This is a genomic window from Mucilaginibacter sp. SG538B (assembly GCF_013376065.1).
Lineage (GTDB): Bacteria > Bacteroidota > Bacteroidia > Sphingobacteriales > Sphingobacteriaceae > Mucilaginibacter > Mucilaginibacter rubeus.
On record NZ_JABMJI010000002.1, the window covers coordinates 807,400 to 865,070 of the forward strand.

At 43.6% G+C, this 57,671-nt stretch carries 57 protein-coding genes (2 of these 57 only partly in view); 39 read left to right on the forward strand and 18 right to left on the reverse strand.

Going from position 1 to position 57,671, the window contains the following annotated elements; all coding sequences use genetic code 11:
• The 3 genes from FHW88_RS12945 to bshC form a co-directional block, all read left to right on the forward strand.
• Positions 1-186, forward strand: partial view of a GxxExxY protein gene (locus tag FHW88_RS12945; RefSeq protein ID WP_090532301.1) — the 3' portion only. The gene continues 192 nt to the left of window position 1, outside the view; 186 of the gene's 378 nt are visible here — the last part of the coding sequence; its start codon lies off the left edge, out of view; it ends in the stop codon at positions 184-186.
• 46 nt (positions 187-232) lie between these two features.
• Entirely contained in the window at positions 233-1,570 is a 1,338-nt protein-coding gene (gene rimO, locus FHW88_RS12950) for a 30S ribosomal protein S12 methylthiotransferase RimO (protein WP_176625879.1), read from the forward strand.
• A 181-nt stretch (positions 1,571-1,751) separates the two neighbouring features.
• The gene (gene bshC / locus FHW88_RS12955) at positions 1,752-3,368 is read left to right on the forward strand and encodes a bacillithiol biosynthesis cysteine-adding enzyme BshC (protein WP_176625881.1); all 1,617 of its coding nucleotides are present in this window, start codon (positions 1,752-1,754) and stop codon (positions 3,366-3,368) included.
• Between the two features lie 254 nt (positions 3,369-3,622).
• Here the strand turns inward: bshC and FHW88_RS12960 are convergent, their stop codons facing one another.
• The 10 genes from FHW88_RS12960 to FHW88_RS13005 all read right to left on the reverse strand — a co-directional run bounded on the left by FHW88_RS12960 (position 3,623) and on the right by FHW88_RS13005 (position 12,703).
• Positions 3,623-4,330, reverse strand: coding sequence for a peptidoglycan DD-metalloendopeptidase family protein (locus FHW88_RS12960; RefSeq protein WP_176625883.1), 708 nt, complete (start codon positions 4,328-4,330; stop codon positions 3,623-3,625).
• Between the two features lie 9 nt (positions 4,331-4,339).
• Positions 4,340-4,717: a 30S ribosome-binding factor RbfA gene (rbfA, locus tag FHW88_RS12965; RefSeq protein ID WP_090532309.1), complete on the reverse strand. Its 378-nt coding sequence runs from the start codon at positions 4,715-4,717 to the stop codon at positions 4,340-4,342.
• Positions 4,718-4,816: 99 nt separating this feature from the next.
• Positions 4,817-5,182, reverse strand: a complete 366-nt coding sequence (locus tag FHW88_RS12970) for a hypothetical protein (protein ID WP_176625886.1) — start codon at positions 5,180-5,182, stop codon at positions 4,817-4,819.
• Positions 5,183-5,197: 15 nt separating this feature from the next.
• A complete protein-coding gene (locus tag FHW88_RS12975; protein WP_176625888.1) occupies positions 5,198-6,424 on the reverse strand; it encodes an FtsX-like permease family protein in 1,227 nt (408 codons plus the stop codon).
• Between the two features lie 62 nt (positions 6,425-6,486).
• Complete coding sequence (locus tag FHW88_RS12980) at positions 6,487-7,125, reverse strand: MBL fold metallo-hydrolase (RefSeq protein ID WP_176625890.1); 639 nt, start codon at positions 7,123-7,125, stop codon at positions 6,487-6,489.
• Between the two features lie 60 nt (positions 7,126-7,185).
• On the reverse strand, positions 7,186-7,686 hold the full coding sequence (locus FHW88_RS12985) for a DUF2199 domain-containing protein (RefSeq protein ID WP_176625891.1): 501 nt from the start codon (positions 7,684-7,686) through the stop codon (positions 7,186-7,188).
• A 6-nt stretch (positions 7,687-7,692) separates the two neighbouring features.
• Entirely contained in the window at positions 7,693-8,217 is a 525-nt protein-coding gene (locus FHW88_RS12990) for a Uma2 family endonuclease (protein WP_176625894.1), read from the reverse strand.
• A 54-nt stretch (positions 8,218-8,271) separates the two neighbouring features.
• Positions 8,272-8,901 (reverse strand): SprT-like domain-containing protein, encoded by a 630-nt coding sequence (locus FHW88_RS12995; RefSeq protein WP_090532317.1) that lies wholly within the window; start codon positions 8,899-8,901, stop codon positions 8,272-8,274.
• A 183-nt stretch (positions 8,902-9,084) separates the two neighbouring features.
• Entirely contained in the window at positions 9,085-10,302 is a 1,218-nt protein-coding gene (locus FHW88_RS13000) for a hypothetical protein (RefSeq protein ID WP_176625895.1), read from the reverse strand.
• Entirely contained in the window at positions 10,295-12,703 is a 2,409-nt protein-coding gene (locus FHW88_RS13005; RefSeq protein ID WP_176625897.1) for a DUF2339 domain-containing protein, read from the reverse strand. The genes FHW88_RS13000 and FHW88_RS13005 overlap by 8 nt, the downstream gene beginning before the upstream one ends.
• 350 nt (positions 12,704-13,053) lie before the next feature.
• Between FHW88_RS13005 and FHW88_RS13010 the strand changes: the two genes are divergently transcribed.
• The 18 genes from FHW88_RS13010 to FHW88_RS13095 all read left to right on the forward strand — a co-directional run bounded on the left by FHW88_RS13010 (position 13,054) and on the right by FHW88_RS13095 (position 31,546).
• Positions 13,054-15,438 carry an alpha-L-rhamnosidase N-terminal domain-containing protein gene (locus tag FHW88_RS13010; protein WP_176625899.1) on the forward strand — a complete coding sequence of 795 codons (2,385 nt, stop codon included), beginning with the start codon at positions 13,054-13,056 and terminating at the stop codon, positions 15,436-15,438.
• Positions 15,439-15,680: 242 nt separating this feature from the next.
• Positions 15,681-16,436 carry an ROK family protein gene (locus FHW88_RS13015; protein WP_090532325.1) on the forward strand — a complete coding sequence of 252 codons (756 nt, stop codon included), beginning with the start codon at positions 15,681-15,683 and terminating at the stop codon, positions 16,434-16,436.
• Between the two features lie 38 nt (positions 16,437-16,474).
• Positions 16,475-18,478, forward strand: a complete 2,004-nt coding sequence (gene tkt / locus FHW88_RS13020) for a transketolase (RefSeq protein WP_176625901.1) — start codon at positions 16,475-16,477, stop codon at positions 18,476-18,478.
• A 73-nt stretch (positions 18,479-18,551) separates the two neighbouring features.
• Positions 18,552-19,259, forward strand: a complete 708-nt coding sequence (gene rpiA, locus FHW88_RS13025; protein ID WP_176625903.1) for a ribose 5-phosphate isomerase A — start codon at positions 18,552-18,554, stop codon at positions 19,257-19,259.
• A 268-nt stretch (positions 19,260-19,527) separates the two neighbouring features.
• Positions 19,528-20,616 (forward strand): transaldolase, encoded by a 1,089-nt coding sequence (gene tal, locus FHW88_RS13030; RefSeq protein ID WP_176625905.1) that lies wholly within the window; start codon positions 19,528-19,530, stop codon positions 20,614-20,616.
• 104 nt (positions 20,617-20,720) lie between these two features.
• On the forward strand, positions 20,721-21,347 hold the full coding sequence (locus tag FHW88_RS13035; RefSeq protein ID WP_129568969.1) for an HAD family hydrolase: 627 nt from the start codon (positions 20,721-20,723) through the stop codon (positions 21,345-21,347).
• Positions 21,344-22,768, forward strand: a complete 1,425-nt coding sequence (gndA, locus tag FHW88_RS13040) for an NADP-dependent phosphogluconate dehydrogenase (protein ID WP_176625907.1) — start codon at positions 21,344-21,346, stop codon at positions 22,766-22,768. Before FHW88_RS13035 ends, gndA begins: the two co-directional genes overlap by 4 nt.
• Positions 22,769-22,794: 26 nt before the next feature.
• Positions 22,795-24,309, forward strand: a complete 1,515-nt coding sequence (gene zwf / locus FHW88_RS13045) for a glucose-6-phosphate dehydrogenase (protein ID WP_090532336.1) — start codon at positions 22,795-22,797, stop codon at positions 24,307-24,309.
• A 7-nt stretch (positions 24,310-24,316) separates the two neighbouring features.
• Positions 24,317-25,048 carry a 6-phosphogluconolactonase gene (gene pgl / locus FHW88_RS13050; protein WP_090532338.1) on the forward strand — a complete coding sequence of 244 codons (732 nt, stop codon included), beginning with the start codon at positions 24,317-24,319 and terminating at the stop codon, positions 25,046-25,048.
• Positions 25,049-25,440: 392 nt separating this feature from the next.
• A complete protein-coding gene (locus FHW88_RS13055) occupies positions 25,441-26,043 on the forward strand; it encodes an outer membrane beta-barrel protein (RefSeq protein WP_176625909.1) in 603 nt (200 codons plus the stop codon).
• A 173-nt stretch (positions 26,044-26,216) separates the two neighbouring features.
• Positions 26,217-27,665, forward strand: coding sequence for a sigma-54-dependent transcriptional regulator (locus tag FHW88_RS13060; RefSeq protein ID WP_176625911.1), 1,449 nt, complete (start codon positions 26,217-26,219; stop codon positions 27,663-27,665).
• 1 nt (position 27,666) lies between these two features.
• Positions 27,667-27,870: a hypothetical protein gene (locus FHW88_RS13065; protein ID WP_176625913.1), complete on the forward strand. Its 204-nt coding sequence runs from the start codon at positions 27,667-27,669 to the stop codon at positions 27,868-27,870.
• Between the two features lie 78 nt (positions 27,871-27,948).
• On the forward strand, positions 27,949-28,983 hold the full coding sequence (locus FHW88_RS13070) for an AI-2E family transporter (protein ID WP_176625915.1): 1,035 nt from the start codon (positions 27,949-27,951) through the stop codon (positions 28,981-28,983).
• A 163-nt stretch (positions 28,984-29,146) separates the two neighbouring features.
• The gene (locus FHW88_RS13075; RefSeq protein ID WP_090532345.1) at positions 29,147-29,413 is read left to right on the forward strand and encodes a YtxH domain-containing protein; all 267 of its coding nucleotides are present in this window, start codon (positions 29,147-29,149) and stop codon (positions 29,411-29,413) included.
• Positions 29,414-29,474: 61 nt separating this feature from the next.
• Entirely contained in the window at positions 29,475-29,825 is a 351-nt protein-coding gene (locus FHW88_RS13080; protein WP_167516304.1) for a phage holin family protein, read from the forward strand.
• A 3-nt stretch (positions 29,826-29,828) separates the two neighbouring features.
• On the forward strand, positions 29,829-30,275 hold the full coding sequence (locus FHW88_RS13085; protein WP_176625917.1) for a hypothetical protein: 447 nt from the start codon (positions 29,829-29,831) through the stop codon (positions 30,273-30,275).
• Between the two features lie 279 nt (positions 30,276-30,554).
• Positions 30,555-31,214: a tRNA (guanosine(46)-N7)-methyltransferase TrmB gene (gene trmB / locus FHW88_RS13090; RefSeq protein ID WP_176625919.1), complete on the forward strand. Its 660-nt coding sequence runs from the start codon at positions 30,555-30,557 to the stop codon at positions 31,212-31,214.
• On the forward strand, positions 31,214-31,546 hold the full coding sequence (locus FHW88_RS13095; protein ID WP_176625920.1) for an MGMT family protein: 333 nt from the start codon (positions 31,214-31,216) through the stop codon (positions 31,544-31,546). The genes trmB and FHW88_RS13095 overlap by 1 nt, the downstream gene beginning before the upstream one ends.
• 379 nt (positions 31,547-31,925) lie before the next feature.
• Here FHW88_RS13095 and FHW88_RS13100 read toward each other — a convergent pair whose 3' ends face one another.
• The gene (locus tag FHW88_RS13100) at positions 31,926-32,285 is read right to left on the reverse strand and encodes a VOC family protein (protein ID WP_176625922.1); all 360 of its coding nucleotides are present in this window, start codon (positions 32,283-32,285) and stop codon (positions 31,926-31,928) included.
• Between the two features lie 127 nt (positions 32,286-32,412).
• Positions 32,413-32,790 carry a VOC family protein gene (locus tag FHW88_RS13105; RefSeq protein WP_176625924.1) on the reverse strand — a complete coding sequence of 126 codons (378 nt, stop codon included), beginning with the start codon at positions 32,788-32,790 and terminating at the stop codon, positions 32,413-32,415.
• Between the two features lie 121 nt (positions 32,791-32,911).
• Here FHW88_RS13105 and FHW88_RS13110 point away from each other — a divergent pair, with 121 nt between their 5' ends.
• The 6 genes from FHW88_RS13110 to FHW88_RS13135 all read left to right on the forward strand — a co-directional run bounded on the left by FHW88_RS13110 (position 32,912) and on the right by FHW88_RS13135 (position 40,272).
• Positions 32,912-33,256 (forward strand): carboxymuconolactone decarboxylase family protein, encoded by a 345-nt coding sequence (locus FHW88_RS13110; RefSeq protein WP_176625926.1) that lies wholly within the window; start codon positions 32,912-32,914, stop codon positions 33,254-33,256.
• A gap of 126 nt (positions 33,257-33,382) precedes the next feature.
• On the forward strand, positions 33,383-33,952 hold the full coding sequence (locus FHW88_RS13115; protein ID WP_176625928.1) for a DNA-3-methyladenine glycosylase I: 570 nt from the start codon (positions 33,383-33,385) through the stop codon (positions 33,950-33,952).
• Positions 33,953-34,110: 158 nt separating this feature from the next.
• Positions 34,111-36,918, forward strand: a complete 2,808-nt coding sequence (gene polA / locus FHW88_RS13120) for a DNA polymerase I (RefSeq protein WP_176625930.1) — start codon at positions 34,111-34,113, stop codon at positions 36,916-36,918.
• 412 nt (positions 36,919-37,330) lie between these two features.
• Complete coding sequence (locus FHW88_RS13125; protein WP_090532367.1) at positions 37,331-38,755, forward strand: glycogen synthase; 1,425 nt, start codon at positions 37,331-37,333, stop codon at positions 38,753-38,755.
• Positions 38,752-40,014 carry a glucose-1-phosphate adenylyltransferase gene (locus FHW88_RS13130; RefSeq protein ID WP_090532368.1) on the forward strand — a complete coding sequence of 421 codons (1,263 nt, stop codon included), beginning with the start codon at positions 38,752-38,754 and terminating at the stop codon, positions 40,012-40,014. Before FHW88_RS13125 ends, FHW88_RS13130 begins: the two co-directional genes overlap by 4 nt.
• 72 nt (positions 40,015-40,086) lie before the next feature.
• The gene (locus FHW88_RS13135) at positions 40,087-40,272 is read left to right on the forward strand and encodes a hypothetical protein (protein WP_090532369.1); all 186 of its coding nucleotides are present in this window, start codon (positions 40,087-40,089) and stop codon (positions 40,270-40,272) included.
• 190 nt (positions 40,273-40,462) lie between these two features.
• Here the strand turns inward: FHW88_RS13135 and FHW88_RS13140 are convergent, their stop codons facing one another.
• The 3 genes from FHW88_RS13140 to FHW88_RS13150 form a co-directional block, all read right to left on the reverse strand.
• A complete protein-coding gene (locus FHW88_RS13140) occupies positions 40,463-41,140 on the reverse strand; it encodes a metal-dependent hydrolase (protein ID WP_090532371.1) in 678 nt (225 codons plus the stop codon).
• 293 nt (positions 41,141-41,433) lie between these two features.
• The gene (locus FHW88_RS13145; protein WP_176625932.1) at positions 41,434-41,748 is read right to left on the reverse strand and encodes a YbaB/EbfC family nucleoid-associated protein; all 315 of its coding nucleotides are present in this window, start codon (positions 41,746-41,748) and stop codon (positions 41,434-41,436) included.
• Positions 41,749-41,873: 125 nt separating this feature from the next.
• Entirely contained in the window at positions 41,874-43,085 is a 1,212-nt protein-coding gene (locus FHW88_RS13150) for a serine hydrolase domain-containing protein (RefSeq protein WP_129568956.1), read from the reverse strand.
• Between the two features lie 109 nt (positions 43,086-43,194).
• Between FHW88_RS13150 and FHW88_RS13155 the strand changes: the two genes are divergently transcribed.
• From FHW88_RS13155 to feoB, 6 genes are all read left to right on the forward strand, one after another.
• The gene (locus tag FHW88_RS13155; RefSeq protein ID WP_176625934.1) at positions 43,195-44,172 is read left to right on the forward strand and encodes a tetratricopeptide repeat protein; all 978 of its coding nucleotides are present in this window, start codon (positions 43,195-43,197) and stop codon (positions 44,170-44,172) included.
• Between the two features lie 123 nt (positions 44,173-44,295).
• Positions 44,296-44,676 (forward strand): glycine cleavage system protein GcvH, encoded by a 381-nt coding sequence (gcvH, locus tag FHW88_RS13160; RefSeq protein ID WP_176625936.1) that lies wholly within the window; start codon positions 44,296-44,298, stop codon positions 44,674-44,676.
• 1 nt (position 44,677) lies between these two features.
• Positions 44,678-45,076: a VanZ family protein gene (locus tag FHW88_RS13165; RefSeq protein ID WP_176625938.1), complete on the forward strand. Its 399-nt coding sequence runs from the start codon at positions 44,678-44,680 to the stop codon at positions 45,074-45,076.
• The gene (locus FHW88_RS13170) at positions 45,063-45,215 is read left to right on the forward strand and encodes a hypothetical protein (protein ID WP_167516302.1); all 153 of its coding nucleotides are present in this window, start codon (positions 45,063-45,065) and stop codon (positions 45,213-45,215) included. Before FHW88_RS13165 ends, FHW88_RS13170 begins: the two co-directional genes overlap by 14 nt.
• Positions 45,216-45,655: 440 nt before the next feature.
• Positions 45,656-45,871 carry a ferrous iron transport protein A gene (locus FHW88_RS13175; protein ID WP_090532383.1) on the forward strand — a complete coding sequence of 72 codons (216 nt, stop codon included), beginning with the start codon at positions 45,656-45,658 and terminating at the stop codon, positions 45,869-45,871.
• A 10-nt stretch (positions 45,872-45,881) separates the two neighbouring features.
• A complete protein-coding gene (gene feoB, locus FHW88_RS13180; RefSeq protein WP_176625940.1) occupies positions 45,882-47,996 on the forward strand; it encodes a ferrous iron transport protein B in 2,115 nt (704 codons plus the stop codon).
• Between the two features lie 237 nt (positions 47,997-48,233).
• On the opposite strand, the gene FHW88_RS13185 is transcribed toward feoB, so the two are convergent.
• Both FHW88_RS13185 and FHW88_RS13190 read right to left on the reverse strand, forming a co-directional pair.
• Positions 48,234-49,163 carry a TIGR01777 family oxidoreductase gene (locus FHW88_RS13185; protein WP_176625942.1) on the reverse strand — a complete coding sequence of 310 codons (930 nt, stop codon included), beginning with the start codon at positions 49,161-49,163 and terminating at the stop codon, positions 48,234-48,236.
• 2 nt (positions 49,164-49,165) lie between these two features.
• Complete coding sequence (locus tag FHW88_RS13190; protein WP_176625943.1) at positions 49,166-49,984, reverse strand: DCC1-like thiol-disulfide oxidoreductase family protein; 819 nt, start codon at positions 49,982-49,984, stop codon at positions 49,166-49,168.
• Between the two features lie 314 nt (positions 49,985-50,298).
• Here FHW88_RS13190 and FHW88_RS13195 point away from each other — a divergent pair, with 314 nt between their 5' ends.
• From FHW88_RS13195 to FHW88_RS13220, 6 genes are all read left to right on the forward strand, one after another.
• Complete coding sequence (locus FHW88_RS13195) at positions 50,299-50,916, forward strand: hypothetical protein (RefSeq protein WP_176625945.1); 618 nt, start codon at positions 50,299-50,301, stop codon at positions 50,914-50,916.
• Positions 50,913-51,215, forward strand: a complete 303-nt coding sequence (locus FHW88_RS13200; protein WP_110586314.1) for a winged helix-turn-helix domain-containing protein — start codon at positions 50,913-50,915, stop codon at positions 51,213-51,215. Before FHW88_RS13195 ends, FHW88_RS13200 begins: the two co-directional genes overlap by 4 nt.
• 51 nt (positions 51,216-51,266) lie before the next feature.
• Positions 51,267-53,774, forward strand: a complete 2,508-nt coding sequence (locus tag FHW88_RS13205; protein ID WP_176625947.1) for an XrtN system VIT domain-containing protein — start codon at positions 51,267-51,269, stop codon at positions 53,772-53,774.
• Complete coding sequence (gene xrtN, locus FHW88_RS13210; RefSeq protein WP_176625949.1) at positions 53,755-55,110, forward strand: exosortase N; 1,356 nt, start codon at positions 53,755-53,757, stop codon at positions 55,108-55,110. Before FHW88_RS13205 ends, xrtN begins: the two co-directional genes overlap by 20 nt.
• Before the next feature lie 231 nt (positions 55,111-55,341).
• The gene (locus tag FHW88_RS13215; RefSeq protein ID WP_091166978.1) at positions 55,342-55,761 is read left to right on the forward strand and encodes a cobalamin B12-binding domain-containing protein; all 420 of its coding nucleotides are present in this window, start codon (positions 55,342-55,344) and stop codon (positions 55,759-55,761) included.
• A gap of 5 nt (positions 55,762-55,766) precedes the next feature.
• Positions 55,767-56,549 (forward strand): enoyl-CoA hydratase/isomerase family protein, encoded by a 783-nt coding sequence (locus FHW88_RS13220; protein WP_176625951.1) that lies wholly within the window; start codon positions 55,767-55,769, stop codon positions 56,547-56,549.
• A 307-nt stretch (positions 56,550-56,856) separates the two neighbouring features.
• Here the strand turns inward: FHW88_RS13220 and FHW88_RS13225 are convergent, their stop codons facing one another.
• Positions 56,857-57,671 carry the final stretch of a glutamine--tRNA ligase/YqeY domain fusion protein gene (locus FHW88_RS13225; protein WP_176625953.1) on the reverse strand. The gene runs 844 nt beyond the window's last position, so 815 of the gene's 1,659 nt are visible here — the last part of the coding sequence; the start codon falls outside the window, past its right edge; it ends in the stop codon at positions 56,857-56,859.

Genomic DNA, 57,671 nt, shown 5'->3' on the forward strand with positions numbered 1-57,671 from the left:
GAATTTAGATGTGATTTTTTTATTGAAGGCAAAGTTATTGTTGAACTAAAAGCAGTGACCGGCCCTTTTTTACCGATAATTTTCCAAAAGCAACTCTTATCCTATTTAAAAGCAAGTAAAATCAAGACAGGCTTATTGATTAACTTTGGCAATGTAAGTTGTTCAATTAAAAGACTGTCTGTATAAATGGAATCAGTGAAATCAAAAAAATCACTGAAATCAATTGGAAATAATGAAGACAAAAGAAATTTCCCGTCCATCTGTTAAGCAGGCCAAACCCCGTGTAAACGTGGTTACGTTAGGTTGCTCAAAAAATATTTACGATTCGGAGATATTAATGGGCCAACTGAAGGGCAACCAGTTTGATGTGGTGCATGAGGCCGAGAAGGTAGGCAAAAATGATATTATAGTAATTAATACCTGTGGCTTTATTGATAATGCCAAGCAGGAATCGATAGATACTATTCTGCAATACAGCGAACTTAAGGAGCAGGGCAAAGTAGGTAAGGTAATTGTTACCGGCTGCCTGAGCGAGCGTTACAAGCCTGAGCTTGAAGCCGAGATCACCAACGTTGATGCCTATTTCGGTACCAATGATCTGCAAAACCTGTTGGCTTCTGTAGGTGCAAATTACAAGCACGAACTTATTGGCGAGCGTTTATTAACAACGCCATCGCATTTTGCTTATTTTAAAATTGCTGAGGGCTGTAACCGTCCGTGCTCGTTTTGTGCCATCCCTTTAATGAGGGGTAAACACCTGAGTTCGCCGATTGAACAACTGGTTGAGGATGCTAAGAAATTGGCTAAAAACGGAACAAAAGAACTCATCCTGATTGCCCAGGATTTAACCTATTACGGCCTCGACCTTTACGGCAAACGTAACCTGGATGAGCTGCTTCGCCGTTTATCTGATGTGAACGGTATCGAATGGATCAGGTTGCAATATGCTTATCCTTCAGGTTTTCCGATGGAGATCCTGGATGTGATGAACGAGCGTGAAAATATTTGCAAATACATGGATATGCCTTTGCAGCACATTACCGATAACATGCTGAAATCAATGCGCCGCGGTATCACCAAGCAAAAAACTATTGATATTGTGAACGAGATCCGCGATCGTGTACCGGGCATTGCTATGCGTACTACGTTAATCACCGGTTACCCGGGCGAAACCCAGCAGGATTTTGAAGAGATGGCACAATGGGTTGAGGATACCAAGTTCGACCGTTTGGGCTGTTTCACCTATTCGCACGAGGAAAAAACCCACGCCCATACTTTGGTTGATGATGTACCTGAAGAAGTAAAACAGGAGCGTGCCGATGCCATCATGGAAATCCAGCAGGGCATTTCTTTTGATAAAAACCAGGAAAAGATCGGCAATACCTATAAAGTACTGATTGACAAAAAGGATGGTGGCTATTTTGTTGGCCGTACCGAGTTTGATTCGCCCGAGGTTGATAACGAAGTTTTGATTGATGCCAGCATTGATTATGCTACCATTGGCAGCTTTGTTAACGTAAAGATAGACAGCGCCGAAGACTTTGACCTTTATGGACAAATTGTAAAATAATGTTAATTTGCGGTCGGCTGTAAAGCGATTTGCGATTTATAATCTAATTTCGACATCAGCATTTAATTTTATTTGCTGATGTTTTGTTTTAGGCCAAATCCGGAATCGAACATCTCAAACTGCGAAGCCTTCTTGAACACCATAGAAAGCAAGTTAAAAAGTGAAAAATCCGAAATCGAAAATGGACGCATCCTGTATAAGTTATAAAGACACCGGTTTTTTTTCAAGCACAGTTGCCGAATATATCGACAATAAACCCGAACTACGGCCTTTTTATGGTTATCGCCCGGATATGGCCGGTTTTGCCGGGTTTTTGAAAAACAAAAAGGTAGTTGCTGATCGCGAAGTGCTGGTACGTGTTTTAACTAAGCAGTACGAGTGTTTAGGCAAAGAGCCGGGTAAATTATGTACTTATTCAACTGCCCTTACAGCCCAAAACCTGGAGCTGTTAAAGCAGGATAATACCTTTACCATTACAACCGGTCACCAGCTTAATATCTTCGCCGGGCCTTTATATTTCCTTTATAAAATTGCAACGGCTATCAAACTGGCTCGGCAATTGAAAACCGCCCATCCCGATAAAAATTTTGTTCCTGTTTACTGGATGGCCAGCGAAGACCACGACTTTGCTGAGATTAACTATACCAACATTGGCGGTAAAAAAGTACACTGGTGGTATGAGGCTTCGGGAGCCACAGGTCGTATCGACCCGGTGAGCATGCGCCAGGCACTTAACCAATACAAAGGCGTTTTAGGCATGGAAGGTCACGCTACTGACCTTGCCGAAATTGTTGAAACCGCTTATACCAAATTTGATAAACTTGCTGATGCTACCAGATATCTTGTTAATTCACTTTTCGGACAATATGGTTTAGTTATCATTGATGCCGATGACCATGAATTTAAAAAAGAGTTCGCGGCCATTATTGAGCAGGATATCATTGGTCAGCATAGTTTTAAAAACATTACCGAAACCAACCAAAAGCTGCATGAGCTTGGTGTACACATCCAGGTTAACCCACGCGAGATCAATTTCTTTTACCTGAAAGATCAGCTTCGCGAGCGGATAGTTTTCGAAAATGACAGCTATCATGTGCTCAATACCGAAATCAGGTTTACTGAAGCTGAGCTGAAAAAGGACATCGCCGAATATCCCGAACACTTTAGCCCTAATGTGGTGATGCGCCCGCTGTACCAGGAATGTATTTTACCAAACATTGCCTACATCGGTGGTGGTGCAGAGGTAGTTTACTGGCTCGAGTTGAAATCCAATTTTGATCATTATAAAATTGATTTCCCTATCCTCATCCTTCGCAACTCGGCTTTGGTGATCAAAAAAGAACAGGCCGCCAAGGTTGAACGTATGAACCTTGACGCTATAGACCTGTTTAAACAAAGCGATGCCCTGCAAACCTATTGGATCAAAAAGCACAGCGGCCATAACCTGAGCATTGCCGAAGAATGGCGCGAAATGGAAAACCTTTTTGAGAAAATAAAACTCCGCGCATACAAAATCGATCCTACACTTTCACCATCAGCTGCGGCTGTACAGGCCCGCCTTAAAAAGGCCATGGATAACCTTGAAAAGAAGCTGATCCGTGCAGAAAAGAGAAATTACAGTGTACGGTTGGAGCAGCTAACCGCCGTTAAAGCCGAGCTCTTCCCGAAAGACAGCCTGCAGGAGCGTTCTGAAAACTTCGGCCTCATGTATGTAAAATGGGGGCAAACTTTTATTGATGAGCTTATCCGCTTGTTTGAACCGCTTGATTTTAAGTTTACGGTATTAACGGAGAAATAACAGCAGGAAGCAAAAGTTATCCCGTCGCTTTTTAGCGCCTTTTTAGCGCAAGTCTTGTGTGGGGGATATAAGCGTGGATGACTTGTGCTTTTCCGAATGTATCGTCCTAAAAAAAGTTTACAGTTTAAATGCTAAATCCTGTTATACGTTTACATAGAGCAGAAGGCACAAGTTACCTCAGCATTTGCAATCACACAAAACTTGCGCCAGCTAAGAATTGTGAGGGAGACGTAATTATGCATCTCTACGGGGTGCTACCCTACATTCACCGCTCTCGGAAACTTCAATATCAACCCGGGGTCAGGTATATTCTTCTGCCAGATCTCTTTTTCTGAAAACTTAGCTACGCCGGGATAATCGCCCTGTTTACCTTCCATATCAAACATCAGCTGAAAATGTAAATGCGGTGGCCAATGGCCGTTTTCATCGGCATTGCCAAGGGTTGCTATTTGGCTGTTTTTAGACACAGGCATACCTTTAGAAAGCCCCTTCAGGCTTTTACGGCTTAAATGCCCGTACAGGCTATAAAGGGTTAAGCCATCAAGGTCGTGTTGTAAAATAATGGTTGGGCCGTAATCGCCAATGGTATTATTATCCTGGTAACTGTGTACAATGCCATCAAGAGGGGCATATACGGGCGTTCGGGCATCGCTCCAGATATCGACGCCCAAATGCAGGCGCCGGGGCTCATCATCCGTATCAAAATGACTGCTAAAGGCATAAATGGTACGGTGTTCCATATACCCGCCAATGCCGTAACGGCAATTGTTTTCGCGCAGTTTTTGGTTCACTAACTGGCTAAACATCCACGGCTTGTTAATAACCTCAGTCGTCAATTCCTTATTGGCGGCGGTAAGGTCAAAATGGTAAAGGCGGTCATGATCTGCATCAAAATCAACCACTTTGCCAATGGCTTCGGGATGATTGTTAAGGTAATTAGCAAACAGCGTGTGCCGGTCCATCAGTGGCTGTTAGTTTTCTTCGGTATCGGGTTGGCGTTCCTCTTTACTGATCTTATCAAAGATCTTGTCCATACGTTCAACGTATTCGCTGGTATCGTCAACAAAAAACTCAAGCTGCGGAATGATCCTTACCTGGTCTTTGATGCGGGCGCCCAGTTTGTACCTGATCTCCGAAGCGTGCGATTTGATGGTATGCAAAGCGGTTTGCACATTAGGATTGCCCAAAAAGCTTAAAAATATACGGGCTATGGCCAAATCGGGCGTTACACGTACCTTGGTTATGGTTACCAGTGTATTAGGCAAATAATTCATGCCTTCGCGCTGAAAAATAGCTGCAAGGTCTTCCTGTATTACTCCGGCAAATTTTTGCTGACGTTTTGATTCCATGGGTTGTTAGTTACGCCGATAAGGCAGATGAGTGTTTAATGCTTAATGCAAAAGCCTAAGTTATTGTTTTAGGCTTTTATTAACAATGGCGGCAGGGGGTTAATTACATACGTCCTGCGGGATCTCTTTGGTTATTTTTACTACTTTTTTTACAACGAGTGTACTGTCATATTCAGACCCGCGACCAACATCGCCCGATTTTGATTTGATGCCCTCAACCTCAACGTAAACCGGTTCGTAGGGTTTTTCGAAATTGAGCTGCGAATACTGAAGCTCCAGTTGCGCCGAACTGTCAACAGCCCAAAACTCCTGGCCGCTATCGCAATCTTTAAATGATTTAATTTCGGGCCCTGCGCTATACAAGCCTTTATAAAGCGTAACCCCATCTTTTTTATGGGCATCATTATTACATGCATAAACAGTAATAACAACAAGCAGCAAAACAAAAACTTTGATATACCTCATACCCATTTAACAAATTTACAAATCCTGTTTGATTTCATCCAATCCTTTAATACTTAAACGGGCGCTGATGCCGGCAGCTATTACCGAAATGCCGCCAACGGTTAGCAGCACCAGGCCAAAATCCTTAATTTTAAGATCGATAGGATACGAGTCTAACACCGACATTTTGGCCCCCATTTTTATCCATCCGTAATGCTGCTGCAGCAGGCAAAAAATGGTGCCCAGCGTTATGCCGATAATACAGCCAATAGCGGTGATCATCATTCCCTCAAAAAAGAAAATCCCCTGGATCATATTTTTATTGGCGCCCAGCCCGCTTAAAATGGCTATGTCCTTGCGCTTATCAATAACCAGCATGGTTAACGAGCCAATGATATTAAATATTGCGATGATAAGCACAAAAGTAAGGATCATGTAAACCGCCCAGCTTTCGTAATTAAGGGTTTTGTAAAGTTCGCTGTTTTGTTCCTTGCGGTTTTTTACCGTAAAATCATTCCCTATTTTATCCTGGATGTCTTTTTGCATGGCATCGATATTGGTGCCGCGCTTAAAATTAAGCTGTAGTGAAGAAACATTTACCGGCTGGTTAAGCAGGTCGCGGGCAAACTCAATGGGGGTTACAGCTATATCATCAAATTCCTGCTGTATGGCAAACACTCCTGATGGATTAATGCTGCGTACAACAAATTCATTTAAAGGATTGGCCGAATTTTCCGCACCGCGCCGCGGCGAATAGATCTGCATGGGCGAAAGCTCGTCATGAACATTAATACCTAAGCTCCCCTGTATGGTAGCGCCAATTACAGCAAAATTTTGATCGCCGCTTTTAAGCGTGAATGAGCCGCTGGCTATGGTACTATCGAGCTGGTTGTTTTTCAAAAAATCATCGCTCACGCCCATTACGGTACCTAAAAATGGTTTATCGCCATATTTAATCAGGCCTTTTTCCTGCAATACCTGGGTAAAGGAAAATACGCGCGCATCTTTATGCAGGGAGGCAAAATAAGGAGTGTTGGGATTAAAAGTTTTGCCCAGTTTGGCTTCTATCTTTATTTCGGGCGTAAAGTTGCTATATAACGAAAGGATAACTTTTTCAAAACCATTGAACACCGAAAGAATGATAAGCAATGCCGCGCTGCCAATGAGCACCCCCAACATGGATATACCCGAAATAATATTGATAGCATGCATTTTTTTGCCCGAGAACAGGTAACGCTTTGCTATGTAAATGGAGGTGTTCAATTGTGTGGGAATTATGCGTTCAGGTTTTGTTTATGCTTTATAAAACGTTACTACGGGGTTAACTAAGTTAAAAACGGATTGTTTTGTTTTTCGTAGCCGATAGTTGTTTCGGGGCCGTGGCCGGGATAAACCGTAACATCATCGGGCAGGGTAAACAGCTTGGTTTCGATGTTATCAATCAGTTGGGTGAAGTTACCTCCCGGCAAATCCGTACGACCGATGCTTTGCCTGAACAGGACATCGCCCCCTATCAGGATCTTAGCCTCTTTATCATAAAAACACAAGTGAGCAAGCGAATGGCCGGGTGCGAATATCAAGTGTAGCGTAGTGTTGCCAAAATGGATGGTCCCGGTTTCGGGCAAAAATTCATCAGGCATAGGTGATACATCGTAACGGAAGCCCATAGATGGCGCATAAGCTACCACAGCAGCCAATACTTCCGACTCGCCAACGTGGAAACGGGGCTTAAGGCCATACTGTTCGAATACAAATTTATTGCCCAGCACATGATCGATATGGCAATGGGTGTTGAGCAGCATAACAGGCTTGAGGTTATTGTTTTTGATAAAGCTAACCACGGTGTTTTGCTCTGGTGCGGTATACATGCCCGGGTCAATGATCACACATTCGCCGGTTTCATCATACAAAACATAAGTATTTTCCTGGTAAGGGTTATTTACAAATGATATAACTTTTGCCATGCGGTAAAAGTACGGAATAAATTGATTGGGTGTTGAAGGTTAAGAATTGAGTATGGAAAGCTATTTAGTTAATAGCATGTCTATTCTTCTTTGAGCTTCGGATAAACTTATTCCTTCAAAATAATCCTTCACAAAAGGATGGTCAAAATCATCATGAGGTACAACTTCCGGTCGGTTATTACCTGCCTGGGTAAATACGTTGGTATAAATATTCATGGTGTTTTCATAACCCAGTAAATTATTGGAAAGGTATCCGAAATATCCTGCTAAGTAATTTTCGTTATTGAAGTTATGCATGTAATCATTAAAGCTTTTTTCACTCAACGACACCCAAATACTATAATATAGGTTATCACAATGGTCATTAACTTTTTGCATCAAAGTGCACCTGATAAAGCGATCTGTTTGTTGAGGCTTATGAATGATACAATGATCAGAGCCCATTTCAGCAATTGTATCTTTTTCTTCCTCCGTAAGTTGGCTATAGGTGGCGGGAGCGCCATATGTAATAGAGGGCCAATCTTCATGCACCATGCCGCAGTTTGCACATCTGTAGCTCATTTTATATTATAAATTGAAACTGCATCCCAAAATCGCGGAGGTGATTTTGCCGGTGAGCTCGTATATCAGTTCGTATTGGCGGGATTCGTTATAGGCAAACATAACCACCTTTTTATCTTCCGGATCGATAATAAAGTATTCTTTTACGCCCGCCTTTTCATACAAACTTTTCTTTTTTAAAGTATCATGAATGCGGTTGCCGGATAATATTTCAAAAACAACATCAGGTGCGCCATGAATACCATCCTTTTGAATAATTGATTTATTTTCATTCAGGATCACCAGTACATCAGGTTGCAAAACGGATTGTTCCTGTTCGAAATAAACATCAGCAGGAGCATGCAGTATTACGCCCTTACCTGTTTCTTCCAAAAAATTATAAAGCAGGGCCGAAAGTTTTACGGAAATGAATTGATGGTCGGTGTTGGGTGCCGGGGTCATGATGAGTTGGTTGTACAACACTTCGCATCTGGTACCCTCGGGCAGCATCCGGTATATATCGACAGCAGTTGCAGGGATGGTAGTACTCATGTTGTAAATACTTTTATGCTAATTTAGTTAAAACGGCTTAAATAAAAAAGTATGCTACGCCGCCGTTGCCCCTTCAATCAACTCCACCTCCGCTACCGGGCTAAACAGATAGATACGCTTAGTAGCTACTTCGGTACATTTAAAGCGCTTACGCAGCTTTTCGTCTTTGCGGAACACTCTACCGTCCTTTAGCTTAAACAATGCCTTAAGCGGGATCTTTTCTACCGTTAAAATTGCTTCGGATGTTTTGGGGGGATCATATTTGCGCAGCGAGCGGTACAGGTTCAAATCTGAGCAGCTTGACGCCGCCGGGTTATCCAGGTAGTTTACAATAGCCTTTTTAACATCTGCCGGGAAAATCTCTTTTTCAAAAAATGGCTGCATCATTTTTTTGAAATTGTTTTTCCATTCTGTTCCGTGAGGTTTGGCTTTTTGCTTATGCTCGTTCCAGGTATGCAGGTGTGCAAACTCATGCACTGTAGTTACCAGGAAAGCATAGGGGTTAAGGTCGTAATTAACCGAGATACGGTGACCTTTGCCGCCATAAGGTGAGCGGTAATCGCCAAATTTACTGTTACGGTTGCGCGAAATTTTAAATTCACATTTGAAGTAGTCAATCCACCGGGCAATGAGCGGGGCCGCTTCTGCCGGTAGATATTTCTCTAAAACTTTTACTTTATCCAATTTTTACCTCAATACAAATGTAAGAATTTGTGGTTGATAGTCCATAAACCATAGTCGATGGTTTGTAAAACTTTGATTTACTCTCTAAGCTTCTGCTGACGGTTATTTGCTCTAAAGTATAAGTCTGCCGGGATGGGCAAACCTCTACATCCAATCTCATCCTAAATTTAAAGGGTGTAAATTTTATCTTTCCCCTTCCTTTTTCTTCACCTCCCTGGTCATCTTCAAAGTCAACAACAACAACAACCCTAACGAAACAATAATAGCAACCCAAATCAGTACAGTGTAATCTTTCCCGGCAGGTTTTGCTGCCACTGCATAGCCGGTATTTTTAACAACAGCCTCATGTTTAATAACCGGGGTGTTCCCTCCAATACTATCAGCAAAAAACTTAAGATCATATTCCGGGACCTGAGCCGAGGGGTCACCGACCAGGAACCGGTAGCTTTGCTTAGCTTCAAGGTAGCTGATCAAATATTCGTCGGATTGAAACGCTTTGATCTCGCCGATGCTCAGCGGTTGGTTATCGCCATTGCTTATTTCTATTAACAGGTGATTGGTTTTTGCAGCAATTAACAGATCAGGCGTTTTATCTGATGACAGCTCGGCTTCGCTCAAGAGCTCCCTGCCATTGTTTACAAACTGGTAAACGGTAACACTCCGTTTATAATACCTCGGCGCGCTGATATTGAGGTGCAACTTATTTACCTGGTAATTATCGTTCAGCTTAATGTCGATAAAGGTGGTTTTATTACTATCGGCACGGATGATGTTTAAAGGCGAAACAGGCGTGTAACTTTGCGCTGTCGATGCGTACTCTGTATAGATCCCGGCCTGTAAAAATTTAACCGGGTTCTTATTTTTATCGTTTACCTGGATTTTTAAATAGCGATAATTACTCGCCGGAAACGATAACGATTGCAGGTAGGTACCTTCACTGTTTTGTACAGCTTCCTGCAAGGGGATATCTTCCTGGATGGCAAACCATTGATTCAAATCATCACTGCCCAGCAGGTTTACTTTACGTTTTGCAGCGGTGTTTTGCAGTCTGATCCAAAGGCGGTCGAGTACCAGTCCGGTTTTATTTTCTATGATAAAAACAGTACTGGTATCAGTCTTGGGCGTGTCGCTGATCTCCGGGAAAACAACAAAGCTTTGCTGGCTTCTTTGCGGCAGGCTGCCAGCCTGGATGTAAGGCACAAAGTCGCCTTTCGCGTCTGCAATGCGAATGTCCGACAGGTCGGGTTTGGCCTTTGCTACCAATTCCGGCTGTAAGCCAATGCGGTAAAAACCGGTGCTGTCAATCTTGTGCAGCGCGGCTTTATATTTAAAATTTTTTTGTGCCGATGCCGGTAATATAGCCCCGCAAAGCAGCAGTGTTAAAAGTATTAGCTTATTCATTTTTTTTAGCTTCATCATCGGCAATGGATTTTTTTGCTGTTCGCTGGTACATAAAGGCCACAATAAGCAATAGTACTCCCAAACAAAAGAAAGCAGCTATTTTACCCCAAACCGGGATGTTTTTAATATCGAACAAAAATAATTTTAATAGTGTGAGCGAGAACAGCGTTAGCGAAGCTACACGCATCACCCGCAGTTTGTACCTCATGCCCAGCCACATCAATGCGAAGGAAAGCAGTCCCCATAATACGGGTAAGCCGGTTTTTACGTATACGGTTTCTATTTGATCGATAGAATTAGCTTTACTAAAAAATAGCAGGTTGCTCATCAGGCTCACCTCAAAACTTAAAAACAATACAACGCCCGCGCTTAATACCCAGGTAAACGCTTTTTTCAGGCCTTCGTTCATATTTTGCTGACATAAGCGGATCACCCTGTAAAACAACAGACCGATAAATACAGCACCAATCCAATGTGCCATAAAATGACTGGTCGACGGCTTCTTAGTTTCGAGCATCAAATGTTGCAGGGAATAATATTGTGGTGTAAGTAACAGGTAAACAACCAGGCAGATGAACAGTATCACAAATTTTGTGTTGCTGCTAAAATTGATAACTTGTATTTTGGGCGATGACGTATAGTAGATAAATACAAACACAGGCGTATACACCATCGCATATAAAATATTAAGGTTGGTATCCGGGTAATGGTTCAGGAACTGGTGGTTGATCTCCAGCAGGCCGCTTAAATAAAGAAGCACAAGTGCGGCTACCCCAAAAAGCTGCTCAGTAAAAACATTGGTGTGCTCCACCTTGGTTGAGTCCTTTTTAACTAATACCGAAAGTAAAAATGAACTCACAGCAGCAAATAGCGTAGTGATGAAACCCTTATTGGCAATTATGGTTAAACTCAAACTGTAGTTACTATAAGTCTGATACATGTCCATTAGCAAGCTTAGCAACATGGCTATCCATAAAAACACAGCTGTATATTTCATGAGCTGAATGCCAGAGCGCAGGTACAGCCAATAAAGCAACACCGTTTCTGAAGCCCAGAAAATGGTAATGTTATTGCCGTGCAATTGGATAGGAGCAGCCAGCGAAATAAAGGTGAGTGTAATGCCGATAAGCAGGTACAGGATATTAGTATCCACCTTACGATTGCGGAACAGGACGTATGACAGCACCAGGTTTACCACAGCCAGGCAAATACAAAACAAGCCGCGGTATTGCTCATCATGCATCATGGTTAATAGGTACAGGCCGGTAGCAAAATATAACCCTGTATTGAGCAGCAAAATGCTGAAATCGGACGCGATAAATTTTTTGTTCTCGCGTACGTTGTTAGCTATGTTGATAGTAAAGTAAAGCGCGTAAAAAATGCTGGCGTAAATAAAGCCGAAATGGTAGGTAGGAGGTGTAAGAGTATACAGCACCGTTGAAAAAACAATTACCGTAAAACCAAACGAAACAATGTTAAGCACCCTCCATGCTTTATAGTACGCAATGATGAGCAGCCCGGTATTTAATATCAGCAGATAAATAAACAGGCCGTTATAGTTGGCGCTTCCGTTGCTCACCATAAAAGGACTGGCAAAACCGCCAACCAAAGCAATTACGGCCAGTTCCTGCTTATCATATAATAAGGAGAGTACCACTGCAAAAATGGTGATCACAATTAAAATAATGAATGCTGTTGTTTGGCTATTAAACAAGTTAAACTGTTGATAGGCCAGCGTTATGGTAAAATAAAACACAGCCAGACCACCGCCCACCAATACTGAGCTGAACGCTTTATAACTGTTGCGGAGTGCGTGTGCAACACCAATCAAAATACCGCCGCAAACAATACCTATGCCCACGCGGCCTACTAAGCCTATCCAATCGTTATCGATAGCATATTTTACAAAGAAGCCAATGGCCAGCACCAGGATGGCTATGCCTATTTTATTGATGAGATTTTCGCCAATGAATTTTTCCAGGTCGGGATGGCGCTCAAAGAAAGACGGCCTGGGCTGCAAAGGTTTCGCGGGCCTAAAATCGCGTGTTTTTATAGGGCGATTGATAATCGACTGGCTGTCTTCAATAACTTCGGGCTGCCGTTCAATTTTTGGAGGTGTAATAGGTTCTGGTTTTATCTCTGCCTCAACAGGAGCTTTCGGTTTTTCAACAGGATGTTCTGGTATAAAAGGTGCAGGTGGCGGAGCTATGATTGCAGGTGCCCGTTCTTCTGCTTTTTTGACATCTTCAGCACCCGGCCGGGTTATCTTAAGCTGTTCAATAATACCTTTTAGTTCGAATATTCTAAATTCAAGTTCTTTGATCTTATTGTTTAAACTGCCCTTGTGGTTCAGCATCATGATAATGACAACCACTAATAAAAAGACGGCTAATACATCCATAGTTTTAGGTTTGTAAAAAATAAAGATAACGGAATTATGAAACAATCCACTATCGGGATAGATAACGGCAGGGGATATGGCCCTTAAAATGATCAGACTTGTGAATAAATTGGGGCGAAAAATTCTTACACGAATTGATTTTCAAATCGGCCACAATTAATCGAATTACACGAATTTAAAATCGACATCAATAAAAAATTCGTGTAATTCGATTAATTCGAAAAAATTTGTGTGAAAATTTCTACCTGTTTCTTCAAGAACCGAAAATTGATCAGATGTACAAAAATCCCGCTTTAATTGTAATTTAGCTGTGCAGGCAATTGCCAATCACCTATAAACCACGCTACTTCATGAGGCTTTTCTTAAAACGCAGCTTTTTTGCAGTCTTTCTGTTTATTACAGCATCAGCTTATGCGCAAACCATCAGTCCGGCGCTTTTAAAACATCAGTGGAAAGCCTCCTGGATCACCGTTCCGCAGGAATCTTTAAAGGAATACGGGGTTTATTATTTCAGGAAAAACATTGACCTTGCCGCTAAACCTTCATCCTTTATTGTTCATGTATCTGCCGATAACCGGTATAAGCTTTATGTTAACCAAACCTTGGTTTCATTAGGCCCTGCACGCGGAGATACTTATTACTGGAATTATGAAACGGTTGATCTGGCACCATATCTTCAACCGGGCAAAAATATCATCGCTGCTGTGGTTTGGAACGATGGCGATTATCGCCCCGAAGCGCAGATCTCGCTGCAAACAGGTTTCATTATGCAGGGCGATACGCCAAATGAAGAAATAATCAATACCAATAAAACCTGGAAATGTATCCGTGATAAATCATTTAAGCCTATCACCGGTATAGGCTGGCATCCCTATTATGTTGCCGGGCCGGGCGAGCGGATAGATTTAAACCTCTCTATAAAAGATTGGAACACGACCGGGCTTGATGACAGTAGCTGGAAAAATGCTATCCGTATTGACAACGGAAATCCCAAAGGCGTAACCAATGCCTTTGGCTGGATGCTGGTTCCATCGTCAATACCCGCCATGGAAATGACCTTGCAAAGGATCCCGGTTTTACGGAAGGCGGATGGGGTAACTGTTTCATCTACATTCCCGGCAACAAAAACAGCGGGTATTATCCCGGCTAATACGTCGGCTACTTTATTGCTCGATCAAACCTATTTAACTAACGCGTTTTTAACCCTCAATTTCAGCAAGGGCAAAAACGCCGGTATTGGCATTACTTATACCGAATCGCTTTTTAAAAGCTTAAGTGGCCCGGAAGGCCCGGTTAAAGGTAACCGGAATGATGTGGATGGAAAGATCTTTGTTGGCAGGCGCGACAGCATAGTTGCTGACGGCGCCTCCGGCAATTCATTTACTACCTTAACATGGCGCACTTTCAGGTATATCGAAGTAAAAATAACCACCAAAGATGAGCCATTGGTTATTGACGATATCTATGGAACATTCACCGGGTATCCATTTAAAATGAATGCTAAACTGGAAACTTCCAACCCCGAAATGCAGCAGATGCTGGATATTGGCTGGCGCACCGCCCGCCTTTGCGCCGGCGAAACTTATACCGACTGTCCATACTATGAACAGCTGCAATACGTTGGCGATACCCGCATCCAGGCGCTGGTATCTTTTTATAATAGCGGCGATGACCGCCTGGTGCGCAACGCCATCAACCAGATGGATCATTCCCGCCTGGCCGAAGGGATCACGCTAAGCCGTCACCCCTCGTTCTCGCCCCAAATTATTTCCACCTTTTCGCTCTGGTATATCGGCATGCTGCATGATTACTGGATGTACCGGCCCGATAGTTTATTTATTAAAGACAAGCAGCCCGGCATGCGCGATGTGCTCAATTTTTTCAGCAAGTATCAGCAAGCCGATGGCTCCTTAAAAGATACCCCGTACTGGACATTTGTTGACTGGGTTAATGACAAAGGCTGGGATTTTGGACAGGCCCCTAAAAGCGCCAAAGGCACTTCGGCTATATTAGATCTGCAGTTGATGTGGGCCTATCGGCAGGCCGCCGAAATAGAAGCAAAAATGGGAATGCCCGCGTTTGCTGAAATGTACAAGGCCAAAGCAGCGCAATTAAAAACCGCTATCCAAAGTAAATACTGGGATGCTGGCAAAAAACTTTATGCCGATACCGAGGACAAGCAATTATTTTCACAGCATACCAATTCTATAGCAATATTAGCAGGTATGGTATCCAATGCCACAGCGCATAACATCAGCTTAAAATTATTGAATGACAGCACACTCACCAAATGCACTATCTACTTTAAATATTACCTGCACCAGGCCATGGTTAAAGGCGGTTTCGGCGATGATTATTTAAACTGGCTTAACATCTGGCGGGATAATATCAAAATGGGCTTAACCACCTGGGCCGAAATCTCCGACCTTGACCATAACCGCTCCGATTGTCACGCCTGGGGTGCAAGTCCGAATATTGAATTTTACCGTACTGTTTTAGGCGTGGATACGTACGCGCCGGGTTTCAGCAAAATAAAAATTGAGCCGCATTTGGGCCAGATCAGAAATATCAGCGGTGAAGTGCCTCACCCTAACGGAAAAGTTTATGCCAAATATGTGTTCGATAAAGGAAAATGGAGTATCAACATAGCGCTCCCCAAAAACACATCGGGCATTTTTGTGTGGAAAGGAAAAACTTTTACACTTAAAACAGGTAATAACAGTTTAAGCATTTGAAAAAAATAACCGGGGTATTTACATTTTACCTTAATTGCACTGATTTTGCCACGCATAAGTAAAATACTTTTAAATATTGACTCGTTAAATAAAAGCAACGCTAACTTTACCTTTGTTGCTTCAATGGGATAAATTGATTTTATCACATTATTTAACAATTTGATATTATTAAAATGTGATATTTATGCGCTGGGAACTAAGGTTTTCACCAAATTGCCAACCAGCTAAATAAATTACGCTAAATGAAAAAAACACCATCCCAATTAAGGGTTCTCTCAATCGATATCGGTGGATCACACATTAAAGCCACTATCCTGAATAAAAAAGGGGATTTAAAAATGGAGTACGACAAGATACCTACTCCCGCTCCTGCAAATCCCGAAAACGTTATAAAAGCTATCAACACCCTTGTGAAGGATTTTCCGGCATATGATAAAATATCGGTTGGTTTTCCGGGCTATGTAAAAAATGGGGTTGTTAAAACCGCGCCTAACCTGGGCACCGATTATTGGGCTGATGTTGATTTAAGCAAAAAACTGGAAAAAGCATTAGGCAAACCAACACAGGTTGTAAACGATGCCGATATGCAGGGCCTTGGCGTTGTTGCCGGGAAAGGCCTTGAAATGGTGATAACTCTGGGCACAGGTTTTGGTACTGCTTTGTTAATGGATGGTCATTTATTGCCCCACTTTGAACTGGCACACCTCCCGATAAAAGAAGGCATTACCTATGATAACTATATAGGCGAGAAGGCTTTGGAGAAAGAAGGCAAAGAGAAATGGAACAAACGAATGAAGAAGGTTTTCAAAATATTGAAAACTGTATTCAATTACGATACTTTATACATTGGCGGCGGCAATTCAGATGAGCTTACTTTTAAGCTTGATAAAAACATGAAAATAGTTACCAATGCCGATGGTATCAAAGGTGGCGCGAGGCTTTGGCTCAGCGAGGACGAAAGTAAAACCAAGCGCAAAATTGCAACACCTACCGAGTAAATTAAAAACTAACACTAACTACAATACCTGATAACAAAATGGAAAACCAACAAGACATAGAAAAATTGGCTATTGATACCGTAAGGGTATTGGCAGCCGATGCTGTGCAAAAAGCAAACTCAGGCCACCCTGGTACAGCTATGGCGCTGGCACCAATGGGCCACGTTTTATGGACAAAGTTTTTAAATTACAACCCTAAAAACCCTGATTGGGCAAACCGCGACAGGTTTATCCTTTCGGCGGGCCACGCTTGTATTTTACAGTACAACTTTTTGTATTTAATGGGCTATGATCTTTCGTTAGATGACATCAAACAATTTCGCCAGCTAAACAGCAAAACGGCCGGTCACCCTGAATATGGTTTGGCTCCGGGCATTGAAGTAACTACCGGTCCGCTGGGGCAGGGTTTTGCCAATGCTGTGGGCTTTGCCATCGCGCAAAAACATTTGGCCGCACGTTACAATAAGCCAGGTTTCGAGCTATTCAATTACAATATTTACACCATCTGTAGCGATGGCGACTTGATGGAAGGTGTAACTTCCGAAGCGGCATCATTGGCTGGTCACCTGCAATTGGGTAACCTGATCTATTTATATGATGACAACCACATCTCTATTGAAGGCAGCACTGATATTGCTTTTAATGAAGATGTAAGCGCCCGTTTCCGCGCATACGGCTGGCACGTGCAGGACCTTACTGACGTAAACGATACCCACGCGCTTGAGCTGGCTTTGATCAATGCCAAAGCCGAAACTCAGAAACCGTCATTTATCCGCGTTCGCTCGCTGATTGCCTATGGTAGCCCTAATAAGTCGGGCACTGCAGGTTCACATGGTTCGCCGCTTGGCGCCGATGAAATTAAACTGGTAAAACAATTCTTCGGTTTCGATCCTGAAAAATCATTCAACGTACCCGACGAGGTGCTGGATTACTATCACAAAAAAGGTGCACGCGGCGCTGCAGTTGAAGAAAAATGGAACAAATTATTTGCAGATTATAAAGCAAAATTCCCTGAATTAGCAGCCGAATACGAAGCTGCCGCGAAAGGCGAACTACCTGCGGGCTGGAAAGATAAATTGCCGGTATTTAAAGGTTCGGACCCTAAAATGGCAACCCGCCAGGCTTCAGGCAAAGTATTAAACGCTATTGCGCCGGCATTGCCAAACCTTATTGGCGGTGCGGCCGACCTTGCCCCATCAACAGAAACCAACCTGAAAGAGTACGATTCGTTTACATCAGAAAACCGTGCAGGCCGCAACTTCCACTTCGGAATCCGTGAGCATGCCATGGGTTCGGCTTTAAATGGTATGGCTTTAACCAAAGGCTTATTGCCATTTGGTGCTACGTTCCTGATGTTCTCTGAGTATATGCGCCCGCCAATCCGTTTGGCAGCCATCATGAAAATAAACCCGATTTTTGTTTATACCCATGACAGTATCGGCTTGGGCGAGGATGGTACTACTCACCAGCCTATTGAGCAATTGGCTTCTTTACGTTCGATACCAAACTTAACCGTGATCCGTCCGGCTGATGCCAACGAAAGCGCGCATGCATGGCGTGTTGCCATCGAGAAAAAAGGCGGCCCAACTGTGCTGATCTTCACCCGTCAGGGCTTACCTATCCTTGATCAGGACAAATATGGCAAAGCCGAAAACCTGGAAAAAGGTGCTTACATCCTTTCAGAAGGCAGCAAAGGCCCTGATTTGATCCTGATCGCTACCGGATCTGAAGTCGCTTTAATTATGCAGGCACAGGAAAAACTGGAAGCTGAAGGCATTTCAACCCGCGTGGTAAGTATGCCATCATGGGAATTGTTTGAAAAACAGGATGCGGCTTATAAAGAATCAGTATTCCCTAAAGCAAGTAAAAAACGTTTGGCGGTTGAAATGGCATCACCAATGGGCTGGCACAAATACATCACCGACGAAGGCGATATGCTGGGCATGACCACCTTTGGTGAATCGGCCCCTGCCGAAGACCTGTACAAACACTTCGGCTTTACTGTTGATAACGTTGTTAAAAAAGCAAAAGCTCTTTTATAGAGGCAAGAAATCAAGAGTCAGGAATCAAGATTTTCCTGGCTCTTGACTCTTGACTTCTTGATTCTAAACTAACATGAACTGGAACAGCAACCTGATAAATAACCTGGAGTGGGCCGATAAGATTATCAATATCGAAGGCAAACAAAAGGTAGCTGCCGAAATAGCGGCAAAAGTTAAGGATGGCGATATTATAGGTGTTGGCTCGGGTTCAACATCATACCTGGCTTTGGTGGCCATTGCCCAAAGGGTAAAAGATGAAAAGCTGAATGTAAAGGCTATCCCTACTTCGGTAGAGCTTTCTATGTTTTGCGCCAAATTAGGTTTGCCTGTTACAACACTGTATGAATATAAACCCGATTGGCTTTTTGACGGAGCAGATGAGGTTGACCCCGACAAAAGCCTGATCAAAGGGCGCGGCGGGGCTATGTTTAAAGAGAAGTTGCTCATCAGCTCAAGTGAAGTAAGTTATATTATAGTTGATGAGTCGAAAATGGTTGATAAATTAGGCTCGAAATTTCCGGTACCTATCGAGGTTTTCCCGCAGGCATTGCCTTATGTGGAAAAGGAGCTGAAAAGTTTAGGGGCCATCGAAATAGCTATCCGTCCGGCAAAAGGTAAAGACGGCCCGATAATTTCAGAAAATGGCAACCTTGTATTGGATTGCAAATTCGATGAAATTGGTAAAAGTTTTGAAAGGGATATTAAATCGATAACAGGTGTAATTGAAAGCGGGCTTTTTATCGGCTTTGATGTAAATATTATCATGGCCTCGAACAGTTAGATTTAGCCTTAAGTCGACATCTTTAGTCCGAAATCTTAAAGAAAATGAGACTTTTGATTTGCTAATTCTAATTTAAGACTAAAAACCGGCATTTACTGCTAAAAACTGCAGACTTACCCCGGAAATGTTAACAAAGTATGATATAAATCTTACAATTACTGACATTCTTATTAAGAACTTTACATAATAGACCGATTTGGTAGCAATTTTTACTACCTTCATCGCGCTTTTAACAAAATAATTAACAAACACAAAAACAAACCCTATTATGGCAACTAATAACGTAGCGCAGATACATGGTTTTGGTCAGAGTATCTGGCTTGATTTTATTGACCGTGAGATCATTTCATCAGGAAAACTTAAACAATTAATTGACGTTGACGGCGTACGCGGCGTTACTTCAAACCCTGCAATTTTTGAAAAGGCTATCAGCAGCAGTTCTGATTATGATGCTGATATTGCCGCGCTCAAATCTGAAAGCGACAACGAAAAGCTGTTTTTTGAAATAGCTGTTAAAGATATCCAGGCTGCTGCCGACCTGTTTAAAGGCGTTTACGAAGAATCAAACAAAGTTGATGGTTACGTAAGCCTTGAGGTTTCTCCGTTCCTGGCTTTAGATACTGAAGGTACTGCTAAACAAGCCGAAGAACTTTGGAAAAAAGTTAACCGCGAAAACGTAATGATCAAAATCCCTGGCACTAAACCAGGTTTGGCCGCTATTCAGCAATCTATTGCAAAAGGCATCAACATTAACGTTACCCTGCTGTTTGGTTTAGAGCGTTACGAAGAAGTAACCGAAGCTTACATTGCCGGTTTGGAAGAGCACTTAGCTGCAGGTCATAAAATTGCCCACATTGCGTCAGTAGCCAGTTTCTTCCTGAGCCGTATTGATGTTGTTGTGGACCCGATCATTGAAGCAAAAGGCGAAAAAGAGCTGTATGGTGAGGTCGCAATCGCATCAGCTAAAAAAGCATACGAAATTTATAAAAGGGTATTCAGCAGCGAAAGGTGGAAAAAACTTGCCGAGCAAGGTGCACAACCACAGCGTTTATTATGGGCAAGTACAGGTAGTAAAAACCCTGCTTTTAAAGATACCAAATATGTTGAGGCATTAATTGGCCCGGACACAGTTGATACCGTTCCTTTGGAAACTGTTGACGCTTTCCGTGATCATGGTGTTGCTGCAAACACGTTAGAAACCGGTTTAGATAAAGCTACCGGGATCTTAGCCAAACTACCATCTTTAGGTATCGACCTTGCTGCTGTAACCCAGCAGTTAGAAGATGAAGGCATCGAAAAATTCAACAAGCCATTTGAAAAGTTGTTGAACGCCATCGAAACACAGAAGAATAAGTAATCAAGTTCTAAGTCTTAAGTCGGAAGTCTTAAGTTCGAAGTCGGGATTATCTCTTTGACTTTGAACTTAGGACTTAGGCTAACGACTTCAATACAAATACATCTATGGAAGTTGCTGATCTGAAGATCCTTTTTTTTGACGTGGGCGGCATTTTGCTGTCGAACGGATGGGGGCATGAGGCGCGCGAAGAAGCGGCCAAACGTTTTAACCTTGATTACGACGAAGTTAACGCGCTGCATAATTTCATTTTTAACGTATATGAAATTGGTAGCATCACGCTCGACGAATACCTTGATACGGTGATATTTAACCACCCGCGGGATTTTGTACGCGAAGATTTTAAGGATTTTATCTATTCTACCTCTGTTGAATTGCCTATGCTGCAATTCCTGAAAGATTGGAAAAAAGATTGCGGCTTCCGCATTATATCAGTGAACAACGAGGGTAAGGAGCTAAACGATTATAGGGTACGTAAGTTTAAGCTGCATGAATGTTTTGATGCCTTTGTATCATCATGCGAAGTAAAAATGCGTAAACCTGATCCGGGTATCTGGCAGTTAGCTATGGGTATAGCCCAGGTATCGCCTCAGCAATGCGTTTATTTCGACGACAGGAAAATGTTTGTCGATACCGCGCAAAAATTAGGCATCCGGTCGTTCCAGCATACCAGCCTCGAAAACACTAAGAAAATTTTAGAAACTCTTAAAAAAGAAAACCTCAAAACAACATGAGCGCAACAGAAAATAAATACGCCTTTGGTATGATAGGCCTGGGTGTTATGGGTCGCAGCCTGCTGCTGAACATGGCCGATCATGGCTTCGCGGTGGCCGGGCACGATAAAGATACCGGTAAAGTAGATTCATTGAACCAGGAAGCTGGTGACAGGGCCGCCAAGGGCTTTGCCGATGTTAAAGAATTTATACACAGCCTTACCACACCAAGGGCTATCATGATGTTAGTGCCTGCCGGTAAAATTGTTGACGCTGTAATTGAGGAATTAACCCCGTTATTGGAAAAAGGCGATATCCTGATTGATGGCGGTAACTCGCACTTTACTGATACAAACCGTCGTGTTGAGGAACTGGAGGCTAAAGGCCTGCATTTCTTCGGTATGGGTGTATCAGGCGGTGAAGAGGGTGCCCGTCGCGGCCCAAGCATGATGCCGGGCGGTGATAAGGATGCTTATGCTGTGATGAAACCTATTTTTGAAGCCATCGCTGCTAAAGTTAATGGCGAACCTTGTGTTACTTACATTGGCCCTGGCGCATCAGGTCACTTTGTTAAAATGGTTCACAATGGTATCGAGTACGGTATCATGCAGGTAATTGCCGAAACTTATGAGATCCTTAAAAAAGGCTTAAAGTTAGGTAACGACGAAATTGGCGATCTGTTCACTAAATGGAACGAAGGCCGTTTACAGTCATTCCTTTTAGATATCACCAAAGATATTTTCAAATACAAAGCACCTGGAACCGATCATTTATTGTTAGATGATATTAAGGACGAAGCGAAAGCTAAAGGCACAGGTAAATGGACGTCGCAGGTGGCTATGGATTTGGTAACTCCAATCCCAACCATCGATACATCGGTATCTATGCGCGATCTTTCAAAATACAAATCACTGCGCGAAAAAGCTTCTGCCCTTTATAACGACCCTATCGAGCTTAAAGGCGATAAGGAGGAGTTATTGGTTGCTTTAGAGCAGGCTTTCTATTTTACCAGCATCCTTACTTATGCACAGGGTATGCACCTGCTTACCAAAGCATCTGAAGAATATAAATATGACCTACATTTAGGCGAAATTGCCAAGATCTGGAGAGGCGGCTGTATCATCCGTTCAGAGTTTTTGAATGACATTTACAACGCTTACAATAAAGATCAGGCACTGCCTCACCTGTTGCTTGACAGTGATATACAGGCATTGGTTGCCGGTACCTTACCAGGCATCAGGAAAGTATTATCGGCTACTATTGCTGCCGGTGTTGCTGCTCCTGGTTATGCTTCAGCATTGAGCTATTTTGATGCTTTCCGCAGCGAAAGAATGCCTTCAAACCTTACCCAGGCCCAGCGTGATTATTTTGGCGCGCACACTTATGAGCTGATTGGTAAAGAAGGCACCTTCCATACACAATGGGCTCCGGCAAACGACTAATTGACGCTATTAATTAAAACAAAACAATGAGCACAACAGCTAAATCAGACCCTACCATATTTATCATTTTTGGTGGAACGGGAGATTTGAACTCCCGGAAAATTGCGCCGGCCCTATATAATCTATTTTTAGATGGATGGATGCCCAAACAATTTTCAATCATTGGTACCGGTCGTACCAAGCTAACCGACGAGCAGTTCAGAGAAAACCTATATAAAGATATCAACCAGTTTTCGCGCAGCGGTAAAACGGATGATAAACAATGGGCCGAATTTGTAAAAAACGTTTATTACCAGGTATCTGACGCTACTGATTTTGAAACATACAAAGAATTTGGCAAACGCATTGAGAAACACAACGCCGAGTGGAAAACTAAGGCAAACGTGTTGTTTTACCTTGCGGTAGCGCCTAATTTCTTCCCGATCATTGCCTCAAACATATCAAAAGCTAAACTGGCCGATGATAAAAAACGTGTAAGGATCATCATTGAGAAGCCATTTGGACACGACCTGGAAACTGCAAAAGATCTGAACCAGTTATTGAAAAGCATTTTTGATGAATGCCAGATCTATCGTATCGATCATTACCTGGGTAAAGAAACTGTTCAAAATATCATGGCTTTCCGTTTTGCCAACTCCATTATGGAGCCGTTATGGAACCGTAACCATATTGAGCACGTACAAATTTCAGTTACCGAGCAATTGGGCGTTGAAGAACGCGGCGACTATTATGATGGCTCAGGTGCGATGAGGGATATGATCCAGAACCACCTGCTGCAATTGCTTTGCCACGTGGCTATGGAACCTCCTATCAGTTTTAGCGCCGACGAAGTACGCGACCGCAAAGTTGACGTATTGAAAGCAATGCGCAAGTTTACCGCTGAAGACGTACGTAACTCAACAGTTAGGGGCCAATACGGCAGCGGATGGATGAAAGGTAAAGAAGTACCGGGATACCGCGAAGAACCAAAAGTTAATCCGGAATCAAATACCGAAACTTTTGCAGCAATTAAGTTCTTCATCGACAACTGGCGCTGGCAAGGTGTACCATTCTACTTGCGTACAGGTAAAAGAATGCACCAGTCATCTTCAGTTATCACTATCCAGTTTAAAGATGTCCCTCACCAGATTTTCCCGGCCGAAGCTACTGAAAGCTGGCAGCAAAACAGGTTGATCATCAGCATTCAGCCAGAGATGAGCATCCGTTTGCAGGTTCAGGCTAAACGCCCGGGTATCGATATGGTATTAAACGCCGTTGATATGGTGTTTGACTATAAAGGTACTTATACCAACCAGGCGCCTGAAGCTTATGAAACACTGATCCTGGATACCATGATGGGCGATCAAACCCTGTTTATGCGTGGTGACCAGGTTGAGGCAGCATGGGAACTGGTAATGCCGATACTAAACACATGGCAAAATAAAAAGAGCCTTAACTTCCCTAATTATTCGGCCGATTCATGGGGCCCTGAAGCAGCAGAAGCTTTAATTGCCCGCGACGGTTATAATTGGTTTACTTTACCTGTAAACGGTAAAAAATAAAAAGCTGATGAAACTGAATATCTATAACACGGAAGGTGAAGTTTTAACCGGGCTGGCAGATCACTTTGTTACCCTGGCTACCGAAGCTATTAACAAAAACGGGAAGTTCAGTGTGGCGCTTTCGGGCGGCAGCTCACCTAAAAAGCTATACGAACTATTAGCTTCAACAACATACGCCGACCAGGTGAACTGGGAAAAGGTTTTCTTCTTTTTTGGCGATGAGCGCAACGTGCCACATGACCATAAGGACAGCAACTACCTAATGGCAAAAAAAGCGTTGTTTGAGCCATTGATGATCAGTCCGGCACAGATTTTCCCGGTTGAGACATCGTTTGGCCCTGCCGAAGCCGCTGCCAAATACTGGGAGGTGATCTCGGCGTTTTTTGATGATGGCGAAGCTAGTTTTGACCTGGTGCTGTTAGGCTTAGGCGATAACTCGCACACCGCATCATTATTCCCTTATACGCCGGTGTTACATGACCGTGTGCCTGGTGTAAAAGAAGTATGGCTTGAAGACCAGCAGGTATGGCGCATTACCCTCAACGCACCGCTTATTAATGATGCTGCTCAAATAGCATTCTTAGTTTACGGCGCAGGCAAGGCAGAAGCTGTAAAACACATCCTGGAAGATGATGAGGATATTGAGCTTTATCCGGCACAGCTTATTGATTCCATATCCGGCGAAGTAGAATGGTTCCTCGATGAACCCGCTGCTGCCGAATTGGAGAATAAAGAATAATATCCGCTATTATTTTTAGCAACTAAAGGGCTTGGGCGTTTGCTTAAGCCCTTTTTGTTTTGTGCAGTTCTGTAATGATTACCGGATGCACATTGCTCACCAAATTCACAGGATTTTTTTTGGCATTTAGTCGTTTCGCCCAATTTCACGCAGAATTCATCATTTTTCGGGTCAAAAACACATGCTAAGCCAATGTTAATTTTGACAGAAAAACAGCAATTACGACGGCATTTTACACTGCCCTGACTAAAATACCCATAGGGTCAAAAAATAAATTACTATTAATCAATCGATTAAATATTCATGACTTTTGGATGAAAAATCGCATCTGATTTGTGTTGTTAATTTGCTGTGTGTTTAAAACAACATATATCAAAAACACAACAATAGTTATGAAAAATTTATTCAAAGTTTCAGCATTAGCCCTTGCATTTGCAGGCTTAGCATTTGGTGCAAAAGCACAAACAACCACACCTACTACCCCTTCAACAACATCAACTACAACAAACAATGGAATCCGTTATAGCATAGGCGTTGAAGCAGGTTTACCTGTTGGCAATTTCAAAGACAACTACAAATGGAATTTAGGCGGTTCGGTACAGGCCGATATCCCGGTTCTTTCAAACCAGTTATTTGTTACAGTTAACGCAGGTTACAATAACATTTTTGGTAAAAAAGATATTGGCGGTGTACAAGGCCTTGATCAAACCGATTTTCATTTGATCCCGGTTAAAGCAGGTTTGAAATACTTCCCTATCAGCAACTTCTACGTACAAGGTGAAGCTGGTGCTGCATTCCTGTTAAACAAATCTGACGTTGGCGCTAATAAATCAACTGCATTTGTTTACGCTCCGCAAATTGGTGTTCAGTTCCCGGTGAGTGCAAGCAGCTTTATTGATGCCGGTATCCGCTATGAAGCAACCACCAAATATGCTACCGGCGTTGATGCAAGCAAAGTTAACTTTATAGGTTTACGTGTAGCGTACGGCTTTTAATATATGGCCCTACATATACCTTGATATCAAAAGGGGAGCTCATTCGGGCTCCCCTTTTTTATTATGTTTTTTTAGTTGATATGAACCTTTATAATTAAATAAATCGTATAAATTAGCACATTGTTTGTATTTTGACACGTAATATTACATTTACCGCACAATAATTGCTGAATATGAAAAGGATCCTCATCATTGATGATGAAGTTAATGTGGCGTTATTGCTATCGAAGTTTTTGACGCGGAATGGGTTTGACGTTAGTACGGCATCAAGCGGTACCGGGGGGATGGAAGCGTTGAAAAATGGTGAATATCAACTTGTACTATGTGATTTCAGGCTCGAAGATACCGACGGCCGCGAAATGCTCCGCAATATTAAAATTCAATATCCTAAAACAGGGGTTATCATCATCACCGGCTATTCAGATATTAAAATGGCGGTTGAGCTTATTAAAATGGGGGCCTATGATTATATCACCAAGCCGCTGTATCCTGATGAAATATTAAATACTATTAATAAGGCCCTTGAAACCCACCATGCCCTGGTTGAAATTGACGAGGAGCCCCAGGCGACTATTTTACCTGAGAAAACTAAAGTTAACACTGTAAAAAAAACCGTTTTTGCAGCCGAATTTGTAACCGGCACCAGCCGCGCGTCAAAAGAGCTTGCCCGGCAGATAGAACTGGTGGCTCCAACAAACTACAGTGTTATTATTTTAGGCGAAAGCGGTACCGGAAAAGAATCCGTAGCGAAAAGCATTCACCTCAACAGTCCGCGGCATAACCAGCCTTTTATAGCAATGGATTGCGGTTCTTTAACCAAGGAGCTCGCGGCAAGTGAATTTTTTGGCCACGAAAAGGGTTCATTTACCGGCGCTTTATATACTAAAATAGGCCACTTTGAAATGGCTAACGGAGGCACTTTATTTTTAGATGAAGTGGGCAACCTTTCGTACGAGATCCAGGCAGCTTTACTTCGTACCGTACAGGAACGTAAGGTCAAAAGAATAGGCAGCACCAAGGAGATCGATCTTGATGTACGTATTATCATTGCCACCAACGAGAACCTGCAGGAAGGGATTCAGAAGGGCCGTTTCCGCGAAGATCTTTATCATCGCTTTAACGAGTTTAGCATTTACATGCCGCCATTACGTGAGCGCGGCCATGATATTATATTACTGGCCGAACATTTTTTGAAGATAGCCAACCAGGAGCTCGGACGCAATGTTGAATCGTTTTCGCAGGAGGTCGTGGATTGCTTTATGAACTACCGCTGGCCGGGCAATATCCGAGAGCTTAAAAATGTGATCCGCCGTGCAGCGCTTTTAGCCGAGGGCAATGAGATCACGCTTAAAGCATTGCCGCTTGAAATGTCGACCTATAAATTATCGTACGAAACGGCTAATCATTATACGCAGCATCATCATGCCACAGCGCACGTGGCAGAAGCCCCTGAGGCTAAAGAACCCCGTCATGACCTTAAAAATGCCGCGCTCGAGGCCGAGTATGAAACAATTATAAGGGTGTTAAGGGAAGTTAATTTCAACAAAACCAAAGCTGCCGAGATCCTGAATATCGACCGCAAAACGCTTTATAATAAAATGAAGGCCATTAACCTTAAGTAAAATGGGGGCTTATGAAGAAAAGGACGATGCCGAGGCCCTGCGTAAATTAAGGCACGATATAAAAAACCAATTATCAAACATTCACCTGGCGCTTGAGCAATTACGGTATGAAATACCCAATCCAACATCAGACTGTTTGTTTTACATGGATACCATAGAAATAAGTTCAATCCGGATCAATACCCTGCTTAACGATACTAATTAAAGGCGTTGCAATTAATGCTTGAAACGCTAAAACTTTTTGGCGTTTTTTTGTTTAAGCAAGTATCAATCAACAGCCTACATGTCAGTCTTCAATTATAAGCAGCGCAACAATATTATCCTGGCGAGTATCATTATACTTGGCTGTTTTTTATTATATGCGCTCAGCAGCTTGTTTAGCTCAATTCTTGGCGCAGTAGTGCTGTTCACCATTTTTCGTCCCCTTTACATTAATCTTGCCGAAAACAAAGGATGGAACCGCTCGCTGGTGGCCCTGCTTATAATTTTTATATCGCTTATCGTTATCGTGATCCCTTTCTTAACACTAAGCATAATGGTTGTGGGTAAAATTTCAAGCATCAACCTTAAAGATCTCCCTATTGACCAATGGATCTCAAAAATCGATGCCTTTGCCGGCGCTAACCTTAATCAACCTCATTTTGCCGAAGACACGTTACAAAAATTAAGCACCTTTGCCACCGGCCTCTTCCCGTCTATACTGGGCAGCGCGGCCAACACCATATTGACCCTGCTGGTTTTGTATATTATACTGTATTTCATGTTTACACAAATTCGTGAATTTGAGGCCGGGCTGTTGAAATATGCGCCATTCAGGGAGCAGCATGCATTGAAATTTGCCAACGCCCTGCGCGACTCTACCTATTCAAACGTTTTAGGCCAGGGAATTATAGCACTTACGCAAGGAATATTACTGGCCAACGGATTTTGGATATTCGGCATTCCCGACCCGATTTTTTGGGGGGTTATCGCTATCTTTATTTCGTTTTTACCGGTGGTAGGTGCACCAACACTTTGTATCCCGGCAAGCATTGTATTGTTTGCACAGGGGCACAACTGGCAGGGGGTAGCGTTGCTGGCTTATGGTTTATTGTTCATTGGCAATATTGATAACTTTTTGCGCATGATCATTAACAAGCGTGTAGCCAACACACACCCTATTATTTCAATAATAGGCGTTTTTATAGGCCTGCCCCTTTTCGGAATCCTGGGCCTGGTGTTTGGCCCGGTATTGTTATCCTATTTCCTGCTGCTGATGGAAATTTATGAAACAAACCGCATGGCGGCCGACAGGCTTGAACGGATAAACAGCGTATAAAATATACCGTACAGCCCTGAATAGTTTTGTGAACACAGGGTAAAATTTATTTGGCTGATAAAAGTTAATTTATACTTAAATAAAAATAATTGTGCCAAATGCACATATTTGGCAGGATATTTACACGTAACTAATCAAATGTTCAACTTTTAATTATATTACAATGAATGATAACTCAAAAGTAGTTGTTGCATTGCTTGCCGGTTTAGCAGCAGGGGCAGCGTTAGGTATTTTGTTTGCACCTGATAAAGGCAATGAAACCCGCGACAAGCTTACCGAATCATTAAAAAACCTGGGAGAGTCGATAAAAGATACCGCGGCTGCCGAAATTGACAACCTGGTTGGCTTAAAAGACAAAGTTGTTGAAAACATCAAGTCGAAAATTAAAGGTGCCGAAGAAGAATACCAGGACGATCTTGAGCACGCATAAGCATGTATAACACCAATCCCGGATGCGGATAAAACAACATCCGGGATATATAACCTTACCCATGGAAGATAAAAAAGAGACTCAACCACCAGTACCCCCAATAGTTGATCAGTTAAAGGAATATGCCGAAACCCGGTTTAAACTTTTAAAATACGAAGCTATTGAAGGTGGTACCTCCATATTAGCAAGCATCATTGCCGATTTGGTGACTGTAATAAGCATGGTACTGGCTTTTCTTTTTGCGAGTGTTACTTTAGGCTTTTTTCTTGCCGATATCTTACACTCCTACTGGATGGGTTTTGGATGTATTGCCGTGCTTTACTTTTTGATAGCCATGTTTATCAAGATATTTAAACGACACCTTGAAAGGCCGCTTATCAACATCTTTATTCAAAAAATATTTAAAAGATAAACCATGGATCTTCATATCACCAACATCAGCGATCTGCAAGCCGAAATATTCAGGTTAAAAACGCTTGAAAAACAGCAATCGGTGGCTTTGAAGGCCCGCGTCAACAGCCCCTCTGCTTTATTTTCAACTGTGCTTACGCTGTTCCCGCGTTCAAATGATACCGATGGTGTAAAAAATACCAGTTTTTTTCATCCCGATATTCTCAACCTGATCTCCAGGTTCGTGATTCCGCTTACATTGAATAAAACGCTTTTTAAACACTCCAACTTTTTGGTAAAAACACTGGTTGGCCTGGTATCACAAAAGGCTTCAAACTATGTTAATGAGGATACCGTGAGCAGCATTTGGGACAAAGCAAAAGCGCTTTTCGCCAAATTCACCAAAAAGAAAGATGACGCGGCATACAAACCTGCGCCATATGTTAAGCCTGTAGGCGGGTCTGTCGTATAATAATTTTTACACGAATTTTTCGAATTGAGACGAATTTCACGAATTAGAATTAAGTTTAATCTTTGAACTTCGTGTAATTCGATTATTTGCTGCTCAATCTGCAAATCAATTCGTGTTAAAAATTCCCACACGAATTTTGCTAATTATTCGAATTTCTCAAACCTGCTATACAGATCCATTAAACCAATTCGTGCAATTCGATTTAATTGCTCTGCAACAAGCAAATCATTCGTGTTAAAATAATTTCAATATTTTTGCGCTTTATTTTAAAAACGTAAAGTGGGAAAAGATAAGTTAAGGCGCTTTGCCGAGGTTGAAACCTTTAGTAATGTATTGCAATTAGATGCCGGCAAACCTTTCAAAGGCCAATGGAGCCGCGAATTTTTCAAGAACGACAACCCGGTAGTACTTGAACTGGCCTGCGGCAAAGGTGAATATACCGTGAACCTTGCCCGCATGTTCCCTGATAAAAATTTCATTGGTATCGACTATAAAGGCAACCGCATCTGGCGCGGTGCAAAAACAGCTATTGAAGATGGTGTGCCCAATGTTGCTTTCCTGCGCATTCAGATCGAGAACCTGCTCGATTATTTCGCTCCCGGCGAAGTAGATGAGATCTGGATCACCTTTCCCGATCCGCAACCGCAGATAAGCCGCGAAAAAAAGCGATTAACTTCACCACGGTTCTTAGATAAATATATCGTCGTCTTAAAACCAGGTGGCTGTGTTAACCTTAAAACAGATAACGATGGATTGCATGCTTATACCGCCGAAAAAATTGACGAGTTGAAGCTGAATCTGCACGTTAAAACTGAAGACCTCTACAATTCAGCATATGCCGATGAGGTGCTATCTATTAAAACCTACTACGAGAAAAAATATTTAAAGGATAACAAAAACATTAACTACCTTAAGTTTTCATTTACCGAAAACGCCTGATGGAGGATATTAATTTTTTTGAAAAAGTTTACCAGGTAGCCCGGCTCATTCCGCCGGGACGGGTAACCTCATATGGCGCTATTGCAGTCTATCTTGGCACCAAAGGCTCATCGCGCATGGTAGGCTGGGCCATGCAAGCGGCCGGGAATGTAAAGCCTCCGGTACCTGCTCACAGGGTAGTAAACCGGCAGGGCTTGCTAACGGCAAAAGCCCATTTCGGTGGCAACCGCATGGCCGAAATGCTGGAAAGTGAAGGCGTAAAAGTAGTTGACGATCAGATCCAGGATTTCAAATCGCATTTTTGGGACCCGATGGTGGAGCTGGCGTTGTAAACTCCCGCTAAACTCATTTAACCATGTCATTGCGCAGCGCGGCAATCGCACGGAAGCATAACCGCCCTGTATAGTATGTGGTTGCTTCGTCGTTTCTCCTTATAATGACGTGATTGTAAGTTATTGATTATCAAAAGTGAATTTTGGTTTTTAATGATAATGTGGGCGTTGCCTCCGGCCCGGGCTATCCGCTACAAGTCCTCGCCTTGCCCACACACAAGGTCTCCGCACGCTGTGGGCTATCCGCTACTATCCCTAACGCTGCCCTACGCACCATACCTTAAATATACCAACGCGGAGACGTCATTTAGTTTTTTTCCAGGATTCCCTGATGGTTACTGCAACGACATATTTTTATCTCATCATCTGTTAATTTAATTCACTCCGTAAACTGCAACAACTCCATCCTGTTCCCAAATGGATCAATAAATGAAAACCGCGTGCGATCTGGAAGAACAGGTTCTTCCCAAAACTCAACGCCATAGTTTTCCAGGTGCCGGCGGGCTTCTGCAATATCAGTAACCTCAAAGGCCGTATGCCGCGATGTGCGCGGTAAAGCATCTTCGGTACTTAAATGAAGCTGGATATTTGATATCTGAAACCAGTAACCTTTTGAATTAAAGGCCGGTCGTTCTATCCGTTGTAACCCCACCACGTCGGTATAAAAAATCCTTGCTTCTTCCAGCCGTTCTAACGGAACGCAAACCTGGATATGGTCGGCACGTTTAAAGTTGATCATATTATAAAAAGGCGTCATTGCGGGGTACGAAGCAATCGCGAACTATACAGAGAAACTTGCTTAGTCGCTCCGCTGTTTTGGGATTGCTTCGCACCTCGCAATGACGATTTGTTAATCAGTAAGTTATTTATTCATGCTCGGCAAAAGTGAGCACATAACCGTTATTATCTTTTATGGAAAATTCGGTAGCGCCATAAAAGGTAGTTTCGAGGCCTTTTAGTACGGTTACTTTATCCTTTATTTCTTCAAAAAAAGCACGGATATTTTTCAGGTTGATGTACAACAGTAATGAGCCGCCGTCGGTACGGCTTATCTCAGGCAGATCATCGGCCAGGCTGCTAAAGGTTTGGAACATCATGGTAACGCTTCCGTTAGTCATCATGACCCAAACAAGATCGGGCCCAGTTTCGGGTACACTCATGGCTACTTTAAAACCAAGCAGTTCATAGAAGCTGATGGTTGCGGCGATGTCTTTCACAAAAATATTGGGCGATAGGCTTTCCATAATTATCCGGTAAATTTTGTTAGTAATGTTACCGGATAAAAATAAAGATTTATACTTTTGATTGCTAATTAATTTAGCTTTATTAGCTAAAATATTTATCCGCTCATTAATTCAACATACCGTGGGAAAACTTGTAGAAGAATTTGACGCCTATCGCTCTAAAATGAACGACAGGATCATGGAAACCGCCAATACCAACATTAAACGCTTTTTTGCGCTTGATACCACCAGCTATGCCGAAGGTGCACTGGATGTTAAAACCAAAGAAATGCTTGGCCTGGTAGCCAGCATGGTTTTACGCTGCGACGATTGCATCAAATACCATCTCGGCAAATGCCACGAAGCCGGCGTCAACAATGATGAAATGAACGAGATTTTTATGATTGCCAATTTGGTTGGCGGATCAATAGTTATTCCGCATTACCGCAGGGCTGTTGAATATTGGGATGAGCTGAACGAACAATAAAATAACCTCACCACGTCATTGCGAGGCACGAAGCAATCGCGAACTATACAGAGCGGCTCTGCTAATCGAGGATTGCTTCGTTCCTCGCAATGACGTGATTTATAATCAACATAAACCTTGTAAAACATGACCGATCAAACAAATCCAAAAGACCTAATCCGCTGCTCCTGGGCAGGCACCGACGAACTGTACATCAAATATCACGATGAAGAATGGGGCAAAGAAGTTCATGACGATCATACCTTATTTGAATTTCTGATATTAGAATCCGCACAGGCCGGGCTTAGCTGGATCACTATATTACGCCGCCGCGAAGGCTACCGCAAGGCATTTGCCAATTTTGATGTGCAAAAAGTAGCAGCTTTTACCGATGAAGATGTTGAGCGCTTAATGCATGACGAGGGTATCATCCGTAACAGACTTAAAATATTAGCCGCTATCAACAATGCTAAACTGTTCATCGGTATACAAAAAGAATTTGGTTCGTTTGATAGATACCTGTATAGCTTTATGCCCGATGGAAAGCCAATCGTAAATCATTCGCACAAAATACCGGCTACCAGCCCCGAATCTGACGCCATCAGTAAGGACATGAAAAAGCGGGGTTTTAAGTTTTTCGGCAGTACTATTTGTTATGCCCACATGCAGGCCACCGGTATGGTAAATGATCATATTCCTGATTGCAGCTTCAAATAAAACAAACACGAATCTTCACGAATGTGATCGAATTACGCAAATTGATAATGAAATTAAAACCATGCAATTCATTAAAAATCGTGTTCTTTGCATAAACACCGGCATCAAAAAATTCGAGTCAATTAGCTTAAATTCGTGCAATTAGTGTCAATGATATTATGAAAAAACTATTTCTTTTGGATGGCATGGCCCTTATTTACCGGGCGCATTTTGCTTTAAGTAAAACACCGCGGTTTACCTCAAACGGGCTAAACACCTCGGCAATGATGGGGTTTACCAACACCCTGCTGGATGTTTTGAAAAAGGAGGCCCCCACCCACATGGCCGTGGTTTTTGATACCGAAGCACCAACCGAACGACATACCGATTTTGAAGGCTACAAAGCCCATCGTGAAGCCATGCCCGAAGATTTGGCGAAGGCTTTACCTTATGTTATAAAAATCATATTGGGTTTTAACATCCCGGTTATCACCTCCGATGGATACGAGGCCGACGATATCATCGGTACCCTTGCAAAAAAAGCTGAGCAAAAGGGCTACACTGTTTATTGTATGACTCCTGATAAGGATTTTGGCCAACTGGTATCAGATAATATTTTCATTTACAAACCGGCCCGCATGGGCAACGAGATGGAAATACAGGGCGTTAAAGAGATATTGGCGAAATGGGAAATTGAGCGTGTTGACCAGGTGATAGATATTTTAGGCCTATGGGGTGATGCGGTAGATGGCATTCCGGGCATTCCGGGCATCGGCGAAAAAACGGCCAAAGCCCTTATTAAACAATATGGCTCGATGGAAAACATCTTTGAGCATAGCCACGAGCTTAAAGGCAAACAGCGCGAAAACGTTGAACAGTTTAAAGAGCAGGGCCTGATGTCGAAAAAATTGGCTACCATATTGCTAAATGTACCGGTTGAACTGGATGAAGAAGGCCTCGAAGTATGCGCTCCAAGTAAGGAACTATTAGAGCCGCTTTTTGCCGAATTGGAGTTCCGTACCTTAGGCAAGCGCGTTTTTGGCGATGATTTCAGCATAACCGAGTTAAAGCCTGCCGGAACCCAGATAGATCTTTTTGGCAATCCAACGGCAACTGGTCGTACCACCATGACGGTTGATGTGGAAGATATTCGTGAGGACCTGATCATCGCTGCCAAAAATATTAACAATACGCCGCATGAGTATCATTTGGCCGACACCCTTGAAAAACGGGCCGAACTGATCAAAATATTAGCGCAGCAGCCAACCATTTGCTTTGATACCGAAACCACCGGTACCGATCCTAATCATTGCGAACTGGTAGGCCTGTCGTTTTCTGTTAAACCTGGGCAAGGCTGGTATGTGCCTGTCCCTGCCGATCAAACCGAGGCGCAAAGCATTGTTACCGAATTTAGAACAGTGCTTGAAAATGAAAATATCGGCAAAATAGGGCAGAACATTAAGTTTGATATCCTGATGCTGAAGTGGTACAATATTGAGGTAAATGGCACCTTATTTGATACCATGCTGGCACACTATATCCTTGATCCGGATACCCGCCACAATATGGATATCCTGTCCGAAAATTACCTTAGCTACAAACCGGTTTCCATAACCGAGCTTATAGGCCCCAAAGGCAAAAACCAGGGCAATATGCGCGATGTAGATTTTGAAAAAATAAAAGAATACGCCGCCGAGGATGCTGATATCACCCTGCAGCTAAAAGATGTTTTTGAGCCTAAACTAAAAGAGGTTGAAGGCGAAAAACTGGTGAACGAGATAGAGCACCCGCTTATTTATGTACTGGCGGATATGGAGTACGAGGGAGTGAAAATAGACCATGATACCCTGCGTGAGTTTAGCAAGCAACTGGAAACAGATATTGCCCAATATGAAAAAACGGTATATGAAAAAGCAGGTGTAAAATTCAACATTGCCTCACCAAAACAATTGGGAGAAGTGCTGTTCGAAAAACTGATGCTTGATCCTAAAGCTAAAAAAACCAAAACCGGCCAGTATCAAACCGGTGAGGATGTATTGCTTTCATTAGCCGCGAAGAGCGATATTGTGCGCGATATTCTTGATTTCCGCCAGCTGCAAAAATTAAAGTCGACCTATGTTGACGCGCTACCGCAGATGGTAAATCCTAAAACAGGCCGGGTACACACTTCATACAACCAGGCAGTTGCTGCAACGGGCCGTTTAAGCAGCGTTAATCCCAACCTGCAAAATATCCCTATCCGTACCGAGCGCGGCCGTGAAGTGAGAAAGGCGTTTATCCCGAGGGATAGCAATCATACCATAGTATCTGCGGATTATTCGCAGATCGAACTACGCATCATTGCCGAGATCAGCAAAGATCCTAACATGATGCAGGCCTTTATCAATAACCACGATATCCACACGGCAACAGCTGCCAACGTTTACGGAATCGGGCTTGACGAGGTAACCAGCGATCAGCGCCGCAACGCCAAGGCGGTTAATTTCGGCATTATTTACGGGCAGTCGGCCTTTGGCTTATCGCAAAGCCTGGGCATACCGCGTAAAGAAGCTGCCGAAATTATTGAACAATATTTTATCCAGTTTGCCGGTATTAAACAATACATGAGCGATACCATGAACTTCGCCCGCGAAAATGGCTACGTGTGCACCTTGATGGGCCGCCGCCGCTATTTGCGCGATATCAATTCGGCCAATGCAACCGTTCGTGGTTTTGCCGAACGAAATGCCATTAACGCCCCTATACAGGGTTCGGCTGCCGATATGATCAAAATAGCCATGATCAATATTCACCGGGAGTTCAAAGCCCAAAAGCTGGATGCCCGTATGACCATGCAGGTACATGATGAGTTGGTATTTGACGTGCCTAACAACGAGGTAGAGATCGTGAAACCGATCATTATGCATAACATGAAAACCGCCATCAAAACCGAGGTACCCATCATGGTAGAGATCGGAACCGGATTGAACTGGCTGGAGGCGCATTAGCCCCCCAGCCCCCTAAAGGGGAGCTTCTAAAAAATGTGATCCTTGCGCTCGTTTGTAACGAGCGCTTAATATGGGCTTGCGTTTAAAACGCATCTCTGGCGATGCAATCGCCTAACCGTGTTAAGCACTCGTTGCAAACGAGCGCAAGTTAATTTTTCGGGCTACCCTGGCGGATACCGCATTGACATATCTATAATTTATGATGCATTTTGCAATACAAGACAATTCTTTCCCCTTCATAATACACTAACCTATACTTATCCCTTCCCTTTTTCCCTATCATTTTTACAACTATAACATCTTAACGGTAATAAAATTTCAGCGCTTTTAATCTAAATTTTACAAAACTATATTAATTGCCGCGGGTTTCTCTTTTGGTAATCTTTGCTTAAATTGAGCCAATAAAACCTGAATGAAAATATACCATTTGAGTGCCGAGTGCTATCCCGTTGCTAAAGTTGGCGGGCTTGCCGATGTTGTTGGCGCATTGCCTAAGTACCAGAACCTTGCGGGTTTGCAGGCTGCGGTTGTTATGCCTTTTTACGATCGTAAGTTTACCCAGGAAAACGACTTTGAAATTGTGTTTGCTGCTGCAACCTTGCTCGGTAACCGCCGTCTTTTCTTCGAGATACTGAAAGAGAAAACAAATAAACTTGGTTTTGAACTTTATTTAGTAAAAATTCCTGGCTTGCTCGACAGGGAAAATATCTACAGTTACCCTGATGAGCGCGACCAGTTCATGGCTTTTCAATTGGCATTTTTAGATTGGATCAGTTATTCACAGCAAACGCCTGATTTGATCCATTGTCATGACCACCACGCCGGGTTAGTCCCGTTTTTACTTTATCATTCCAAACTATATACAAGGCTGGCCAATACCCCAACCATATTTACCATACACAACGGCCAGTACCACGGCGCTTTCGGCTGGGACAGGCTATCCTTATTACCTGAAATTGACCTGACCAAAACGGGCTTGCTTGACTGGGCGGGCGGGATCAACCCACTTGCCGCCGCGGTTAAATGCAGCTGGCGTTATACAACGGTGTCTCCAACTTATTTGGAGGAGCTTACTTATAACTCCAATGGTTTGGAGTACCTGTTTTACATTGAACGGGCAAAGGGCTACGGTATCATGAACGGCATCGACACCGAGGTTTGGAACCCGCAAACCGACCCGATGATCCCAACCAAATTTTCGGCTAAAACACTGGCCAAAGGCAAAAGGGCTAATAAAGAAGCTATTTGCAAACGCTTTGAGCTCGATCCCGAAAAACCGTTATTCACTTTTATCGGTCGCCTGGTTGTTGAAAAAGGGGCCGACCTGTTGCCAGCCGCCATTGAGCGCAGCCTGCTCGAAAATGAAGGCGAAGTAAACTTTATCATATTAGGGGCCGGCGATAAGGAAAATGAACTGGCGCTGCTTCAGCTTAAAAATAAATATCCTGAACATTGTAATGCTTTTATTGGCTATGACGAGTCATTGGCGCACCTGATTTATGCCGGGGCCGATTTCCTGTTGATGCCATCGCGGGTAGAGCCCTGCGGCCTTAATCAGCTTTATGCACTGCGTTACGGCACCATGCCAATTGTACGTACTACTGGTGGATTGAAAGATTCTGTCATTGATTTTGGCGATGAGGGAGGCTACGGGATCCGCTTTGTACAGGCCAGCGTACAAGATATTTGCCACTCGGTTTTCAGGGCAAAACAACTTTACCAGGATAGCGCAAAAATGCAGCAGCTCCGCAAGCAAATGATGGCCCTTGATTTTTCATGGGCACGCTCAACACAACAATACACTGAACTATACGAAAGCTTAAAACTAACTTTATGACATCCAAAGTAATCTCCATTGTGCTCGGTGGCGGCCAGGGCAGCCGTTTATCACCGCTTACCGCAACGCGGTCAAAGCCGGCAGTTCCAATTGCGGGTAAATATCGCTTGGTGGATATTCCCATTTCAAACTGTTTGCACTCGGGTATTACGCGTATTTATGTGTTAACGCAATTTAACTCGGCCTCGTTAAACAAGCACATCAAAAACACCTACCACTTCAGCAGTTTTAGTGATGCTTTTGTTGATATTCTTGCGGCAGAGCAAACACCATCAAGCGTGGCCTGGTTTCAGGGTACGGCCGATGCTGTGAGGCAAAGCTTACACCACTTGGCGGTCCATGAGTTTGAGTATGTACTGATCCTGTCGGGCGATCAGTTGTACCAGATGGATTTTGAAGATATGATCAACCATCATATCGAAACCAATGCCGAGATTTCGATAGCTACCATCCCTGTTGATGCGGCTGACGTTCCGGGTTTCGGGATCCTGAAAACTGACGAAAACAACATGATCACCTCATTTATCGAAAAACCTAAAAGCAATTTTGAAAGTTGGGCGTCAGAGGTTAGTCCGGAGATGGAAGCTGAAGGCCGTGTATACCTGGCGTCAATGGGTATCTACATCTTTAATCGAAAATTGCTATATGAATTGCTTGAAGGCAACGAGCGTACCGACTTTGGTAAAGAGATCATCCCACAATCAATTGAAGGCCATCGCGTAGCCAGCTATCAATACGAAGGCTACTGGACAGATATTGGTACTATCCCCTCATTTTTCGAGGCCAACCTGGGTTTAACCGATAACATCCCCAAGTTTAACCTGTTTGATAAAAACCCGATCTACACCCGTGCGCGCATGTTGCCGCCGTCAAAAATATCAGGCACGCTGATGGAAAAATCTATTGTTGCCGACGGCTGTATTATCAATGCCAAACAGATCATCCATTCTATAATAGGGATTCGTACCCGCATTGGAGTTAATACCATTATCGAAAACTGTTACGTAATGGGCAGCGACAATTATCAAACCCTTGAGGAAATTGCCGAATGTAAAGAAAGCGGTTCGCCAATTATGGGCATCGGCGATAATTGCCATATCCAAAACGCCATTATTGATAAAAATACTTACATCGGTAATAACGTAACCATCAACTGCGGCGAAAAACTTGAAGACGGTGACTATGGAACCCATACCGTGCAGGATGGCATTGTTGTAGTTAAGAAACGGGCTATAATACCAAGCGGCACGGTTATTTAATTAAAAAATAAAAAAAACAAACCATAGTTAATTTGTTATAGATAGAACTAACCATCTAAAACATAATCAACTATGAAAAAGGCACTATGTATGATCGCTTTAGCAGCGATCTCGTTCAGCAGCGTTTTCGCTTACGGTACAGTAGTTCGCCCCTCAAAAGGCATTATGCAAACTGATACTACCAAGAAGAAGAAAACGAAGAAAATGAAAAAAGATACCATCATGAAAAAAGACACCATGAAGATGAAAAGGAAATAAGTCTTTAGTCTGAAGCCGGAAGTTTTAAGTCCGGTGGTATCAAACAGAAACAGCCCCGGCATTTTGCCGGGGCTGTTTGCGTTTTAAAAAGGGTGTCATGTTGAGCTTGTCGAAGCATGGTGTGAGGCATCTCCGCACGAGTCTTCGACAGGCTCAGACCGACAGGCCATAATTTTAATGCGATTTTCCCTTACAACTCTATAGTTTCGCCAATAGCCGGCAACTTTAAATTCAACCCTGCTTTGATAAACTTCTCTGTTACTTCATCCTTATCAATTTTAATAACCGGGAATGAATCATAATGAATGCCGATGATGTTTTTACAATTGATAAACGCCGACGCTTTAATGGCATCATCTGCTCCCATAGTGTAATTATCGCCGATAGGCAGAAATGCCCAGTCGAGGTTTTCGTCAGCCAGGAGTTTCATATCATAGGTAAGCGCAGTATCGCCTGCAAAATAGATCACTTTCCCTTCTGCATAAATTAAAAATCCGGCAGGATTACCGCCCGGCGAGCCATCAGGCAAGGTACTTGAATGTACCGCGTTTACCATTTTAACCCTGCCAAAATCAAAGTTAAAACCGCCGCCTATGTTCATGCCATGTACATTTTCAATGCCTTTATTACCAAGCCATCCGGCAATTTCGGCAATGCAAATTACCTTTGCACCGCTACTTTTAGCAATTTCCAGCAGATCCGCCACATGGTCGCCATGCCCATGCGATACCAGGATATAATCGGGTTTTAAGCTGTGAATGTCAATATCCTTTGCCAGTGGGTTAGGGCTTATAAATGGGTCGAAAAGCAGTTTCTTTCCACCAGCTACAATCTCAAGGGCCGACTGCCCATAATAAGTAGTTTTCATAGAATGTTATTTTATGATCTGATCAAAAGTAAACAGTTATGTCAACGATTTGATTTAGTGGCAGAAAAGTTACACATAGGTGTTCAAACAGATAGAGAGAATTGCAAGTTTAAAGAAATGTCATTTAGAGCGAGCCATGTTGACTTGTGCATTGTGCGAGGGGGAATCTCCTAAGCCTGTGAACCCGCCATGAATAGTTTGTTATGAATGGCGTATACGATTTCTCTTAGCGCTGCCGCTGTTGCCCGCCCTCGCTCATCGAAATGACATTTTTAAGATGGGATGGTATAATTTTATTTACCAAACATATTACCCAGGCCTCCTAAGCCGCCAAACATGCTTTGGGTCATGGCAGCCATTTCGCTTTGGCTGATGTTTTCGGCTTGTTCAAGAGCCTTGTTGATCGCAACAACCAATAACTCTTCCAGTTCCTCTTTGTCGGCACCGGCTAAAAAATCAGGATCTATCTGTACCGATTGGATCACTTTATTGGCATTAGCGTTCACAACTATTTTGCCGCCCTCGGCTGTGCCTGATACACTGATGGCATCAAGGCGTTTTTTCATTTCGCCAGCCTTTTGCTGGGCTTCCATTAATTTATCAAACATGATTTTTTAGTTTTTAGTGAGTGGTTGATTAGGTGAATGGTTGGAATACGGATTGAGGAAAGGTGATCAATCGGTTTATTAAAACCACTCACCAAATCAACTCAATAAACCTTTCACCAAAAAAATTAATCATCACTGGTATCGCCATTACCATTGTATGCGCTTTTACGTACAATAGGCATGCCAGCAGCTTTAAACAAGTCATCGAGCTTTAATAAACTCCCGTTGGCCAGGTTGGTCAGCAATACTATGGTAATGTCGTGTTTCATATCCCGCAGGTAAATATGCCTGAACCCATGCCACCAGCCGGTATGATAAATTACCTCCTCGCCCGGTGCTGTAAATGTACGCCAGCCGTAGCCGTAGTTGAAATGTCCGTGCACCATCGGGTTGCGCGGCACATAGGCCGAATCAAGCGTGGCCGGTTTTAATAACAACCCCGCGCGCAGAGCACGATCAAACAGGAACAGGTCACCAACCGTGCTGTAAATGCCTTTATCACCCACCGGGCCGTCCAAAAAGTTCTGCACTACCGAATAACGCCACTGGCCGCGGTCGTGCCCCACCACATCAACCGGGATTTTATCATAAACCGCTTTTGAGTAAACATGGGTATGTGCCATACTGGCTGGTTTAAACACATTTTCCTGCATAAATTGGGCATAGCTCATTCCGCTCACTTTTTCAATGATGGAACCAAGCACCATAAAGTTGGAGTTGTTATACAGGAAACGCTTATTGGGCTCGTTGAAGCGCGTTGGCTTATAATCGGCAATCATTTTCATAGCCTCAGCATTGGTAAGCCCTTTGCGTTGGTTCAGGTGATTTTTCCGGTAAATATCGTCGATAAAATATACATAATTCATCATACCCGAGCGGTGGGTAAGTAACAAGCGAATGGTTACACCATCGTAGGGAAAATCAGGGAAAAACTTTTTAACGTCATCGTCAAGCTTCAATTTGCCGCGTTCCATCAGCAGGAGGATGGCGGTTGATGTCATAGTTTTAGTTACCGAAGCCAGCTCAAATTGCGAACCGATTTTCAGGCTGTCGCGATGCAGGTAGTCGGCCCAGCCAATGGCTTTTTCATAAACTATTTTTCCTTTTTTTGCCACCAGCACGTTACCGTTAAAACCGCGGGTACGGTGCAGCTCCTGCATTACGGCATCTATCTTTTTATCGGCATTTTTAGGATTGTAGGCCAGCAACGCGGTGGTATCAAGCGGCCTGGCGGCAACCTGCGACTGCGATTGGTCTTTATTTTTATTTTTGGATGAACAGGCTAACAGTAACAGGGGGGCAGCAAACACTACCAGGCTTTTGTACACTAATCTCATAAATCAATTTATCTCACACTAAACGAATGCGAAAATTAGAAATTATACAGCAGGTATTGATTAAAGTTTTAAAATTTTCTGTTAGTTAGCACAATTAGTATGTTTAAGTATGGTTTTGTTGAAAAAAGGCTTGTTTATTATGGCCCTCGTGCTTAGCACAGGGTTGGCGCATGCTCAAAATACGGATGTCAATAGTATTATTAAGGAGGGTATCAAACTTAACAGCGAAAAAAATTATTCGGCGGCTATTGAAAAATATAAAGAGGCACTTGCCGCCGAGCCAGATAACGCGCAGGCCAACTATCAGCTGACCTTCAGCCTTGCTGCATCAGGCAAGGGTACGGAAGCGGTGCCTTATCTCAACAAAGTGATAAAAACAGGTGGCGACCTAACTGGGCCTGCTTATGAATTAATGGGCAGCATTTATGATACTGCACGTCAACCCCAACAGGCCATCGACGCTTATAAAGAGGGGATCAAATTGAAGCCGGGGTATCAGCCGCTGTATTTTAACCTGGGGATAGCCTATTTCCGCGCGCAAAAATATGCCGATGCCGAGCTGGCTGCCATTGAAGCCATTAAACTCGATCCTAAACATGCTAATAGCCAACGCTTATACGGGCTGGTAACTTTCCACCAAAACAAAAGGGTACCGGCATTAATGGGTTTGTGTAGTTTCCTTTTACTTGACCCGGAGGGGCCCCGTGCAGATGAAGCCTATACCAACCTGCAAAGTTTACTAAAAGGCGGCGACCTGAAAGCAGCTAAAGCGGATCCGGAAACCCTGTTACTAAATAAAACCCTAAGCGCCGCCGTTTCGGTTTCTGGCGGTCAGCTGGAAACCCAGTTGAAAAACATTTTTACGGCGGTTGGCAAACTTGGCGAAAAGCCGGGCAGGCAATCCTTCTTTTGGGATTATTACGCGGCTTTCTTTTATAAGCTGGCCCAATCTCAAAGCTTTTCAACAGCAGTTAAATTAATTAGCTTAAGCGCCGATAAAACAGCGGGAGCAAAGTGGCTGCAAAACAACGCAGACCAACGGAAGGCCCTGGATGACTGGATGGCATCCGCAGAAAGAAAATTTTAACCGCAAATTTATCGTCGATAAATCATTGCTATGCCATATAGAAAATGATGATCTTATAATTTACACATCAATAATTGCGAAAGCCAAAGTTTTACTATTTTTGAGCACACAAAATTTAACGACATGAATTTTCCGGCTGAATTAAAATACACCAAAGACCACGAGTGGATTAAGGTTGAAGGCAATGTAGCTACCGTAGGCATCACCGAATTTGCTCAAAGCGAACTGGGCGACATTGTGTATGTTGATATTACTTCATTAGGTAAAGAGGTTGCTAAAGACGAAGTTTTTGGCACCGTTGAAGCAGTAAAAACAGTATCAGACCTGTTTATGCCTGTTGCCGGCACCGTAACCGAAGTTAACCCGGCATTAAATAACCAACCCGAACTGGTTAACACCGACCCATATGGCGAAGGCTGGATGGTAAAGATCACTGTAGCTAATGCTGCCGATGCTGAATCACTTTTATCTGCCGGCGATTATAAAACGGTTATCGGCGTATAAGATGAAGCTGTTTTTAAAATATCATGGGCCCGCTATTTTGTGGGCCTTATTTGTTTTAATTATTTGCTCCATACATCTTGATTCTGTTGATAAATCCCCGCTGTTTTTTAGGGGCTTTGATAAACTCACGCACTGCGGTTTGTTTTTCACCCTTATTGTACTGGTTTGTTTTGGTGTTATCAGGCAACAAAAACCACGGCGGATTACGTATACAAGGGCATTCGTGATATGGGCAACCAGTGTATTTTTCGGGGCGCTTATTGAAGTGCTGCAGGCATCTGTTTTCACCTGGCGCAGCGGCGACTGGAACGATCTTTTTTGCGATGTACTTGGAGCTTGTATGGGGATTTTTAGTGTAATGCTAACTGTTGAGGCAATTGGAAAAAATGAAAAAAAATAAACTGGTCATTTTATTGGGCGCGCTGCTCTTAACGGCAGGTTCATCATGCGGCATTTTCCATAAGGGTTGCGGCTGTCCGCATTTTGGGAAAATTAAATCTGCCGATTCCAGATGTGCAGATGTGCAAATGATGGCTTAGCCAGGTAAATCTATATCAGCAAAGCACATTTACTATCAATTACGGGTGTTCAATTTTTTAAAGTGTAAACACTTGCAATTATCTTCAAAAAAAACACCACTGATAATCAGCTACTTAATTTTAATGACTATTAGCAAAGTACCCAACATGAACACATCATCATTGATAATCAGCGACTTGCATTTTTTTAGAAATTAAACGTTGAACACCCGCTTTTTAAAAATTGAACACTGACATAATCGTGTCAGTAAAGCATTGTCAATACAATTTAAAAACCTGTTTGCATATCCTAAATCTGCCTGTCTGCCCCCCTGTATACGTACAAGCTTCATACTAAAGTCATTTGTACAACTGCCTATTTAAAATCTGCACATCATAGCAAATCTTATTTGGATTTAATATAAATAAGCTTACATTTGCTACGTTATATATTATAAATGATGAAGCTGTCACAACTGGAAATAGGCGAAACTGGTATTGTAAAGGAATTTACCGATCTTGAAATGTCAGTAAAACTGATGGAGATGGGCTGTTTACCCGGCGAAGAGGTCCGCATTTCGCGTATCGCTCCACTTGGCGATCCTATTGCCATCAGCGTATCAGGCTACCAGCTTAGCTTGCGCAGGTTTGAAGCATCCACCATCATTTTGCAGTAGTTTGTAAGCGTTGAAAACCAATATAAGAGTTGCACTTGTAGGAAATCCAAATACCGGTAAATCAACTCTCTTTAATATACTAACCGGGCTAAATCAAAAAATCGGGAACTTTCCGGGGGTTACTGTTGATAAAAAAACAGGCTTTTGCCAACTGCCTGACGGCCGCACGGCCGAAATAATTGACCTTCCGGGTACTTACAGCATCTATCCCAAAAGTAAAGACGAATCCATCGTATTTTCGGTACTGGCCGATAAATCAAAAGGCATGGTGCCAGATCTGGTTGTGGTGATACTTGATGCATCCAATTTAAAACGCAACCTGCTGCTTTATACCCAGGTCGCGGACCTCAAGATCCCCGTAGTGGTGGCGCTTAACATGGTAGATGTGTCGGACAAGGCGGGCATCAAAATCAATATTGATCTTTTTGCCAAAAAACTGGGCGTTCCGGTAGTCCCTATCTCCGCCAGGAAAAATACAGGCATTGACAAGCTTAAAAGCGCCATTGCTTTTGCCAACAGCGTACCATTGCAGCAGGATACTATTGATATCGAAAGCATCGCGCCGGGCATCATAGCGCAAATAAAAGGGGAGATGCAGGTTGAAAATCCATATATAGCCTTGCAGCTTGCCCACCAGCACGAAACGCTGAGTTACCTTTCAGCAGCCGAGAGCGACCGGATTGAACAACTGGAGCAGGAGCATTCTTTCCACTCGCAAAAGGCGCAGGCTACAGAAACCATCGCCCGTTACAACTTCATCAACGACCTGCTTTACGATACGGTTAAAAAAGCTGAAACGGCGCACGACGAAACCATAAGCAATAAGATAGATAAGATCCTTACCCATAAAGTGTTTGGCTTTGTGATCTTCTTCGCCATCTTACTGTTCATATTCCAGGCTATCTTTTCATGGTCGGCCTACCCCATGTCGCTCATCGAAGACCTGTTTATCTGGCTGCAGGCCGGCGCTGCTAAAATACTGCCTGCCGGCCCGCTGAGCAGCCTCATCATCGACGGCGTACTTGCCGGCCTGAGCGGGGTATTGGTATTTATCCCGCAGATAGCCATCCTCTTCGCGCTTATTTCTATTTTGGAAGATACAGGCTACATGTCGCGCGTTACTTTTATGATGGATAAGGTGATGCGCAAGGTAGGGCTTAACGGCAAATCAGTAGTACCCCTTATCGGCGGTTTTGCCTGCGCTGTACCGTCTATCATGAGTACCCGTACTATCGAAAACTGGAAAGACAGGATGATCACCATTATGGTTACTCCTCTGGTGGCTTGCTCTGCCCGTTTACCTGTTTATACTCTGCTGATCGCGTTGGTAGTGCCCAACCGCAACGTTTGGTGGGTCTTTAACCTGCAGGGGTTGGCGCTTACAGCCATGTATGTGCTCAGCATCTTTTCGGCGGTTATTGTGGCTTTTGTGATGAAGTTTATCCTGAAGGCCCGCGAACGGGGTTATTTTATTATGGAATTGCCCGTTTACCGGATGCCAAGGTGGAAAAACGTGATCTTTACCATGTATGACCGTTCAAAAACGTTCGTACTGCAGGCCGGTAAAGTGATCATTGCTGTTTCGGTGATCCTGTGGGTAATGAAATCATACGGCCCCGGTGACAGGTTTGCGCAAATAGATAAACAATACGCCCAGCTCCAATACACCAAAACCATGACGCCGGATAGCCTCACTAAAATTATCGCATCCGAAAAACTGGAAAACTCATACGCCGGCGTGTTTGGCCATGTTATTGAACCCGTTATTAAACCCCTTGGCTTCGATTGGAAGATAGGTATAGCACTCATCAGCTCCTTTGCTGCCCGCGAGGTATTTGTGGGCACCATGGCCACCATTTACAGCGTGGAGGGCGATGCCGATAAGATGCAATCGGTTCAGCAAAAAATGCACGAGGCTAAAAATCCGCAAACCGGAGAGCCGGTGTTCACCCTGGCTGTGGCCTTCTCCCTCATGATGTTTTACGCCTTCGCCATGCAATGTGCCAGTACGGTAGCCGTTGTTTACCGCGAAACCAAAGACTGGCGATGGCCAGCTGCCCAGTTTGCCTATATGACCGCGCTGGCTTATACGGCGAGCTTTATCGTATACCATTGGCTCAAGTAATTTTTAGTTCATGGATCATAGTTGATGGTTCATAGCCCTAAATGTTTCAGCAATGTTTGCACTGCTGAAGTCTCGGACTTTGGATAGCGAAGTATATCAGGGGCTGAAGTAGTTTTAGTTCATAGTAAAAACTATTCTTACCAATACCTGCTTATTAAGTTTCGCTATTTAAAGCCCAGACTCCCGACAGCATCCGTGTTGAAGAAATTCATCACGCGTTGACACATGAGCAACCTGCTACCTCTTCAAACTCAAAATATCATGCACCGCATGCTCCGCTTTTTCATATTGAAATATAAATCCACTATCCAGTAAACGCTTAGGCATTACCCACCGGCTTTTTAATATCAGTTCGGTTTCGGTGCCGATTACCATGGCGCCGACTTCCAGCAGCCACTGCGGTGCGGGCAGGCCGAATGGTGCGCCATAGGCCCGGCGGATGATATGCATCATATCGGTGTTTCTTGTGCTTTCGGGAGCGGTGCAGTTAAATATGCCATTTAATTCGGGGTGGTCTAACAGCCATTGTGTGCTCCGGGCTACATCATGCTCATGCACCCAGGCTATGTATTGCTGCCCATCGCCTTGTTTGCCGCCGAAGCCAAACCTAACCAGGTTAAGCAACCGCGGAAAAACACTGTCGCTTCGGCCTAACACAATGCCCATGCGCAGGGCAATTTTACGGGTATGGGGCGTATCTGTTTTAAAGAAAGTGCTTTCCCAGATCTTGCAAACATCAATAGAAAAGCCATAACCGATCTCACCGGTATCCTCATCCTGCGGACGGTCTTCGGCGTGGCGGTAAATGGTGGCAGAAGTTACATTGATCCAAACCTTTGGCGGGTTTTCCATCTTATGGATCACCCTGCCTAATAGTTCGGTAGGTACAACCCTTGAACGGATGATCTCCCGCTTGTTCTTTTCGGTGTAACGGCAGTTTACATTTTTGCCGCACAGGTTAATCAGCATATCGGCACCGGCAAGGTGAACCGTCCACCCCCCTTCGGTTTCACCATCCCAAACAGCGGTATGTACGTTGCCATCAACGGGTTTTTGTTTGCGGGCCAGGATGATCACCTCGTCTGCCAAATCGCGGTAGTATTTGGCCAGCACGGTACCGAGATAACCGTTGCCGCCGGCCAGTACGATTTTTTTATAAGCTTTCATGATCAGTTAAGGTTTAAAATAAGTAATAATAAAACGATACGATAAGTTACCCAGGTAACGGTGAGTACCCAGCCAAGCCCAAGCAATTTGGTACGGCGGATATGTTCAAGGAACATCAATCCCGCTACTGCCATAAAATACAGGGTGTAAATCAGCGGGCCGAATTGAAAAAAATGATTTACAACCAACCCCATCAGCAGTAATAAGCTGCCTGCAAAAGAGATGGTCATCATGTTGCCGAGGTAGGTCCACAGGTTACGGCGGTCAAAGCTGCATATAGCCGCTCCCTGAAAAAGGATCTGCCCGCCGCAGATCAGGTACTCACGGTATGGGCTGCCTAAAGGAACAATCCCCCTAAGCAGATGTGCATAAGCGGTAAGTATAAACCCTGTACAAAACCAGGTGAAAAGCAAATACAATAAACGATAATGCAGCTTAAACGCAGGCTGGTATTCGAAGCCGGTTTCGGCAGCAGGGATAATTACCCTCCTGTTGTATGATATAAAAGCATAAACCTTGCTCATGAGCCAGATGAATGGTTTAAAAGCAAATAAGGGAGTAAATACAGGCCAGGTATTGGCAATTATTTTGAAAAGGCTTTTAACACCGTAGGTAACCTCGCCGCTTTTCAGGTTAATTAAGGCTATTTCATTAACAGCCCTTTGCCTGTCATAAACAGGGCAGGTACCTGCATGTGCTTCCTGGTACGCAGCGCGGCCATCAGCATCAAGCATCCCTGTTTTTACAAAGGCACCGGTATAAGCACGGCACATCGGGCATTCTGCATCAAACAGGATCATGTGGTTCTTGAGCGTTTTCATAATTTTCAGTGTTTTCTGAAACAAATATACAATATATTTTAAACTTTCAATAAATACTGAAAATTAAAGTTAAAACAACTCATTGTATTAACTCACCCCGACATCGCTGCGCTTGTCACCCCTCTCTACGCAAGCGTAAAGAGGGGTTTTTCTTTTTTCCCTGCCCTCTTTCCGCCAAAGGCGAAGAGAGGGTGGTCCAGCGAAGCGCAGACCGGGTGAGTTAACTATGCGCGATGCAAATAATTTGAGAAAACTCAATCCCCCTCTTGCAAAATCAAATCTTATATTTAACTTTGGACAACAAAGTACTTTTGATGAAAGAACAAGATATTCATGCAGAGTTAAGTTCCATCCGCGACCTGATGGAGCGTTCGGCCAAGTTTATTTCGCTTAGCGGCCTTTCGGGTGTGATGGCGGGCATCTATGCCTTCGCCGGTGCCGGTATAGGATACAGTTTGCTGCAGGGCGAGTATACTACCCTCAGGGAGGGCCATACTTACAATGAAGAATTGCTGATCATAAAATTATTTATCGTGGCAATTGCGGTGCTTGTATTGTCTATTGGCACGGGAATCTGGTTATCGATACGCAAGGCTAAAAAAAACGGTCAGCCATTTTGGGGCGCCGGCAGCAAACGCCTGCTCATTAATATGGCAATCCCACTGGTAAGCGGCGGTTTATTTACTCTTATACTTGTTTATCGCGGTTATTATGGTGTTGTGGCCCCTGCTACATTGATATTTTATGGCATGTCGTTAGTTGCAGGCAGTCATTATACATATTCGGGTATTAGGAGCTTGGGGATATTGGAGATTTTATTAGGTTTGCTGTGTGCTGTAATACCGGGTTACGGCTTAATTTTCTGGAGCGTGGGTTTCGGTCTGCTCCACATTATTTATGGTACTGTAATGCATTTTAGATACGATAAGTGAAGATATCATTAGATCAGTTTGATAAAGCCTTTGAAAACCGCATTCGCCTGCAAATCATGAGCGTATTGGTTGCCAATGAAAGTTACGACTTTAACTCGCTTAAAGAATTGCTTAACCTTACCGATGGCAACCTGGCATCGCACCTGAAAGCGCTGGAGAAGGAAGAATACATCCAGGTGGAGAAAACTTTCATAGGTCGCAAACCCAATACCCGCTACCTGGCATCCGAAAAAGGCCGGGCAGCTTTCCGGCTGCACCTCCTCGCCCTCGAAAATTTGATCAAACAACAAAAACTGTAATTTTTTTTATCTATAAACTTTGAAATACAAAGTACTTTTAATTTATAAAATATGAAAAACCTTAAAGCAATTTTATTTGAAGATAGTGTTGTTAAACTTGGCCTAATCCTAATCACTATATCTGCCGGATTCTTCCTTATGGAGGGGTCCGGCCTTTTTGAACTTACCGAAGGAACTGCTTTTGGTGCTTTTTGCTTCAATTACTCCGCCTCACTTGTGTTTTTCTTTGTGGTGATATATAAAGGATTCAGACGCTTACATTATTGGGTGCTCCTCCTGGCACTTTGGTTCATCAGCGCGTTCGCACTTAACCTGAGCATCCCTGTTTTCAACACTTCGGTTACCTGGCTGTCGGCTGTTATTTGTATCTCCACAATCAGCATTATACTTTCTGTATTTATGAATGAGCTCAGTTCAAAAATGAAACACGTGGTGACATTTTTCCTGGGGATGGCTTCCCTGCTTTTTATTTACTACAGCGTATACCTTACCTCTATGTATCTCATCGGTATTTTTGCGGCTATTGCATTGGGCCTTTCGCTGCATGTTTTTGTGCCGATGGGTTTGGCTATAGTAACGTTTATCACCGTTAAAAAAACAGTAAGGGGCAGCAAGTCCTTAAAAATGGCATTGGGCGCAGGCTTACTGGTTCCGGTTTTGGCATGCAGTATTTTTATATGGCAATGGAAAAGTATTAGCAATCAGGTTGATCTGGCCATCAATCATAATACTTTATCTGAAGGTAAGTTGCCAACCTGGGTAGTGGTCGGTCAAACTATTCCTAAAAGCGCCATAGCACAACGAATCATTAAAGCCGGCATTGTGTACACAACCGCAAACCTTAACGACAGTTGGTTTTGGGGCGGCTGGCGTAAAGCATCATTTGATGAACCCAAGCAGCATGATCCTTTTATAGTGATAGCAAGCCTGTTTGGCGGCGACTTAAACCTTGACGAAAAGGAGCGGATAAAAATATTAGAAGCCATGTATGATTCCCGCCACCAGGCGCAGGAACGGCTTTGGAGCGGGGATAAGCTAAAAACGGCTAACGTGATCACCAATGTTAAAATCTTTCCTGAATACCGCTTAGCTTATACCGAAAAAACACTAACCGTACATAACACCGAAAAAGGAGGAGTACGGGCCTGGGCGGGCAAACAAGAAGCCATCTATACATTCCATGTTCCGGAGGGTTCGGTGGTTAGTTCTTTATCATTATGGATAGACGGTAAAGAACAGCAATCAAGATTAACCACTAAAGGTAAAGTCGAATCGGCTTATCGTGAGATTGTGGGTGTTGAGCAGCATGACCCATCGGTAATTCACTGGCAGGAGGGCAATACGATAACGGCACGAATTTTTCCATGTACTCCCGAAGAAAACCGCAAATTCAGGGTGGGGATCACCAGTCCGCTGCGCAAGCAAAGCGATATACTTACCTATGAAAGCAGTTATTTCGATGGCCCATCGCCCGAAGACGCAACCGAAGCCATCCAGGTATCTTTTTCGAAGAAACCTGATAGCCTCAACATGCCAAACTTTGACGAGATCAGCGAGGGCGTTTATACTGCCGACCGGCCTTATCAACCGGATGAGCAGATCACGTTTAAAGCCCCGCCGCTTGCCGATATGCCGTTCGCATTTGCAGGTAAAGGCTATCAGCTGAAAGATTATGTGCCTCAAACCACAAACTTTAACCCGGAAGCCGTCTACCTCGACCTTAATGCAAGCTGGTCGGCCAGCGAACTGGGCGAGCTTTGGCCGGCCATCAAAACCAAAAAAGTTTACTATTACGATGGCAAGCTGGAAACATTAACTGAAGATAACCTCGGAAGCGTTTACAGAAGGATGGGCAAACTCAACTTCAGTATGTTCCCGGTTAATGAGATCAAACACTCCGAAAGTTCATTGCTAATTACCAAATGCGCCGAAACCTCTCCTAACCTGCGCGATCTTGACGAATCGGAGTTTGGCAAAGCGTTAACCAGCTATCTGCCGGGTGCAAAACAATTGCAGTTATACAATATCGGCACCAACCTAACGCCTTATTTAAAGGCATTGAAAGAGATGCGGGTATTTACTTATAACGAAGGAGATGTAGCAACGCTGCAAAGTAAGCTCACAAAACATGAATTTAGCCATTCGCAGGAAGATTCAACCCATGTAGTGCTCGCCCAATCGGGTTTTGTTATTGAACAAACTGGCGATACTTTAAAAGCAGGCAATGCGCCTGACCACCTGCTGCGCCTGTTTGCTTATAACGATATTATGAAAAAGGTTGGTCCGCATTATTTTGATAAAACCTATGTGCAGCCGGATATTATCGATGAGGCTAACCAGGCTTTTATAGCCTCGCCTGTTTCGAGCCTTATTGTACTCGAAGCTCAAAAAGATTATGAACGCTTCGGGATTGATGAAAATAAGAACAGCCTTCAAAACGCTTCCGCAAAATCATCGGGCGCAGTACCCGAACCCGGTGAGTGGTTGTTGATCCTGGTTGTAATAGCGGTGATAAATTTCTTAGTATATAAGAGCAAGCATGTTCAGCCGGAGCTATAATTTGCAGGAGTATATCTCATTTAAATTAACCGGCAGCAGGCTGATCATCAGTAGTTGCTGGTTAATATACATTGGCATTGCAGCGAGGTTAGGTATCATTTATTTTAAGTGGGATGCCAATATGGTGCTTGGCCTGGCGCTGCTGCCTTATATCTGCAAGGTAAAGCGTGGGGGCCTTTCACTAAGGCACCTCGTCCCGGCCATTGTTTTTACAACAGTTGCTGTTTGTTTTCCGATTAAAACAAATTTGTTCCTGGCCTTGCTGTTTTCTGCACTGCTTTTCTTTGAGAACTTAAAAGGAAAAATAAGCCTGGTATTGTTCCTGTTGTTATTGCTCATTTCGCCGGCATTTGAGTATATCAGCAATACTTTTAGTTTCCCTTTAAGAATTTGGCTCAGTGAAGTAGCAGCCTCTCTGTTTGCAAGTATGGGAATGGAAGCCAGTGCAGCAGGCAACATCATCCGGTTTAAAGGTTTCGAATTTTCTGTGGACCAGGCCTGCGCAGGTTTGCATATGCTTGCCACCTCGTTCATGATCTGCCTGTTTATAATAGCTCATTACCAGCGGCAGGCGGCAAAGCAATTGCACCTGGTGTGGATCTTGTTTTTGTTGGTGTTTACTTTTGCGTTAAACATCCTGTGCAATCTTTGCCGTATCCTGCTACTGGTTTTTTTTAAAATACCGGCGGGTACAACGATGCATGACCTGACCGGGATTATCTGCCTGCTCATTTACGTGGTATTGCCTTTATTGTTCCTTTCTTCTTTCGTATTGAAACGAACCGAAAAACCATACATCGATCCGCGGTTTTATAAAACCATCAGGCTGGCGCCGGATGAACTGCGCTTTCCGCTGATACACCTTGTATTGGCCGTTGCGTTAGTTGTAATAACTATAAACATCAAATCGATAGATGACCTGGAGGACAAAAGCGTAAGTAACGTATCCTTACCCGGTTATAAAAAATCGGTATTGGAAAGCGGGGTAATTAAATTTGAAAATACCGGTGCGCTGGTTTATGTGAAACCCTCTCCATTTTATTGCCCTGAGCACGACCCGATGATTTGCTGGCAGGGAAGCGGTTATGTTTTCAGTACGATAAAAAAGGAAGTAATTGCCGGTCGGCAGGTTTATTTAGGAGTGCTTACCAAGGCAAAGGATAAGATTTACGCTGCCTGGTGGTTTGATAATGGTAACATGAAATCAATCAATGAGTTTGAATGGCGATGGGCGGCAGCAAAAGGAGCCAAGCCGTTTTACCTTGTAAACGTTAACGCAGCTACAGAAGCCACATTGTTAGAGGCCGTGAAGAATTTGCCGGCTATTAAACAATAAATGAAAAATTTTACACTAATTTTTACGTATTAATCGAATTACACGAATTGAATCAATTTTATATTCGTGTAATTCGATTAATTGTGGAGAGCTTGTAAAGCATTTGTGTAGAAATTTTTTAGTATTAAATTGGTAAAACGGATCGAATTATGAGGTTTCCCTACATTGCATGAAACATAAATAAACTTCCATAATTTTCTTATTACTTTTACAAAAACCAATAGGTTATTCATGAGTAATACCTTTAACCGACCAATCCGTGTTTTAGTTGCCAAAGTAGGGCTCGATGGCCATGACCGCGGCGCGCGCATTATTGCCACTTCGCTGCGCGATGCAGGTATGGAAGTTATTTACACCGGCTTACGGCAAACCCCCGAAATGGTGGTGAACACTGCCCTGCAGGAGGATGTGGACGCCATTGGCATTTCTATACTTTCGGGCGCGCACATGACGGTATTTCCGCGCATCATTAATCTTATTAAAGAGAAAAAAATGGATGATGTTTTGGTTACCGGCGGTGGTATTATTCCGCATGAAGATATGCTCGAGTTGCAAAAACTGGGCGTTGGCGAGCTTTTTCCGCCCGGCACCAGTACGCAGGATATTGTAAAATATATAACCGGTTGGGTACATGAACACCGCAATTTCTAATACCTATGGAATTTCAAAATTTACTGATAGCAAACAAGGGCCGCGTTCAACAAATCACCATTAACCGCGAAAGCAAACTGAACGCTCTTAATAAAGATACGCTGGCCGAACTGCATAGCGCTTTTACTGAAGCTTTCCAAAATCCGGAGGTAGGTGGTATCATCATTACCGGAGCCGGACCAAAAGCATTTGTTGCCGGGGCTGATATCAGTGAGTTTGCAGCGCTGAATATTGAAGGAGGCGCACAGCTTTCGCGTACTGGCCACAGCGCAGTTTTTGATTTAATAGCCAACGGCAGCAAGCCTGTAATAGCAGCGGTAAATGGGTTTGCTTTGGGCGGGGGACTTGAGCTGGCCATGGCCTGCCACATCCGCATAGCATCTGACAATGCTAAAATGGGCCTGCCTGAAGTAACTTTAGGGCTCATTCCCGGTTATGGGGGTACACAACGCCTTACCCAACTGGTTGGTAAAGGCAAAGCGATGGAAATGATCCTGACCGCCGATATGATCACCGCGGGCGATGCCCTGCAATATGGCCTGGTTACCCACGTAGTTAACCCCGAAGAACTATTAACTAAAGCCGAAGAGATCCTGAATAAAATATTATCCCGTGCCCCTTTAGCCCTTGCGGCAGCCATCCGCAGCATTAATGCCGCTTATACCGATGGCGTTAACGGCTACGAAACTGAAATAACCGAATTTGGGAAATGCTTCGGCACAAATGATTTTAAAGAAGGCGTAGCAGCCTTTATGGAAAAAAGGAAGGCTGAATTTAAGGGAGAATAAAAGGAAGCTAAAAGCGTAATGCAGAAAGTTTAAGGCAAACCGTAAAAGATAAAAAAGCGGGGGCTTGTGCGATTCCCTCCCCTGGGAGGGTGTAGGGAGGGGTTTCATCGATAAGTGTTGATTTTGCAAGGTGCCTAACCCCTCCCTGCCACTACGCACCGCCGTCGCACCCCTCCCGAGGGAGGGAATTAAAAACTTCATAACGCTAACGAAGATCAGGAATTAAAAAAAGCGGGTTGAGCCAAAGGCTCAACCCGCTTTAAAATTTTCAAGCTCCCCCTTTAGGGGGCCGGGGGGGGGCGAGAGCTTACTTTTTACCCCAGCCGTCCTTCAATGTAACGGTGCGGTTAAACACCAGTTTATCATCAGTCGAGTTTTTATCTAAAGTAAAATAGCCTTTACGCATAAACTGAACCGGCTTGCCCAATTCGGCGTTAACCAGGTTTGGTTCAATATATACTGTTGGCAATACATGCAGGCTGTTAGGGTTGATATAATCTTTAAAGTCGCCGTCCTCATTTGAAGGGTCTTCAACCTGGAATAAACGATCATATAACCTTACTTCGGCAGTTTTGGCGTGTTCAACACTCACCCAGTGGATGGTGCCTTTTACATTAATGCCGCTGGTATCATGGCCTGATTTTGATTCGGGCAGATAGCTGCAATGGATCTCGGTGATGTTACCATCGGCGTCTTTCACAATGCTTTCACCTTTAATGATATAAGCGTTTTTTAGGCGCACCATCAGCCCGATACCTAAACGGAAGAATTTTTTAGGCGCAACCTCCATAAAGTCCTCACGCTCTATCCACAACTCACGGCCAAACGGAATATCCCTGCCGCCATCGCCACCTTCAACTTCGGGGTTGTTTTCGCCATGCATTACTTCGGTTTCGCCTTCAGGATAATTATCCAGGATCAGCTTAACCGGATCAAGCACAGCCATACGGCGCCATGCGGTTTTGTTCAGGTCCTCGCGGATACAGAACTCCAGCAAGCCAACATCTATCATGTTTTCGCGTTTGGCAACGCCAATACGCTCGCAAAACTCACGGATAGAAGCAGGGGTATAACCACGGCGACGTAAACCACTGATGGTAGGCATACGCGGATCGTCCCAGC

What these genes read in the sequence shown, in the direction of transcription:
- FHW88_RS13150 (WP_129568956.1), bottom strand. Translation starts at nt 43,085, where the DNA reads ATGAGATTAGTGTACAAAAGCCTGGTAGTGTTTGCTGCCCCCCTGTTA.
- rimO (WP_176625879.1), top strand. Translation starts at nt 233, where the DNA reads ATGAAGACAAAAGAAATTTCCCGTCCATCTGTTAAGCAGGCCAAACCC.
- polA (WP_176625930.1), top strand. Translation starts at nt 34,111, where the DNA reads ATGAAAAAACTATTTCTTTTGGATGGCATGGCCCTTATTTACCGGGCG.
- FHW88_RS13060 (WP_176625911.1), top strand. Translation starts at nt 26,217, where the DNA reads ATGAAAAGGATCCTCATCATTGATGATGAAGTTAATGTGGCGTTATTG.
- FHW88_RS13195 (WP_176625945.1), top strand. Translation starts at nt 50,299, where the DNA reads ATGAAAGAACAAGATATTCATGCAGAGTTAAGTTCCATCCGCGACCTG.
- FHW88_RS13190 (WP_176625943.1), bottom strand. Translation starts at nt 49,984, where the DNA reads ATGAAAACGCTCAAGAACCACATGATCCTGTTTGATGCAGAATGCCCG.
- FHW88_RS13215 (WP_091166978.1), top strand. Translation starts at nt 55,342, where the DNA reads ATGAGTAATACCTTTAACCGACCAATCCGTGTTTTAGTTGCCAAAGTA.
- FHW88_RS13125 (WP_090532367.1), top strand. Translation starts at nt 37,331, where the DNA reads ATGAAAATATACCATTTGAGTGCCGAGTGCTATCCCGTTGCTAAAGTT.
- FHW88_RS13115 (WP_176625928.1), top strand. Translation starts at nt 33,383, where the DNA reads ATGACCGATCAAACAAATCCAAAAGACCTAATCCGCTGCTCCTGGGCA.
- FHW88_RS13065 (WP_176625913.1), top strand. Translation starts at nt 27,667, where the DNA reads ATGGGGGCTTATGAAGAAAAGGACGATGCCGAGGCCCTGCGTAAATTA.
- rpiA (WP_176625903.1), top strand. Translation starts at nt 18,552, where the DNA reads ATGAACTGGAACAGCAACCTGATAAATAACCTGGAGTGGGCCGATAAG.
- tkt (WP_176625901.1), top strand. Translation starts at nt 16,475, where the DNA reads ATGGAAAACCAACAAGACATAGAAAAATTGGCTATTGATACCGTAAGG.
- FHW88_RS13010 (WP_176625899.1), top strand. Translation starts at nt 13,054, where the DNA reads ATGAGGCTTTTCTTAAAACGCAGCTTTTTTGCAGTCTTTCTGTTTATT.
- FHW88_RS13135 (WP_090532369.1), top strand. Translation starts at nt 40,087, where the DNA reads ATGAAAAAGGCACTATGTATGATCGCTTTAGCAGCGATCTCGTTCAGC.
- FHW88_RS13205 (WP_176625947.1), top strand. Translation starts at nt 51,267, where the DNA reads ATGAAAAACCTTAAAGCAATTTTATTTGAAGATAGTGTTGTTAAACTT.
- FHW88_RS13015 (WP_090532325.1), top strand. Translation starts at nt 15,681, where the DNA reads ATGAAAAAAACACCATCCCAATTAAGGGTTCTCTCAATCGATATCGGT.
- FHW88_RS13220 (WP_176625951.1), top strand. Translation starts at nt 55,767, where the DNA reads ATGGAATTTCAAAATTTACTGATAGCAAACAAGGGCCGCGTTCAACAA.
- FHW88_RS13130 (WP_090532368.1), top strand. Translation starts at nt 38,752, where the DNA reads ATGACATCCAAAGTAATCTCCATTGTGCTCGGTGGCGGCCAGGGCAGC.
- gndA (WP_176625907.1), top strand. Translation starts at nt 21,344, where the DNA reads ATGAGCGCAACAGAAAATAAATACGCCTTTGGTATGATAGGCCTGGGT.
- FHW88_RS13140 (WP_090532371.1), bottom strand. Translation starts at nt 41,140, where the DNA reads ATGAAAACTACTTATTATGGGCAGTCGGCCCTTGAGATTGTAGCTGGT.
- zwf (WP_090532336.1), top strand. Translation starts at nt 22,795, where the DNA reads ATGAGCACAACAGCTAAATCAGACCCTACCATATTTATCATTTTTGGT.
- FHW88_RS13075 (WP_090532345.1), top strand. Translation starts at nt 29,147, where the DNA reads ATGAATGATAACTCAAAAGTAGTTGTTGCATTGCTTGCCGGTTTAGCA.
- FHW88_RS13155 (WP_176625934.1), top strand. Translation starts at nt 43,195, where the DNA reads ATGGTTTTGTTGAAAAAAGGCTTGTTTATTATGGCCCTCGTGCTTAGC.
- FHW88_RS13080 (WP_167516304.1), top strand. Translation starts at nt 29,475, where the DNA reads ATGGAAGATAAAAAAGAGACTCAACCACCAGTACCCCCAATAGTTGAT.
- FHW88_RS13175 (WP_090532383.1), top strand. Translation starts at nt 45,656, where the DNA reads ATGAAGCTGTCACAACTGGAAATAGGCGAAACTGGTATTGTAAAGGAA.
- FHW88_RS13165 (WP_176625938.1), top strand. Translation starts at nt 44,678, where the DNA reads ATGAAGCTGTTTTTAAAATATCATGGGCCCGCTATTTTGTGGGCCTTA.
- FHW88_RS12960 (WP_176625883.1), bottom strand. Translation starts at nt 4,330, where the DNA reads ATGGACCGGCACACGCTGTTTGCTAATTACCTTAACAATCATCCCGAA.
- tal (WP_176625905.1), top strand. Translation starts at nt 19,528, where the DNA reads ATGGCAACTAATAACGTAGCGCAGATACATGGTTTTGGTCAGAGTATC.
- FHW88_RS13055 (WP_176625909.1), top strand. Translation starts at nt 25,441, where the DNA reads ATGAAAAATTTATTCAAAGTTTCAGCATTAGCCCTTGCATTTGCAGGC.
- FHW88_RS12970 (WP_176625886.1), bottom strand. Translation starts at nt 5,182, where the DNA reads ATGAGGTATATCAAAGTTTTTGTTTTGCTGCTTGTTGTTATTACTGTT.
- FHW88_RS13145 (WP_176625932.1), bottom strand. Translation starts at nt 41,748, where the DNA reads ATGTTTGATAAATTAATGGAAGCCCAGCAAAAGGCTGGCGAAATGAAA.
- bshC (WP_176625881.1), top strand. Translation starts at nt 1,752, where the DNA reads ATGGACGCATCCTGTATAAGTTATAAAGACACCGGTTTTTTTTCAAGC.
- pgl (WP_090532338.1), top strand. Translation starts at nt 24,317, where the DNA reads ATGAAACTGAATATCTATAACACGGAAGGTGAAGTTTTAACCGGGCTG.
- gcvH (WP_176625936.1), top strand. Translation starts at nt 44,296, where the DNA reads ATGAATTTTCCGGCTGAATTAAAATACACCAAAGACCACGAGTGGATT.
- FHW88_RS13005 (WP_176625897.1), bottom strand. Translation starts at nt 12,703, where the DNA reads ATGGATGTATTAGCCGTCTTTTTATTAGTGGTTGTCATTATCATGATG.
- FHW88_RS13070 (WP_176625915.1), top strand. Translation starts at nt 27,949, where the DNA reads ATGTCAGTCTTCAATTATAAGCAGCGCAACAATATTATCCTGGCGAGT.
- FHW88_RS13170 (WP_167516302.1), top strand. Translation starts at nt 45,063, where the DNA reads ATGAAAAAAAATAAACTGGTCATTTTATTGGGCGCGCTGCTCTTAACG.
- FHW88_RS13105 (WP_176625924.1), bottom strand. Translation starts at nt 32,790, where the DNA reads ATGGAAAGCCTATCGCCCAATATTTTTGTGAAAGACATCGCCGCAACC.
- FHW88_RS13000 (WP_176625895.1), bottom strand. Translation starts at nt 10,302, where the DNA reads ATGAATAAGCTAATACTTTTAACACTGCTGCTTTGCGGGGCTATATTA.
- FHW88_RS12980 (WP_176625890.1), bottom strand. Translation starts at nt 7,125, where the DNA reads ATGGCAAAAGTTATATCATTTGTAAATAACCCTTACCAGGAAAATACT.
- FHW88_RS12990 (WP_176625894.1), bottom strand. Translation starts at nt 8,217, where the DNA reads ATGAGTACTACCATCCCTGCAACTGCTGTCGATATATACCGGATGCTG.
- xrtN (WP_176625949.1), top strand. Translation starts at nt 53,755, where the DNA reads ATGTTCAGCCGGAGCTATAATTTGCAGGAGTATATCTCATTTAAATTA.
- rbfA (WP_090532309.1), bottom strand. Translation starts at nt 4,717, where the DNA reads ATGGAATCAAAACGTCAGCAAAAATTTGCCGGAGTAATACAGGAAGAC.
- FHW88_RS13100 (WP_176625922.1), bottom strand. Translation starts at nt 32,285, where the DNA reads ATGATCAACTTTAAACGTGCCGACCATATCCAGGTTTGCGTTCCGTTA.
- FHW88_RS13185 (WP_176625942.1), bottom strand. Translation starts at nt 49,163, where the DNA reads ATGAAAGCTTATAAAAAAATCGTACTGGCCGGCGGCAACGGTTATCTC.
- FHW88_RS12985 (WP_176625891.1), bottom strand. Translation starts at nt 7,686, where the DNA reads ATGAGCTACAGATGTGCAAACTGCGGCATGGTGCATGAAGATTGGCCC.
- FHW88_RS13085 (WP_176625917.1), top strand. Translation starts at nt 29,829, where the DNA reads ATGGATCTTCATATCACCAACATCAGCGATCTGCAAGCCGAAATATTC.
- FHW88_RS13035 (WP_129568969.1), top strand. Translation starts at nt 20,721, where the DNA reads ATGGAAGTTGCTGATCTGAAGATCCTTTTTTTTGACGTGGGCGGCATT.
- FHW88_RS13095 (WP_176625920.1), top strand. Translation starts at nt 31,214, where the DNA reads ATGGAGGATATTAATTTTTTTGAAAAAGTTTACCAGGTAGCCCGGCTC.